Annotated in this window: 50 protein-coding genes and 2 riboswitches (2 of these 52 cut by a window edge); of the genes, 32 read left to right on the top strand and 18 right to left on the bottom strand. The window is 68.9% G+C overall.

Annotated features, from left to right (window positions below; genetic code table 11):
* Nucleotides 1-358, top strand: the final stretch of a protein-coding gene (locus KHC28_RS25485; RefSeq protein WP_214011178.1) for an O-fucosyltransferase family protein. The gene continues 434 nt to the left of window position 1, outside the view; the window shows 358 of its 792 coding nt (coding positions 435-792); the start codon falls outside the window, past its left edge; the stop codon is at nt 356-358.
* Nucleotides 359-805: 447 nt separating this feature from the next.
* On the opposite strand, the gene KHC28_RS25490 is transcribed toward KHC28_RS25485, so the two are convergent.
* The 4 genes from KHC28_RS25490 to nadA form a co-directional block, all read right to left on the bottom strand.
* On the bottom strand, nt 806-2,104 hold the full coding sequence (locus KHC28_RS25490) for a D-amino acid dehydrogenase (protein WP_214011179.1): 1,299 nt from the start codon (nt 2,102-2,104) through the stop codon (nt 806-808).
* Nucleotides 2,105-2,179: 75 nt separating this feature from the next.
* Nucleotides 2,180-2,304: riboswitch (glycine riboswitch) on the bottom strand.
* Nucleotides 2,305-2,407: riboswitch (glycine riboswitch) on the bottom strand.
* A gap of 71 nt (nt 2,408-2,478) precedes the next feature.
* Entirely contained in the window at nt 2,479-3,357 is an 879-nt protein-coding gene (nadC, locus tag KHC28_RS25495; RefSeq protein ID WP_214011180.1) for a carboxylating nicotinate-nucleotide diphosphorylase, read from the bottom strand.
* Nucleotides 3,358-3,407: 50 nt separating this feature from the next.
* Entirely contained in the window at nt 3,408-4,940 is a 1,533-nt protein-coding gene (locus tag KHC28_RS25500; RefSeq protein WP_214011181.1) for an L-aspartate oxidase, read from the bottom strand.
* Between the two features lie 36 nt (nt 4,941-4,976).
* Nucleotides 4,977-6,044 (bottom strand): quinolinate synthase NadA, encoded by a 1,068-nt coding sequence (gene nadA, locus KHC28_RS25505; protein ID WP_214011182.1) that lies wholly within the window; start codon nt 6,042-6,044, stop codon nt 4,977-4,979.
* Nucleotides 6,045-6,327: 283 nt separating this feature from the next.
* Between nadA and KHC28_RS25510 the strand changes: the two genes are divergently transcribed.
* Together KHC28_RS25510 and KHC28_RS25515 are read left to right on the top strand one after the other, a co-directional pair.
* Nucleotides 6,328-7,608 carry a glycosyltransferase gene (locus tag KHC28_RS25510; RefSeq protein WP_214011183.1) on the top strand — a complete coding sequence of 427 codons (1,281 nt, stop codon included), beginning with the start codon at nt 6,328-6,330 and terminating at the stop codon, nt 7,606-7,608.
* Nucleotides 7,609-7,621: 13 nt separating this feature from the next.
* Nucleotides 7,622-8,062 (top strand): GNAT family acetyltransferase, encoded by a 441-nt coding sequence (locus tag KHC28_RS25515; RefSeq protein ID WP_214011184.1) that lies wholly within the window; start codon nt 7,622-7,624, stop codon nt 8,060-8,062.
* 71 nt (nt 8,063-8,133) lie between these two features.
* On the opposite strand, the gene KHC28_RS25520 is transcribed toward KHC28_RS25515, so the two are convergent.
* Nucleotides 8,134-9,150, bottom strand: a complete 1,017-nt coding sequence (locus KHC28_RS25520) for an NUDIX hydrolase (protein ID WP_214011185.1) — start codon at nt 9,148-9,150, stop codon at nt 8,134-8,136.
* 103 nt (nt 9,151-9,253) lie between these two features.
* Between KHC28_RS25520 and KHC28_RS25525 the strand changes: the two genes are divergently transcribed.
* From KHC28_RS25525 to KHC28_RS25630, 22 genes are all read left to right on the top strand, one after another.
* Entirely contained in the window at nt 9,254-10,087 is an 834-nt protein-coding gene (locus tag KHC28_RS25525; protein WP_214011186.1) for an aldo/keto reductase, read from the top strand.
* A gap of 5 nt (nt 10,088-10,092) precedes the next feature.
* Entirely contained in the window at nt 10,093-10,971 is an 879-nt protein-coding gene (locus KHC28_RS25530; RefSeq protein WP_214011500.1) for an energy-coupling factor ABC transporter ATP-binding protein, read from the top strand.
* On the top strand, nt 10,968-11,579 hold the full coding sequence (locus tag KHC28_RS25535; RefSeq protein ID WP_214011187.1) for an energy-coupling factor transporter transmembrane component T family protein: 612 nt from the start codon (nt 10,968-10,970) through the stop codon (nt 11,577-11,579). The genes KHC28_RS25530 and KHC28_RS25535 overlap by 4 nt, the downstream gene beginning before the upstream one ends.
* 31 nt (nt 11,580-11,610) lie before the next feature.
* A complete protein-coding gene (locus KHC28_RS25540; protein WP_214011188.1) occupies nt 11,611-12,174 on the top strand; it encodes a biotin transporter BioY in 564 nt (187 codons plus the stop codon).
* Nucleotides 12,171-13,604: a class I adenylate-forming enzyme family protein gene (locus KHC28_RS25545; protein ID WP_214011189.1), complete on the top strand. Its 1,434-nt coding sequence runs from the start codon at nt 12,171-12,173 to the stop codon at nt 13,602-13,604. Before KHC28_RS25540 ends, KHC28_RS25545 begins: the two co-directional genes overlap by 4 nt.
* A 109-nt stretch (nt 13,605-13,713) precedes the next feature.
* A complete protein-coding gene (locus tag KHC28_RS25550) occupies nt 13,714-14,499 on the top strand; it encodes a DeoR/GlpR family DNA-binding transcription regulator (RefSeq protein WP_214011190.1) in 786 nt (261 codons plus the stop codon).
* 168 nt (nt 14,500-14,667) lie between these two features.
* Entirely contained in the window at nt 14,668-15,552 is an 885-nt protein-coding gene (locus tag KHC28_RS25555) for a bestrophin family protein (RefSeq protein WP_214011191.1), read from the top strand.
* Nucleotides 15,553-15,728: 176 nt separating this feature from the next.
* On the top strand, nt 15,729-17,006 hold the full coding sequence (locus tag KHC28_RS25560; protein WP_214011192.1) for an MFS transporter: 1,278 nt from the start codon (nt 15,729-15,731) through the stop codon (nt 17,004-17,006).
* Nucleotides 17,007-17,173: 167 nt separating this feature from the next.
* Nucleotides 17,174-18,124, top strand: a complete 951-nt coding sequence (locus tag KHC28_RS25565; protein ID WP_214011193.1) for an aldo/keto reductase — start codon at nt 17,174-17,176, stop codon at nt 18,122-18,124.
* 20 nt (nt 18,125-18,144) lie between these two features.
* Nucleotides 18,145-19,857 carry an adenine deaminase gene (gene ade, locus KHC28_RS25570; protein WP_214011194.1) on the top strand — a complete coding sequence of 571 codons (1,713 nt, stop codon included), beginning with the start codon at nt 18,145-18,147 and terminating at the stop codon, nt 19,855-19,857.
* A gap of 415 nt (nt 19,858-20,272) precedes the next feature.
* Complete coding sequence (locus KHC28_RS25575; protein WP_214011195.1) at nt 20,273-20,986, top strand: lysophospholipid acyltransferase family protein; 714 nt, start codon at nt 20,273-20,275, stop codon at nt 20,984-20,986.
* A complete protein-coding gene (locus tag KHC28_RS25580; RefSeq protein WP_214011196.1) occupies nt 20,983-22,200 on the top strand; it encodes an NAD(P)/FAD-dependent oxidoreductase in 1,218 nt (405 codons plus the stop codon). The genes KHC28_RS25575 and KHC28_RS25580 overlap by 4 nt, the downstream gene beginning before the upstream one ends.
* A 47-nt stretch (nt 22,201-22,247) precedes the next feature.
* Nucleotides 22,248-22,793, top strand: coding sequence for a dihydrofolate reductase family protein (locus KHC28_RS25585; protein WP_214011197.1), 546 nt, complete (start codon nt 22,248-22,250; stop codon nt 22,791-22,793).
* Nucleotides 22,794-22,944: 151 nt separating this feature from the next.
* Nucleotides 22,945-23,874, top strand: a complete 930-nt coding sequence (locus KHC28_RS25590) for a LysR family transcriptional regulator (RefSeq protein ID WP_214011198.1) — start codon at nt 22,945-22,947, stop codon at nt 23,872-23,874.
* 144 nt (nt 23,875-24,018) lie between these two features.
* Entirely contained in the window at nt 24,019-25,188 is a 1,170-nt protein-coding gene (locus tag KHC28_RS25595; protein WP_214011199.1) for an ABC transporter substrate-binding protein, read from the top strand.
* A gap of 144 nt (nt 25,189-25,332) precedes the next feature.
* Complete coding sequence (locus KHC28_RS25600) at nt 25,333-26,373, top strand: ABC transporter ATP-binding protein (protein WP_214011200.1); 1,041 nt, start codon at nt 25,333-25,335, stop codon at nt 26,371-26,373.
* Nucleotides 26,370-27,317, top strand: coding sequence for an ABC transporter permease (locus KHC28_RS25605; RefSeq protein WP_214011201.1), 948 nt, complete (start codon nt 26,370-26,372; stop codon nt 27,315-27,317). Before KHC28_RS25600 ends, KHC28_RS25605 begins: the two co-directional genes overlap by 4 nt.
* 27 nt (nt 27,318-27,344) lie before the next feature.
* Nucleotides 27,345-28,154 (top strand): ABC transporter permease, encoded by an 810-nt coding sequence (locus KHC28_RS25610; RefSeq protein ID WP_214011202.1) that lies wholly within the window; start codon nt 27,345-27,347, stop codon nt 28,152-28,154.
* A 12-nt stretch (nt 28,155-28,166) separates the two neighbouring features.
* Nucleotides 28,167-29,618, top strand: a complete 1,452-nt coding sequence (locus KHC28_RS25615; RefSeq protein WP_214011203.1) for a gamma-aminobutyraldehyde dehydrogenase — start codon at nt 28,167-28,169, stop codon at nt 29,616-29,618.
* 92 nt (nt 29,619-29,710) lie between these two features.
* Nucleotides 29,711-30,640, top strand: coding sequence for a 5'-methylthioadenosine/S-adenosylhomocysteine nucleosidase (locus KHC28_RS25620; RefSeq protein WP_214011204.1), 930 nt, complete (start codon nt 29,711-29,713; stop codon nt 30,638-30,640).
* A gap of 153 nt (nt 30,641-30,793) precedes the next feature.
* Nucleotides 30,794-31,894: an efflux RND transporter periplasmic adaptor subunit gene (locus tag KHC28_RS25625; protein WP_214011205.1), complete on the top strand. Its 1,101-nt coding sequence runs from the start codon at nt 30,794-30,796 to the stop codon at nt 31,892-31,894.
* A 9-nt stretch (nt 31,895-31,903) separates the two neighbouring features.
* A complete protein-coding gene (locus tag KHC28_RS25630; protein WP_214011206.1) occupies nt 31,904-34,984 on the top strand; it encodes an efflux RND transporter permease subunit in 3,081 nt (1,026 codons plus the stop codon).
* A gap of 16 nt (nt 34,985-35,000) precedes the next feature.
* Here the strand turns inward: KHC28_RS25630 and KHC28_RS25635 are convergent, their stop codons facing one another.
* Nucleotides 35,001-36,296: an acetamidase/formamidase family protein gene (locus KHC28_RS25635; RefSeq protein WP_246565188.1), complete on the bottom strand. Its 1,296-nt coding sequence runs from the start codon at nt 36,294-36,296 to the stop codon at nt 35,001-35,003.
* A gap of 87 nt (nt 36,297-36,383) precedes the next feature.
* Nucleotides 36,384-37,019, bottom strand: coding sequence for a MarC family protein (locus KHC28_RS25640; protein ID WP_214011208.1), 636 nt, complete (start codon nt 37,017-37,019; stop codon nt 36,384-36,386).
* A 261-nt stretch (nt 37,020-37,280) separates the two neighbouring features.
* Between KHC28_RS25640 and KHC28_RS25645 the strand changes: the two genes are divergently transcribed.
* Nucleotides 37,281-37,895 carry an alpha/beta hydrolase gene (locus KHC28_RS25645; RefSeq protein WP_214011209.1) on the top strand — a complete coding sequence of 205 codons (615 nt, stop codon included), beginning with the start codon at nt 37,281-37,283 and terminating at the stop codon, nt 37,893-37,895.
* A gap of 91 nt (nt 37,896-37,986) precedes the next feature.
* On the opposite strand, the gene KHC28_RS25650 is transcribed toward KHC28_RS25645, so the two are convergent.
* From KHC28_RS25650 to KHC28_RS25670, 5 genes are all read right to left on the bottom strand, one after another.
* Nucleotides 37,987-39,300 carry an NAD(P)/FAD-dependent oxidoreductase gene (locus tag KHC28_RS25650; RefSeq protein ID WP_214011210.1) on the bottom strand — a complete coding sequence of 438 codons (1,314 nt, stop codon included), beginning with the start codon at nt 39,298-39,300 and terminating at the stop codon, nt 37,987-37,989.
* A gap of 143 nt (nt 39,301-39,443) precedes the next feature.
* Nucleotides 39,444-40,190, bottom strand: coding sequence for an amino acid ABC transporter ATP-binding protein (locus KHC28_RS25655; protein WP_214011211.1), 747 nt, complete (start codon nt 40,188-40,190; stop codon nt 39,444-39,446).
* Nucleotides 40,187-40,999 (bottom strand): amino acid ABC transporter permease, encoded by an 813-nt coding sequence (locus KHC28_RS25660; protein ID WP_214011212.1) that lies wholly within the window; start codon nt 40,997-40,999, stop codon nt 40,187-40,189. Before KHC28_RS25660 ends, KHC28_RS25655 begins: the two co-directional genes overlap by 4 nt.
* Before the next feature lies 1 nt (nt 41,000).
* Nucleotides 41,001-41,717: an amino acid ABC transporter permease gene (locus KHC28_RS25665; protein WP_214011213.1), complete on the bottom strand. Its 717-nt coding sequence runs from the start codon at nt 41,715-41,717 to the stop codon at nt 41,001-41,003.
* A 25-nt stretch (nt 41,718-41,742) separates the two neighbouring features.
* Nucleotides 41,743-42,567 (bottom strand): transporter substrate-binding domain-containing protein, encoded by an 825-nt coding sequence (locus KHC28_RS25670; RefSeq protein ID WP_214011214.1) that lies wholly within the window; start codon nt 42,565-42,567, stop codon nt 41,743-41,745.
* 172 nt (nt 42,568-42,739) lie between these two features.
* On the opposite strand from KHC28_RS25670, the gene KHC28_RS25675 reads away from it, so the two are divergent.
* Nucleotides 42,740-43,504: an IclR family transcriptional regulator gene (locus KHC28_RS25675; RefSeq protein ID WP_214011215.1), complete on the top strand. Its 765-nt coding sequence runs from the start codon at nt 42,740-42,742 to the stop codon at nt 43,502-43,504.
* A gap of 51 nt (nt 43,505-43,555) precedes the next feature.
* Here KHC28_RS25675 and KHC28_RS25680 read toward each other — a convergent pair whose 3' ends face one another.
* Together KHC28_RS25680 and KHC28_RS25685 are read right to left on the bottom strand one after the other, a co-directional pair.
* Nucleotides 43,556-44,269, bottom strand: a complete 714-nt coding sequence (locus KHC28_RS25680; RefSeq protein ID WP_214011216.1) for an SDR family NAD(P)-dependent oxidoreductase — start codon at nt 44,267-44,269, stop codon at nt 43,556-43,558.
* Nucleotides 44,270-44,291: 22 nt separating this feature from the next.
* Nucleotides 44,292-45,614: an NAD(P)/FAD-dependent oxidoreductase gene (locus tag KHC28_RS25685; protein ID WP_214011217.1), complete on the bottom strand. Its 1,323-nt coding sequence runs from the start codon at nt 45,612-45,614 to the stop codon at nt 44,292-44,294.
* Nucleotides 45,615-45,954: 340 nt separating this feature from the next.
* On the opposite strand from KHC28_RS25685, the gene KHC28_RS25690 reads away from it, so the two are divergent.
* Nucleotides 45,955-46,779 carry a lytic murein transglycosylase gene (locus tag KHC28_RS25690; RefSeq protein WP_214011218.1) on the top strand — a complete coding sequence of 275 codons (825 nt, stop codon included), beginning with the start codon at nt 45,955-45,957 and terminating at the stop codon, nt 46,777-46,779.
* An 81-nt stretch (nt 46,780-46,860) separates the two neighbouring features.
* On the opposite strand, the gene KHC28_RS25695 is transcribed toward KHC28_RS25690, so the two are convergent.
* The 4 genes from KHC28_RS25695 to KHC28_RS25710 all read right to left on the bottom strand — a co-directional run bounded on the left by KHC28_RS25695 (nt 46,861) and on the right by KHC28_RS25710 (nt 51,455).
* A complete protein-coding gene (locus KHC28_RS25695) occupies nt 46,861-47,679 on the bottom strand; it encodes a hypothetical protein (RefSeq protein WP_214011219.1) in 819 nt (272 codons plus the stop codon).
* Nucleotides 47,673-49,097, bottom strand: a complete 1,425-nt coding sequence (locus KHC28_RS25700) for a YadA-like family protein (RefSeq protein WP_214011220.1) — start codon at nt 49,095-49,097, stop codon at nt 47,673-47,675. The genes KHC28_RS25695 and KHC28_RS25700 overlap by 7 nt, the downstream gene beginning before the upstream one ends.
* Before the next feature lie 173 nt (nt 49,098-49,270).
* Nucleotides 49,271-50,332, bottom strand: a complete 1,062-nt coding sequence (locus tag KHC28_RS25705) for an aldo/keto reductase (RefSeq protein ID WP_214011221.1) — start codon at nt 50,330-50,332, stop codon at nt 49,271-49,273.
* 34 nt (nt 50,333-50,366) lie between these two features.
* The gene (locus tag KHC28_RS25710) at nt 50,367-51,455 is read right to left on the bottom strand and encodes a LacI family DNA-binding transcriptional regulator (protein WP_214011222.1); all 1,089 of its coding nucleotides are present in this window, start codon (nt 51,453-51,455) and stop codon (nt 50,367-50,369) included.
* 516 nt (nt 51,456-51,971) lie between these two features.
* On the opposite strand from KHC28_RS25710, the gene KHC28_RS25715 reads away from it, so the two are divergent.
* The 4 genes from KHC28_RS25715 to KHC28_RS25730 all read left to right on the top strand — a co-directional run.
* Nucleotides 51,972-52,967, top strand: coding sequence for an ABC transporter permease (locus KHC28_RS25715; protein WP_214011223.1), 996 nt, complete (start codon nt 51,972-51,974; stop codon nt 52,965-52,967).
* Nucleotides 52,968-53,082: 115 nt separating this feature from the next.
* Nucleotides 53,083-54,054 carry a substrate-binding domain-containing protein gene (locus tag KHC28_RS25720; RefSeq protein ID WP_214011501.1) on the top strand — a complete coding sequence of 324 codons (972 nt, stop codon included), beginning with the start codon at nt 53,083-53,085 and terminating at the stop codon, nt 54,052-54,054.
* A gap of 122 nt (nt 54,055-54,176) precedes the next feature.
* The gene (locus KHC28_RS25725; protein ID WP_214011502.1) at nt 54,177-55,742 is read left to right on the top strand and encodes a sugar ABC transporter ATP-binding protein; all 1,566 of its coding nucleotides are present in this window, start codon (nt 54,177-54,179) and stop codon (nt 55,740-55,742) included.
* A protein-coding gene (locus KHC28_RS25730; protein WP_214011224.1) for an ABC transporter permease crosses the window boundary here: on the top strand, nt 55,739-56,400 show its 5' portion. It continues 370 nt past the right edge of the window; 662 of the gene's 1,032 nt are visible here — the first part of the coding sequence; the start codon lies at nt 55,739-55,741; its stop codon lies off the right edge, out of view. The genes KHC28_RS25725 and KHC28_RS25730 overlap by 4 nt, the downstream gene beginning before the upstream one ends.

Below are 56,400 nucleotides of genomic sequence, written 5' to 3' on the forward strand. Positions count from 1 at the left end.
GTATGTCGAACGGATGCAGGAACTCGCTGACCGCTTTTCCGGCCTGCGCTTCTTCCTCAGCACTGATTCTCCCGAGGCTCAGGAGGCGATGCTGCGACGATTCGGGCGCGTCGTCGTGCAGGACGACAAGGGGGGCTATAATTCGAAGACAGGCCTTCAGGCCGCCGTCGCCGACCTCTATCTGCTCGCGGCGGGGTCCTTCGTGCTGCAGCCTTATTGGTCGAGCTTTCCCGCCATGTCGCGGGCACTGGCCGATCCTCGTGTGCGGTTCGTCGATGCCAATAGCGCCGCCGCCGAGCCGCCGTCGATCGACCTGCCGCTGCCGGCCGATCCGCTGCGTCCCTATGCCCGGGCGTGACGGACACACGGTGGCGTCGTGCCGCGATGACGCGTCGTCCCGATGACGCGTCGTCCTTAGGGAGCGTTCCCGTTATCCGCCGCGCCGCCTGCTGCGCCGCGAGGATGTGGGGGGCGGCGCCGGGACCTCCACCGGCAGGGCGGTAGCCCTCGTCTCGCAGTTCCCTAGGCGGCAATCGCGAACCGCGTCGAGCCGAGCTGGCTGCGACCGACCCTATGTCCCGCCCGGCCACGATCTTCTCCCGGCAGTCCTCATCCCGGCAGGCACATCCGGCCCGGCGTGTGTCAGCCCCACCCGCGCGAACGCGTTCGGCTTCCGGCCCGGCCGCCCTGTGCAAACCAAAGATGCCCGCAAACGAAAGATGCCCGGCGCGAACCGGGCATCTTGTCCTCGACAGGCGGCGGAGACGTGCGGCGGAAGGGGGTCGTTTCCGCCGCGCGGCGCCGTTCACTCCGCCGCGATGGCGTAGGGCGCGGAAACCGGGACTTCCACTGGCAGGGCGGCGGCGATCTTCTCGCCGACCATGTGGGCGGTGACGGCGGAGAGCGTCCAGCCGAGATGGCCGTGGCCGGTATTGTAGAACACGCCCGGCAGCTTGCCGGCGCCGACGCGCGGCATCATGCTCGGCAGCATCGGGCGCAGGCCGGCCCACGGCACGCAGCGGCTGGTGTTGACGTCCGGGAACAGCCGGCGCGTCCAGTCGATCAGCGGCTTCACCCGGTCGTTGCGGATGTCGCGGTTCTCGCCGTTGAACTCAGCGGTGCCGGCGACGCGGAAGCGGTCCTTGCCGAGGCGCGAGGTGACGATCTTGGTCTTGTCGTCGAGCAGGCTGACCCAGGGGGCGCCCTTCTGGCTCTGCTCGTCGTCGAGCATCACGGTGATCGAATAGCCCTTCACCGGGTAGATGTTCACCCGGTCGCCGAGCTTGGCGGCGAGGTCGCGCGAGCCGACGCCGGCGCACACCACGATGCCGTCGAAGGAGCGGGTCTCATGGGCGACGAGGCCGCTCTCGTCGGGGGCGGCGACCGAGAAGGCGATGTCGATGCCGGTGCCGTCGCGGCCCTTGCCGGTATGGGTCACGCTCTCCACCGTCGCCTCGTTGACGAAGGTGACGCCGAGGCGCTTGCAGGCATCGGCGAGGCCGCGGGTGAATTTGTGGATGTCGCCGGTGGAATCGGATTCGGTGAAGTAGCCGCCGTAATACTGGCCGTGCAGCGTTGGCTCGATCGCGCGCATCTCGTCCGGCGTCACGGCGCGGCGGGCGAGGCCGCCCTCGGCATACATCTGGCTGACGCGGCCGGCGCCCTCGAAGCTCTGCTTGTCGCGGTAGATGTGCAGGATGCCGCGCTTTTCGAGGTTGAACTCGATCTTCTCGCGCTCGGCGATCTCGAACATGTAGTTGCGCGAGGCGATGGCGAGCCGAGTGGTCTCCACCGTGTTGGCGCGGTAGTTCGGGATGTTGGCGAGGAACTCGGCCATCCAGCTGTATTTGTGCCAGGACGGCTTGGGGTTCATCAGCAGCGGCGCGTCCGGGGTGAGCATCCACTTGATGCCCTTCAGCACGGTCGCAAAGGAGTTCCATACCTCGGCATTGGAGGCCGAGAGCTGGCCGCCATTGGCGTAGGAGGTCTCCATCGCCGGATAGCGCTGGCGATCGATGACGGTGACGTCGTAGCCCTTGTTGATCAGGGCATAGGCAGTGGTGATGCCGGTAATGCCGGCGCCGATGACGGCGAAGCTGCGCATGGGGCTCTCCCGCGCTTGAGGACCACGAGGCCGCAACGCGTGTGCCGCATGGCACCCTGACGTCCCGGCCGGCTGTCCCCAATCTGTCGCGGTACCTGAGAGCTCGCCCCGGGATGGACGGACAGACCGTCGCCTTCCCGGGCTTCCCCTTCGGTGGACGACCAGCGCTAGAAGGGCGCCGTCGCCTCTCTCCAGATTGTCCTGACCATGCGGTCCTTTTGCCTGAGAGTTTCCTGGGGGGTTGCTCCGTCGGCGCCGGCACGCATCCATTTGGGAGGGGTCGATCTCTCCCGCATGGTCATTAGCAGACGGTTATATGCATCGCACAAAAGCATGCCCGTTTCAAGGGCAGAAACGCGGCGATCACCCGGAATTCAAGGGATCAGCGAGCTCGGCACCGCCTCGATGGCGTCGAGTCCGAGGTCGAGCACCGGCGCCGAATGGGTGATCCAGCCGACCGAGATCAGGTCCACCCCGCTCGCCGCCACCGGGCCGATCGTGTCGCGGTTGATCCGCCCCGACGCCTCGGTGATCGCCCGGCCGCCGACGATCCGCACCGCCTCGGCCAGCGTCGCCGGCTCCATATTGTCGAGCAGCACCGCGTCGACCTCGGCCGCCATCGCCTCGTCGAGCTGGGCGAGGGTGTCGACCTCCACCTCGATCTTCACCATGTGCCCGGCATGCGCCTTGGCGCGGGCGATGGCGGTCGAGACGCTACCGGCCACCGCGATGTGGTTGTCCTTGATCAGCACGGCGTCGTCGAGGCCGAAGCGGTGGTTGGAGCCGCCGCCGGCCTTCACCGCGTGCTTCTCCAGCGCCCGGAGGCCCGGCGTGGTCTTGCGCGTGCACACCACCTGCGCCTTGCCGTGCGCACGGGCCACCGCGACCAGCGAGGCGGTGGCGGTGGCGATGCCGGAGAGGTGGCTGGCGAAATTGAGCGCCACCCGCTCGCCGGTGAGGATGGCGCGCGCGGCGCCCTCCACCTTCAGCACCACGTCGCCCGGTTCCACCGCCGTGCCGTCGCCGGCGACGATCTCGACCTTCAGCGTCGGGTCGATCAGTTCGAAGGCCAGCGCCGCCACGTCGATGCCGGCGACCACGCCGGGCTGGCGGCTGCCGATCACCGCCGAGAAGCGCAGCCCCGCCGGGATCACCGCATCGGTGGTGACGTCGCCGGCGCGGCCGAGGTCCTCGAGGAAGGCGGCGCGGACCAGCGGCTCGATCATCAGGCGCGGCAGCGGGGAAAGCGGCATGGCGTGTACTCGGTGCGGAGGCGAGAAGGGATAGGTCAGAAGGCGGGCCGTCAGGCGACCTGCCGCTCGGCGGGCGCGCCGAGACCGGCGACGGCCAGCGCCGCCTCCAGTGTGGTGCGGCTGGGCCGGGCATGGGCGGCCGGCAGCGGATGGTCGGCGCGGAAATGCCCGCCGCGGCTCTCGGTGCGGGCGAGCGCCAGGGTGGCGATCATCAGCGCCACCCGCGCCGCGTCGTCGTCGCCGGCCCCGGCGAGCGTGGCGACGGCGTCAGAGAGCCCGGCCCGCTCGCGCACCACTCCGACCTGCCGGTCCATCAGCTGCCGCAGCGCCGGCGAGGGCGGGGGGGCGATGGCCGGGATCGCCGGCGGGGCGCCCGGCGTCGAGATGGCGCGTGCCTCCCCGGCGATGTCGGCGGCGATCCACGAGGCATAGGCGAGGGCCTCCAGCAGAGAGTTGCTGGCCAGCCGGTTGGCGCCGTGCAGCCCGGTGGCGGCGACCTCGCCGCAGGCCCACAGGCCGGGAAGGGCGGTGCGCCCGATGGCGTCCACCTCGACGCCGCCCATGTGGTAATGCGCCGCCGGCCGCACCGGAATCGGGTCGCGCAGCGGATCGAGGCCGTTGGCGCGGCACAGCGCCACCACGCCGGGGAAGCGGCGTTCGACATCCTTCAGCCGCGCGTCGAGCACAACCCGCCGCCCGGCCGCCAGCTCGGCGAAGATGGCGCGGGCCACCACGTCGCGCGGGGCCAGCTCGGCGCCGGGTATGTCGGTCATGAAGCGCTCGCCGCGATCATTGATGAGCCGGGCGCCTTCGCCGCGCAGCGCCTCGGTGGCGAGCGGCATCGGATCCGCGCCGCAGGCAATGGCGGTCGGATGGAACTGCACGAACTCCATGTCGCGCATCACCGCGCCCGCGCGGGCCGCGAGCGCGAGGCCCGATCCCGTCGCGCCGAGCGGATTGGTGGTCGAAGCGTAGAGCGCGCCGAGCCCGCCGGTCGCCAGCACCACCGCACGGGCGGCGAGGTCGAAGGCCTGTCCTTCGGCGTCGCGCAGGGCGACGCCGGCGATGCGCCCCTGCGCGTCCTTGATGAGCGCGGTGGCGCGGGCGCCCTCCATTAGCGTGATCGACGGGCAGGCGCGCACGGCAGTGATCAGCGTTTGCAGCACCACCCGCCCGGTGCCGTCGCCCTCGGCATGGACGATGCGCCGGCGGGAATGCGCCGCTTCCAGCCCCAGCGCCAGCGCGCCGCCGGCGTCGCGGTCGAACGGGGTGGCGAGCGAGACCAGCCAGTCGATCGCGGCCGGCGCCGCCCCGGCCACCCGCCGCGCGACGTCCGGCTCGGAGAGCCCGGCGCCGGCGGTCAGCGTGTCGATGGCGTGCAGGTCCGGCCGGTCGTCGGCGCCGAGCGCGGCAGCGATGCCGCCCTGCGCCCAGAAGGTCGCCGCGGAGTGGAGGCTGTCCTTTGCGCCGAGCGGGCCGGCCACCGCCAGCGTCACCTTCAGGCCGGTGGCGGCGAGCCGCAGGGCGGTGGAAAGCCCGGCGATGCCGCCGCCGATGACGACGGCGCGATCGGTCTGCGTCATGGAGGTCGTCCCGATGAAGATCGTCCCGAGGGGCGGCTAGCGGATGGCGATCATGCGTTCGACGGCGGCGCGGGCGCGCTCCGCCAGCGCCGGGTCGATCTCGACGGCGCCCTGCATGGTCTCGAGCGCCCGGCGGATGTTCGGCAGGGTGATGCGGCGCATATGCGGGCACAAATTGCACGGCCGCACGAATTCGATGTCCGGGTGGCCCACCGCAACATTGTCGGCCATCGAGCATTCGGTGATCAGCACCACGCGGCGCGGCTTCTCGCGGTCGACATAGTTCGCCATGTCGGCGGTGGAGCCGGCATAGTCGGCCTCCGCGACCACCTCGGGCGGGCATTCGGGATGCGCCAGCACCACCACGCCGGGATGGTTCTCGCGCAGGTCGCGAATGTCCTGCGGGGTGAAGCGTTCATGCACCTCGCAATGACCCTTCCAGGCGATCAGCTCGATCTCCGGCACCTGCTTCTGCACGTTGCGGGCGAGATACTCGTCCGGCAGCATGAGAATGCGGTTCACGCCCCATTCCTTGGCCACATGGCGCACCACCTTCACGGCGTTGCCGGAGGTGCAGCAATAGTCGCTCTCGGCCTTCACCTCGGCCGAGGTGTTGACATAGGTGACCACCGGCACGCCGGGATAATGCTGGCGCAGCAGCCGGATATCGGCGGCGGTGATGCTGTCGGCCAGCGAGCAGCCGGCGCCCATGTCCGGCATCAGCACGGTCTTGGACGGGTTTAAGAGCTTCGCCGTCTCGGCCATGAAATGCACGCCGGCCATGACGATGACGTCGGCCTCCACCGTCACCGCCTCGCGCGCCAGCGCCAGCGAATCCCCGACGATGTCGGCCACCGTGTTGAAGATCTCCGGCGCCTGGTAGTTGTGGCCGAGGATCACCGCGTTGCGCTCGCGCTTCAGCCGCTCGATCGCCTCGACCTCGCGGGCATAGAGCGGCCATTCCGCCGGGGTGATGTGGCGGGAGACCCGCGCATAGAGATGCGGCAGCGGCAGGCTTGCACCGGCGTCCGCGCCGTCGCGGCGCAGCAGAGCGGAAGTGGCGGTGGCGGCGTCCTCATGGGCGGCGATGGCGGCGTCGAGCATCGCGACCTCCCTTATGCTCGAATTGAGTATAATTAGGGTCAAGAAGAACCGGGCCAAAGGCCCGGCGTCCATTCCTAAGCTGGCTTATGCTAGGACTGAGTATAAGTCGCTGTCAACAGTTCGTCACGCATCGCCTCATGCAACTTCCCTATCGTCGCGGCGTTTCGTCCCGGCCGGGCCGGCACGGGCAGCCGGGACGGGGCAAAACGTTGGCGCGGGCTTGACTTGACCGGGGCGCTGCGGGCTCTAGGAACAGGGACGGGAAGCGACCGGGGGATCTCGCATGCCAGGCTTCACGCCGCCTTTTCCTTCGCAGAGCGACTGGATGTCGGCGCCGCCGGCCGGTGGACGGGTGGCGGTCGTCACTCGCACCCGCAACCGCAACCTGCTGCTCGGGAGGGCGCTGGCCAGCGTGCTCGGCCAGAGCCATGCCGACTGGCACCTCTACGTCGTCAATGATGGCGGCGACGTCGAGGCGGTCGAGGCGACGGTGGCGCCGCATCGCGAGGCCTTCGCCGGGCGGCTGACCGTCATCCACAACCCGGTCAGCCTCGGCATGGAGGCGGCCTCGAACCGGGCGCTGGCGCTGGCGCAGGCGGAAACCCACGACGCCGCCGCCTGCGACTTCGTGGTGGTGCATGACGACGACGACGCCTGGCACCCGGATTTCCTGAAGGAGACCGTCGGTTTCCTGCGGAGCGAGGAGAACCGCCGCTACGCCGCCGTGCTGACCCGCATGATCTGCGTCTATGAGCGGCTGGAGCCGGACCGGGTGGTCGAGCTGCGCCGCGAGCAATGGAACGACTGGCAGCCCACCCTGGACGGCGCCCAGCTGCTGTCGCGCAACCTCTTCTCGCCCATCGCCTTCCTTATCCGCATGTCGGTGGTGCGGCAGATCGGCTTCTACAACGACACGCTGCCGGTGATCGGCGACTGGGACTACAATCTGCGGGTCTTCGCCGTCGGCGACATCGGCACCATCGACCAGCCGCTGGCCTATTACCACCTGCGGCCCGATGCCACCGGCTCCTACGGCAATTCGGTCGAGGCCGGCCGGTCGCTGCACGCACGCTACAACGTGCTCTACCGCAACGCGCTGCTGCGGGCGCAGCTCAATGCCGATCCCGACGCGGCCGGCCCGATCATGACGCTGCTGCGCGTCCTCGGCGACAATCGCGACCTCATGCTGAACCGGCTCGACGCCATCGCGGCGGCGGCGGCGGCAGCGTCGCCAGCAACGCTGGACCGCCTGCAGCTGCTCGCCGACGGCCAGGCGGCGCTGGCCGGCACCGTCGCCGCCGGGGGCCCGGCGATGGCGGCGCTGCACGAACTCGCGCAGGCGCAGGCCGCGACTGCCGCCCGCCTCGACGCCCTGGTTTCGCTGGTGGAGCGGCTGGCGGACGGGCAGGATAGGCTGGTGCAGGCGCAACAGCGGCAGGAGCAGGCGCACGGGCAGGCGCAGGCCGGTCTGGCGCAGCGCCTCGACGAGGTGCAGGGGCGGCTGGGCAAGATGGGGTTCCGCGCGTGGTGGAAGCGGCGCTGGCGCCGGCTGGGCGGCCGGTGAGCGGGAGGGGCGCATGACCGCAACCGTCAGCCTCGCCGTCGCGCCGGCGCGGCCGGAGGACGAGACCGAGGTGGTGGCGCTGTGGCGCGCCTGCGGGCTCACCGTGCCCTATAACGACCCGGCGACGGATTTCCGCTTCGCCCGCGCCGGCGCCGCCTCCGACGTGCTGGTGGCGCGGGCCGCCGACGGCGCGCTCGTCGGCAGCGTCATGGTCGGCCATGACGGCCATCGCGGCTGGCTCTACTACGTTGCCGCCGCGCCCTCCCGGCAGGGCGAGGGCATCGGCCGGCGCATGGTGGAGGCCGGCGAGCGCTGGCTCGCCGCGCGGGGCGTGGTCAAGGTGCAGCTTCTGGTGCGCGAGACCAACACGCAGGTGGTCACCTTCTACGAGCATCTCGGCTTCGAGGTGGCGCCGCGCACCGTCCTGTCGAAATGGATCGACGGGCGGGAATAGGGCGGCCCGGCGATTCCCGCGTCCCGACCCTCTCCGTCAGGGAGAGAGGAGCGCCTGCCCGGCTGGGGGAGCTAGCGCCGGCCGCCGCTCGGCAGGCGCACGCCGGGGGCCGGGCGCTCCAGCAGCACCTCGCGGCGGAAGCGCACCAGGCGGGCCGGCCTGCCGCCGGTCTCGGCGGTGGCCTCGCCGGTCTCCTCGACGAGACGCTGCTGCTCGATCAGCCGGCGGAAATTGCCCTTGTGCAGCCGCACCCCGGACAGCGCCTCCACCGTGCGCTGCAGTTGCAGCAGGGTGAAGCTCGGCGGCATCAGCTCGAACACCACCGGGCGGTATTTGATCTTGCCGCGCAGCCGGGCGATGGCGAGCGCCAGCATGCGCCGATGGTCGGCCGTCATCTCGATGCCGGCGGCGGGCGGGGCGACGGGCGGCGGGCCGCGATCCGGGTCGCGTTCGCGCAGCGCCTCCGGTACCAGCCCGGCCTCGTAGAGCAGCTCGTAGCGCTCCAGCACCCGCTCCTCGTTCCAGCCCGCCCCCTGCGGGCCGCCGAAGCACAGGGTGATGCGGTCGGCGCGGATGTCGGCGAGCCGCTGCTCGGCCGCCGCCGCCCAGGCGCGGAGGCCGTGCAGCAGCGTGTCGAGCACCGCCGGTCGCCCGTCGCGCCAGTCCTCCCAGGGGAAATAGCGGTACCAGCTCTGCCAGCGGGCATCGGCGTCGCCGGCCGGGCGGGCCTCGCGTACCAAGGCGAGATAGGCGAGCGACAACGAGCGCCGGCCGTCCTCGCCGCGCGCCCGGTCGCCGAAGGTGTAGAGCTGCTCGACATAGCCGAGATGTTGCAGCGTTTGCCGCTCGACCCAGGAGCGCAGGCCGATCTCCAGCGTGCGGTGGCCGCGCTCCAGCGGGCCGGAGGGCAGCGCCTCGCGCGCATCCGGCTGTCGTCCCTCTCCCTCGCGCTCCCCGCCATGGCGGATGGCGAGCACCTTGGGGTCGTCGCCGGTCACCGCGAGAATCACCGCGCTCAGCTCGATGCCGAGCTCGTTGTCCTGCTCGGCGGCGGGCGGTGGGGCGAGGGTCTGGGACGAACTGGCCATGGGGCTCCGTGCGGGGAGGATCAGGGCTTCATGAATAGCACGCTTGCGCCCCGGCGGCGGCGATGGCATGCCGGTCGGGACGCAAAAGGTGAGGAAACTCGTGATGAAGACGGTTCAGCTTCCCGACGGCGAGAAGGTTCCCGCGCTCGGCATCGGCACCTGGATGATGGGCGAGCGCGCGAACGCCCGGAAGGAGGAGGCCGAATCGGTCCGCCTCGGCGTCGAACTCGGCCTGAAGCTGGTGGATACCGCCGAAATGTATGGCGAGGGCGCCTGCGAGAGCTTCCTCGGCGAGGCGCTGGCCGGGCTGCGCGACAAGGTGTTCCTCGTCTCCAAGGTCTATCCGCACAATGCCAGCCGCGCTGGCGTCATCGCCGCCTGCGAGCGCAGCCTCAAGCGGCTGAAGACCGACCGGCTGGACCTCTATCTGCTGCACTGGCGCGGCGGCGTGCCGCTGGCCGAGACGATCATCGGCTTCGAGCACCTGAAGAGCCAGGGCAAGATCCGCCACTGGGGCGTGTCGAACTTCGACACCGACGACATGAACGAGCTCTACGAGACCCCCGGCGGCGAGGGCTGCGTCACCAATCAGGTGCTCTACAACCTCACCCGCCGCGGGCCGGAATGGGACCTCATCCCCTGGCTGCAGCAGCACGAGATGCCGCTGATGGCCTACAGCCCGATCGAGCAGGGGCGGATCAAGACCGGCGGCGCGCTGGCGGAAATCGCGGCCAAGCACGGCGCGAAGCCGTTCCAGGTGGCGCTGGCCTGGGCGCTGCGCCACCCCGGCAACATCGTCATCCCCAAGGCCTCGCATCCTGAGCATATGCGCGAGAATGCCGGCGCCCGCGACATCACGCTCGACGCCGAGGATATCGCGAAGCTCGACGCCGCCTTCCCGCCGCCGAGCCGCAAGCGCTCGCTGGAAATGCTGTGACCGCGATGGGCCGCCTGCCGTCCGGCGAACTGGCATCCCCGGATCTGGTCCGGGGGGCCGCGTCTCTGGTCGAGGGCGGCGCGGACGAGCTTGTCCGGTCCGGTTCGGACGGCGTGACGAGGCCGGGGCCGGGCCCCGCCATCCGTTTCGACGCCGTCACTCTGGCCCGCGGCGGCCGGCGGGTGCTGGACGGCGTCACGCTCACGCTGGCCGAGCGGCGCATCGGGCTGATCGGCGCCAACGGCTCCGGCAAGAGCTCGCTGGCCCGCCTGCTCAACGGCCTGCTGCTGCCCGACGAGGGGCGGGTTGAGGTGCACGGCCTCGACACGCGCGAGCACACCGCCGAGCTGCCGCGCAAGGTCGGCTTCATCTTCCAGAACCCCGACCACCAGATCATCTTCCCGACGGTGGCCGAGGAGATCGGCTTCAGCCTCGAACAGGCCGGCCTGCCGCGCCGGCAGGCGCGCGAGGAGGCGAAGGCGGTGCTGGCCCGCTACCGGCGCGAGCACTGGGCGGAGCGGCCGGTGCATGCGCTTTCCGAGGGCGAGAAGCAGCTCCTGTGCATCATCGCCGTGCTGGTGATGCGGCCGGCGGTGTTGATCCTCGACGAGCCGTTCTCCAGCCTCGACCTGACCACGCGCCGCCGGCTGGAGGCGATGATCGCCGGCCTGCCGCAGCAGGTGATCCTCGTCGCGCACGAGCTCGACGCCTTCGCCGGCTACGACCGGCTGGTCTGGCTGCACGAGGGGCGGGTTCGCATGGACGGCCCGCCGGATGCGGTGGTGCCCGCCTATCGCGCCTTCGCCGAAGCGGCCGCCGCCGACGCCGTGCGCTCCGACGCGGCGACCCATTCGGAGGCGGCGTTGGCCGGCGCCGCGCAGTGATCTCGCTCTATCTCGCCGAGCGCAGCTGGGCGCATGCCGTGCCCGCCGGATGGAAGCTGATCGCGCTGGCGCTCATCAGCCTGCTGGTCACGCCGTTCGACAGCGTGCCGCTGATGGCCGGCCTGCTCGCGGCGGTGCTCGTCCTCTATGTCAGCCTCGGCCGGGCGGCGCTGCGGCAGGTGGCGCTGTTGCGCCCGATGCTGCCGCTGCTCGTCATCCTCCTCGGCCTGCACTGGTGGACCGGCAGCCTCGAGGCCGGCATCGCCATGGTGCTGCGGCTTCTGGCGATGGTGTTGCTCGCCAATGCCGTGACCATGACCACCCGCATGGACGACATGATGGATGCGGTCGAGCCGATCCTGCGTCCACTCGCCATTTTCGGCCTGTCGCCCCGCGCGCTGGCGCTCATGGTGGCGATGATGCTGCGCTTCGTGCCGCTGCTGTTCGCGCTGTGGGAGGCGCTGAACGAGAGCTGGCGCGCCCGCACCGGCAAGCGTGGCGGCTGGCGCCTGCTCGCGCCGTTCTGTATTCAGACCCTGAGACTGTCGCATCACACCGCCGAGGCGCTCACCGCCCGCGGCGGCGCGCCGAGAGGCAAGCGCCGATGAACAACCCGCCGATGAATGGAGGAAGAAGCCGATGAAGGATCGCGCGCTCGTGCAGATCGCTCTCTATGCCGCGATCTTCGCGGTGCTGGGCCTGATGCCTAAATTCGACCTGCCGATCGCCGGCGGCGTGCCGATCACCGCCCAGAGCATGGGCGCGATGCTGGCCGGCGTGATGCTGGGGGCGAAGCGCGGCGCGCTCGCCATGCTGCTGGTGCTGTTCGTCGTGGCGCTGGGCGCGCCGATCCTCGCCGGCGGGCGCGGCGGCCTCGGGGTGTTCTTCACCCCCTCGGCCGGCTTCATCTTCGGCTGGGTGGCGGCCGCTTTCGTCGCTGGCTGGCTGATGAGCCTGCTGCGCCGGCAGGCGGTGTTCGCCTCGGCGCTGATCGCCTCGGTGGTCGGCGGCATCGTCGTGCTCTATGCCTTCGGCATCGCCGGCATGGCGCTGAAGACCAATCTGTCGCTGATCGACGCCGCCAAGGCCTGCCTGATCTTCATCCCCGGCGACACCCTTAAGGCGGTGCTCACCGCGCTGGTCGCCCAGACCGTGGCGCGCGGCATGCCGGAGGCGCTGCTCTCGCGGGCCCCCACCCGTTGAACCGCACCATCGGCGACCGGCTGGCGGAACTGGCGCGACAGGCGCCGGAGCGGCCGGCGCTGATCTGCGGCGACGAGGAGCTCAGCCGCGCCGCCTTCGTCGCGACGGTGGCGCGCCGCGCCGCCGATCTCGCCCGGCGCAGTCCGCCGGGGGCAGGCATCGCGCTGGCCATCGGCAACAGCCCGGCGCTGGTCGCCGGCTTCTTCGCCTGCGTGGTGAGCGGCCGGCAGGCGCTGGTCTACGATCCCGCCTGGCCGGCCGGCTACCGCGCCGCCGTCGACGCCGCGCTCGACCCGGCGCTGACGCTGGCCGACGAGGCGGAGCCGGCGCCCGGTGCCGTCGAGCCGCCGCCGGCCCCGCACCCTGAAGACGCCTTCTATGTCGGCTTCACCTCCGGCTCGACCGGCCTGCCCAAGGGCTACCGGCGCGGGCACCGCTCATGGATAGACAGTTTCGCGGTCAGCGAGACGGCGTTCGGCCTCACCGGCGACGACGTGATCCTGGCGCCGGGCGCGCTGTCCGCCTCACTGCACCTCTATGGCGTGGTGCATGCGCTGCACATCGGCGCCACGGCGGTGATGCTGCGCCTGTTCCACCCGCAGCGGGCGCTGGAGCTGATCGCCCGCCACCGCGTCACCGCGCTTTACGCGACGCCGACGCAGCTGCAGATGCTGGCGCGCGCCGCCGCCGAGGAGGGCGTCGACCTGCCCAGCGTGCGGCTGATCCTGATCAGCGGCGCCAAATGGCGCCCGCACACCCGCGCGGCGGTGGCGGCGGCGTTTCCCCATGCCGGCATCGCCGAATTCTACGGCGCCTCGGAGATGAGCTTCGTCACCCTGGTCCGGCCGGGCGAAGAGGTGCCGGAGGGTTCGGTCGGCACCGCCGCGCCGGGCGTCGCCCTCGCCATCCGCGATGCGCAGGGCCGCGACCTGCCGCCCGGCGCCACCGGCACCATCTGGGTGGCGAGCACCATGCTGTTCGACGACTATGCCTGCGGTGGCGGCGAGGAGACCCGCCGCGCCGGCGGCTTCCTCACCATCGGCGATCACGGCCGGCTCGATGAGGCCGGGTGCCTCACGCTGGCCGGGCGCGAGAAGCGCATGCTGGTCACCTCTGGCCTCAACGTCTACCCGGAGGAGATCGAGGCGGTGCTCGTGAGCGCGCCGGGCATCCTCGAGGCGGCGGTGTTCGGCCTGCCCGATCCGCTGCGCGGCGTCGAACTGGTGGCGGTGCTGCGCGGGCCGGGGGCGGGCGATCCTGCCCGGCTCCGGGCGCATTGCCGGGCGCTGCTGCCGGCCGCCAAGCTGCCGCGCCGCTTTCTCGCGCTCGACGACTGGCCGCGCCTGTCGAGCGGCAAGGCCGACCTGCTGGCGTTGGAGGCGCGCCTCGCCGCGCTGGCCGATCCGGAGCGGATGTTGCAGCGCAGCTAAGGGTTTGTTTGCGATCCGCCTGCCCGATGGTGCAGGATTGCCGCGAATCCTCGCCAGGCGCTTCCGCCGCGCCGGCGGCGAGCGGGACGACGACGCGGGGCTAAAGAAAATGAACGCCATCTCCTCCCGCCAGCAGGACATATTGATGCTCGCCCGCGCCCAGGGCCGGGTCAGCGTCGAGGATCTGTCGGGCCGCTTCGACGTGTCGCCGCAGACCATCCGCAAGGACCTCAACGATTTGTGCATACGCCGGCTGATGTCGCGCGTGCATGGCGGCGCGGTGGTGGCCTCGGGGGTGGAGAACCTTGCCTATGAGGCGCGCCGGGTGATGGCGCAGGGCGCCAAGCGCGCCATCGCCGAGGCGGCGGCCAGCATCGTGCCGAACCGCGCCTCGCTGTTCATCAACATCGGCACCACCACCGAGGAGGTGGCCCGCGCGCTCGGCAGTCACGAGGATTTGCTGGTGATCACCAACAACCTCAACGTCGCCACCGAGCTCTACCGCCACCCGACCATCGAGCTGATCATGGCGGGCGGCCCGGTGCGCCATGCCGACGGCGCGGTGATCGGCTCCTCGGCGGTGGATTTCGTCCGCCAGTTCCGCGTCGACTACGCGGTGATCGGCGCTTCCGCCATCGAGGAGGACGGCACGCTCCTCGATTTCGACTATCGCGAGGTGCAGGTTGCCCGCGCCATCATCGACAATGCCCGGCAGGTGATCCTGGTCGCCGACCGTTCCAAGCTGGAGCGCTCGGCGCCGGTGCGCATCGGCGCGATGAGCGAGATCGACACCTTCGTCACCGACGCCGTCTCCTCGCCGCTGCTGCGCGAGGTCTGCGCCCGCGATCAGGTCGAGCTGATCGAGGTCGGCGGCGCCGAGGAAGAGGTATTCTGATCCTGACGCCCTCGGGGCGCTGCCCGTGAAGATGGCGAATTCAGGGAAGGTGTCGCGATCCGGATAGGCGGATGCCCTCTCAAATCGGCTGATTTCATCGGCTCCGGGATGGCGCTAGGTTCCGGCCGACCGCGACACTTGGCGTCGCGCCGCAGGTCTGACACTGGCATGATCGTCCGCGACCGCCCCAGCCTTCTGGAGCTTTTCCTCACCTGGCGTGGCACGGTGCTTCAGCGCATCTGGCCGCAGCTCGCCTTTGTCACCTTGCTGTCGGCCGCCATCGTAGAGGGGCACGCGCTGTTTCCCGGCACGGTGCCGGCGCTCGACGGCATGCCGTTCGCACTGATCGGCATCGCCTTCTCGGTGTTCCTCGGCTTCCGCAACAGCGCCTGCTACGACCGCTGGTGGGAGGCGCGCCGGCAATGGGGCGCGATCCTCATCGCCACGCGCGATCTCGTCCGGCGCACCCTCATCCTGGAGGGGAGGGGCGAGGTCGGCAGCGCGATGCGTCGGGCCCTGCTGCGCCGGCTGATCGTCTTCACCGGGGCGCTGGCGGCACATCTGCGTGGTCCCGCCCCCGCCGCCGACGCGGCGTGTCGTTTTCCACTCGACGCGCAGCTCCGCGAGGCCGGCGCCGGCCTCGCCGAGGCCCGCCTTGCGGGACTTCTGTCCGATGTCGAGTTCTCGCTGCTCGATTCAGGCCTTAGCGAGATCAACCACGCGGCTACCGCGTGCGAGCGTCTGCGCAACACGCCAGTGCCGTTTGGCTACACGCTGCTCCTGCACCGCACCGCCTATCTGTTCTGCCTCCTGCTGCCGTTCTCGTTTGCCGATGTGCTCGGCTGGGGCACGCCGCTGGTCACGGGTCTCGTCGCCTACACCTTTTTCGGCCTCGACGCGTTGAGCGACGAGATGGAGGAGCCGTTCGGCACCCGCCCCAACGCGGTGCCGATCGCTGCCATCGCCTGCACCATCGAGCTCAACCTGCGCGAGGCGCTCGGCGAGACCGACCTGCCGCCCCTGCCGCAGCCGGTGGACACGATCCTGCTCTGAGGCCGGCCTTCGCCGGATCCCGCACCCGTCCCGGTCATTGGTCCAAAGGCGGTTGTGCCCGCACTGGCTTTCTGCCGGCGGCTAAATTATCACAGCGGGATCGCCGGGCATGACGTCGCAACTTGCTGACCTTGCGTAATATTCGCGTGCCGACGGCCGGTTCCGAGGGGAGCGATATGAGCAATACGCGCGGCGAGACGATCAAGAATATTCTGCGCGTCACCAGCGGCAATTTCCTGGAGATGTTCGACTTCTTCCTGTTCGGCATCTACGCGACGCATATCGCTCATACCTTCTTCCCCAACGAGAACGAATTCGTCTCGCTGATGGCGACTTTCCTCTCATTCGCCGCCGGCTTCGTCATGCGGCCCATCGGCGCTTTGGTGCTCGGGCCCTATATCGACCGCATGGGCCGGCGGCAGGGGCTGCTGCTCACGCTTTCCATCATGGCGTCCGGCACCGTGCTCATCGCCTTCGTGCCGGGCTATGCCAGCATCGGCCTCCTCGCGCCGCTGCTGGTGCTGGCCGGGCGGCTGCTTCAGGGCTTCTCCGCCGGCGTCGAGCTCGGCGGCGTGTCGGTCTACCTGTCGGAGATGGCGACGCCGGGCAATAAGGGCTTCTATGTCAGCTGGCAGTCGGGCAGCCAGCAGGTTGCCGTCATCGTCGCGGCGCTGCTCGGCTTCGCGATCAACAAGCTCCTGTCGCCGGCCGACGTCGCCGGCTGGGGCTGGCGCATCCCGTTCTTCATCGGCTGCCTGATCGTGCCGTTCATCTTCGTCATCCGCCGCTCGCTGCCGGAGACGAAGGCGTTCGCCGCCCGCACCCACCGCCCGACCACGGCGGAGATCTTCCGCACGCTCGCCGCCGCCTGGCCGGTGGTGCTGGGCGGCGTCGGCATGGTGGTGATGACCACGGTCTCCTTCTACCTGATCACCGTCTACACCCCGTCCTTCGGCAAGACGGTGCTGAAGCTGTCGGAGACCGACGCGCTTTTGGTCACCATCGCCGTCGGCGCGTCGAACTTCATCTGGCTGCCGGTGTTCGGCGCGCTGTCGGACCGCATCGGCCGCAAGCCGATCCTGGTCGGATTCACCGTACTGGCGGTGCTCACCGCCTATCCGGCGCTGGCCTGGCTGGTGTCGGGCATCACCTTCGAGCGCATGCTGGGCGTCGAATTGTGGCTGTCCTTCATCTATGCCGGCTATAACGGCGCCATGGTGGTGGCGCTCACCGAGGTGGTGCCGTCGAGCGTGCGCACCTCCGGCTTCTCGCTCGCCTACAGCCTCGCCACCACGCTGGGCGGCTCCTCGCTCGCCATCTCGACATGGCTGATCGAGGTGACGCAGGACAAGGCGGCACCCGGCTACTGGATGGCGTTCGCCGGCCTGGTCGGCCTCGTCTCGACGCTGGCGCTGTACCGGCGCGGGCGCACCGCGCTGGCGCAGCCGGCCTGAGTCCCCCCTCCCGCCGGCCACCCGAAAGAACAATCGGCGGGTGGTTCGCCCTTCGGCGCGTCCCGGCTAAACTCCGGCAACATTTCGCCCGAATCCTCGCCGTCGAATCGTCACCGACGCATCTTCATCGCATGGCCGCCATTGCCGTGCCTGCAGGAGAACGCCCCATGGAACTTCGCCGTCTCGGTCGCTCCGACATCCTCGTTCCGCCGCTGTGCTTCGGTGGCAATGTGTTCGGCTGGACCGCCGACGAGGCGACGAGCTTCCGCCTGCTCGACGAGCTCGTCGCCGCCGGTTTCAACTTCATCGATACCGCCGACGTCTATTCCCGCTGGGCGCCCGGCCATGTCGGCGGCGAGTCCGAGATCATCATCGGCAAATGGCTGAAGGCGCGCGGCAACCGCGACAAGATCGTGCTCGCCACCAAGGTCGGCTCCGACATGGGGCGCGGCAAGGTCTGCCTGAAGGCCGAGTACATCACTGAAGCGGTGGAAGCCTCGCTGCAGCGGCTGCAGACCGACCATATCGATCTCTATCAGTCGCATTGGGACGATGCCGAGACCCCCTTCGAGGAGGTGCTCCACGCCTATGACGCGCTGGTCAAGGCCGGCAAGGTCCGGCTCATCGGCGCCTCGAACCTCACCGGCCAGCGCCTGTTCGATGCGCTCGCCGTCAGCACCCGCGAGCACCTGCCGCGCTACGAGACCATCCAGCCGGAATATAATCTGTGCGAGCGCGCCGCCTATGAGGGCGACATCGAGCCGGTGGCCCGCGCCAACGGTCTCGGCGTCATCACCTATTTCTCGCTCGCGGCGGGCTTCCTCACCGGCAAGTACCGCTCGGCCGAGGATGCCGGCAAGAGCGTGCGCGGCGGCGAGAACGTCCGCAAATACCTCAATCCGCGCGGCCTCGGCATTCTCGCCGCCCTCGACGAGGTCGCTGCCGCGCATGGCGCCAACCCGACCCGGGTGGCGCTCGCCTGGGTGATGGCGCGGCCCTCGGTCACCTCGGCCATCGCCAGCGCCTCGAAGCCCGAGCAACTCGGCGACCTCCTCGCCGCCGCCGAGCTGAAGTTGACGGCGGGCGACATCGAACGGCTGAATGCGGCCAGCGCCTGAACCCTGACGGAGACGCGACCATGACCCGTGCCGACCGCGAGGCCCTCGCCCGTTTCATCGACCAGGGCCGCGGGGTGGCACGGGCGGATCTCGTCATCCAGAACGTCCGGTTGCTCGACGTCATCACCGGCGCGATCACCGAGACCGACATCGCCATCAGCGGCGACCGCATCGTCGGCACCTACGGCAATTACGAGGGCGTCGCCGAGATCGACGGGCGCGGCCTCTTTGCCGTGCCGGGCTTCATCGACACCCACCTGCACGTCGAATCCTCGCTGGTCACTCCGCTGGAATTCGACCGCTGCGTGCTGCCGCACGGCGTGACCACGGCGATCTGCGACCCGCACGAGATCGCCAACGTGCTGGGCGCCGAGGGCATCCGCTATTTCCAGCAATGCGCCCGCCACACCATCATGGACCTGCGGGTGCAGCTGTCCTCCTGCGTGCCGGCCACCGCCTTCGAGACCGCCGGCGCCGAGCTCTCCGCCGCCGACCTCATAGCGCTGCGCGGCGATCCGTCCGGCATCGGCCTCGCCGAGTTCATGAATTTCCCCGGCGTGCTGTTCAAGGACGAGGGCTGCCTCGACAAGCTCGCCGCCTTCTCTGGCGGCCACATCGACGGCCACGCGCCGCTGCTCTCCGGCCGTGACCTCAACGGCTACATCTCGGCCGGCATCCGTACCGAGCACGAGGCGACCTCGCTGGAGGAGGGCCGCGAGAAGCTGATGAAGGGCATGAACGTCCTCATCCGCGAGGGCTCGGTGTCGAAGGACCTGCACGCGCTGATCCCGCTGATCGACGCCGACACCTCCGCCTATCTCGCCTTCTGCACCGACGACCGCAACCCGCTCGACATCGCCGAGGAAGGCCATCTCGACTACATGATCCGCACCGCCATCGCGCATGGCGCGCCGCTGCATCATGTCTACCGGGTCGCCAGCCTGTCGGCCGCCAATGCCTTCGGGCTCACCGATCGCGGCCTGATCGCGCCGGGCCGGCGCGCCGACATCGTGCTGGTGGACGACCTCGCGCAATGCTCGGTGCGGCAGGTGATCTCCGCCGGCCGGCCGGTGACGCGCGAGCTGTTCGCCACGCGCGGGTTCGTCGCCCCGGTAGGCCTCGATTCGGTCAAGGCCGGGCGGACGCAGGCTGATACCTTCCGCGTGCTCGCCAACCGCACCGCCACCCGCGTCATCGGCGTGGTGCCCGGCCGCATCATCACCGAGGACCTGACCATGGAGCTGCCCATCGAGGGCGGCGCCAAGCAGGTCGATCTCGATCAGGACGCGGTGAAGGTCGCCGTCGTCGAGCGCCACGGCCGCTCCGGCAATGTCGGGCGCGGCTTCGTGCACGGCTTCGGCATGAAGCGCGGCGCCATCGCCTCCTCGGTCGGCCATGACAGCCATAATATCTGCGTCGTCGGCGTCGACGATGCCGACATGGCGGTGGCGGTGAACCGCCTCATCGAGCTGCGTGGCGGCTTCGCGGTCGCCGAGGGCGGCGTTGTCACCGCCGAACTCGCCTTGCCGGTGGCAGGCCTGATGTCCGACCGTTCCTTCGAGGATGTGCGCGCCGCGCTGGTCGGGCTGCGCGCGGCGGCCAAGGCGCTCGGCGTCGTGCTGCCCGAGCCGTTCCTTCAGGTGGCGTTCCTGCCGCTCTTGGTGATCCCGCATCTCAAGATCAGCGACCGCGGCGTGTTCGACGTCGGCCGCTTCGCGCTGATCGAGGGGTAGGGGCGGGCACGGCTCCTCGATCGGGGTGGCATGGCACTGAACCAGCGGGCGTCGACCACAATGCGGCTCCTTCCTCCTCTCTCCGCACCGAATTCGGCATCCGGCGAGGCGATATCGGATGAAATTCGATATCGGCGGAGAGGGCTGGGGTGAGGGGCCTTTTTTCGCTTCCCGATGTCGTCCCCCTCACCGATCCGCTGCGCGGGCCACCTCTCCCCACTGGGGAGAGGGAAAAGAACGTCGGGCTCGTCGTCGGCTTGGTCTGATGGAGTTCCGTCGTCTGCCGCTCGGGGGCGGGACACCCCCCGCCACCCTCCACGCCCAATGCACCAACGCCCGGCCCAGCCTGTCGCCCGCCGGCCCGGCTTCTGCTACTAGCACCGGCGACCGTCACGTTCCCGCCGCCGGAAGCCGCATGTCGATCCTGTTCCTGCCGCTGCTCGTCCTGTGGACGCTGCTCCTCGCGCCCGCCGCGCCGGTGCTGGCGCTGATCAAGCGCCCGGAGCGGGTGCGCACCTTCTCCCGCTTCTGGGCGCGCGGCGTGCTCGCCATTCTGCGCGGCGTCGGCGGGCTCGGCTATCGCGAGATCGGAAGCGGCAACCGCCCGGCCGGACCGGCGCTCTACGTCGCCAACCACCAGTCGGCCTGGGAGACCATCGCCTTCGCCGTGCTGGTGCCGGATGTCGCCATCGTGCTGAAGGAAGAGCTGTACCGGATTCCGGTGTTCGGCTGGTTCCTCAAGCATTCGCCGATGATCGCCATCGACCGCGCCGGCGGCGCCTCCTCGCTGAAGAAGATGCTGCGCGAGGGTCGGGAGGCGGTGGCGGCCGGCCGCAGCCTGCTGATCTTCCCGGAGGGCACGCGGCGCGGCCCGCATGAGCGCGCCGAGTTCCAGCGCGGCGTGGCGCTGCTCTACAAGGCGCTCGGCCTGCCGGCGGTGCCGGTCGCCCACGATGCCGGGCTGTTCTGGAAGGGCCGCAGCTTCACGCTGAGGCCCGGCGCCGTCACCGTCAGCTATCTGCCGCCGCTGCCGCCGGGATTGCCGGACGCGGAATTCATCCGCCTCGCTTCGGAGGCGATCTATGCCGAGCGCGACCGGCTGGTCGCCGAAGGGGAGACCAATCGATGAGCGTCGTCGTCATCGGCGCCGGGCAGGCGGCGTTCCAGCTGGCCGCCAGCCTGCGCGAGGCCGGCTATGAGGAGCCGATCACCCTGGTCGGCGACGAGCCGGGCCTGCCCTATCAGCGCCCGCCGCTCTCCAAGGCCTATCTCAAGGGCGATGTCGGCGTCGATCATCTCGAATTGCGCCCCGCCACCTTCTTCGCCGATCACCGCATCGGCCTCGCCCATGGCCGGGTGGTGGCGGTGGACCGCGCCGCCCGGCGGGTGACGCTGGAAGACGGCGGCAAGCTGCCCTATGGCCATCTGGTCTTCGCCACCGGCGCCCGCAACCGGGTGCTGCCGGTGCCGGGGGCGGAGCTCGACGGTGTGTTCTACCTGCGCAGCCTCGCCGATGCCGACGCCGTCAAGGCGGCGCTGCCGGCGGCCGGCAAGGTGGTGGTGATCGGCGCCGGCTTCATCGGGCTGGAATTCGCCGCGGTGGCCCGCAAGCTCGGCCACGAGGTGACGGTCATCGAGGCCACCGCGCGGGTGCTCGGCCGCGCCGTCGGCGCCGCGATGTCGGATTTCTTCGCCCATGAGCACCGCGCCATGGGCACCGTGCTGACCCTCGGCGCCGGCGTTGCCCGGCTGGTCGGCGAGGGCGGCCGCGTGGTGGCGGTGGAAACCGTCGAGGGCGAGCGGATCGCCGCCGATCTGGTGATGATCGGCATCGGCGTGGTGCCGAATGTCGAACTGGCCGCCGCCGCTGGCCTCGCCATCGACAACGGCATCGCCGTCGATGCCCGGCTGCTCGCCGGCGACCCGGAAATCTCCGCCATCGGCGATGTCGCCGCCTATCCGAGCCGCCATGCCGACAGTATGCGGGTCCGGCTGGAATCGGTGCAGAACGCCGCCGATCACGGGCGCTGCGTCGCCGCCCGGCTCACCGGCCGCGTGCATGACTACGACGCCGTGCCGTGGTTCTGGAGCGACCAGGCCGATCTGAAGCTTCAGATGGTCGGCCTCGCCCGGCCCGGTGACGCCGAGGTGCCGCGCGGCGACCCGGCCTCGCGGCGCTTCTCGGTGTTCCGCTTTCGCGAGGGGCGGCTGGTGGCGATCGAGAGCGTCAACCGCCCCGCCGACCATATGCTCGGCCGTCGCCTGCTCGTCGGCGCGCCTACCCTTACCCCGGAGCAGGCCGGCGACGAGAGCTTCGAGTTGAAGAGCCTGCTGGCGCGGTGAGGGAGCCCCCGCCCGGGCACGTCTGACCGCCGGTGATGGAGCTGTGCATGGCGAAGCTGGTTTTCGGGATGATGCAGTCGCTCGACGGCTATGTCGACGGGCCGTCGGGTAGTCTGGAAATGCCGGGGCCGGGGGACGCGCTGCACCGTCATTTCAACGACCACGTCCGGGGCCTCGCCGGATGCCTCTATGGCCGGCGCATCTACGAGCTGATGCGCTACTGGGAGGAGGATCGTCCGGATTGGGGCCCGATCCAGCGGGACTATGCCGCCGCATGGCGGGCACAGCCGAAATGGGTCGCATCCCGCTCGCTGAAGACGGTCGGCCCCAATGCCACGCTGATCGACGGCGAACTGGAGGCGTTCGTACGGCGGCTGAAGGCGGAGCGTGACGGCGAGATCGACGTCGCCGGACCAGAGCTCGCGGGGAGCCTTACCCGGATGGGGCTGATCGACGAGTATCGCCTCTATTTCCGCCCCTTCGTGCTCGGCGACGGCAAGCCCTATTTCACCGGTCCGCGACCGCCACTCCGCTTCGTGGCGAGCGAGCCGGTCGGCGAGGACGCGATCCGGCTCACCTACGTGCCGGCCTGATCGCCCGGTCGGCCTGATCGGCCCGTATCGGTCTCATCGTCCACCTCACTGCACACGGCGCCGTCCTCGCTGAGGCCCGCCTTCATCGCCCTATCCAGCCATCGGCAGGCGATGTTACCATCGGCTATTGTCCGTCATATCGGGATTTCCGATGGCATTCTCGCTGCGCCAGCTGCAATATTTCGTCGCCGTCGCCGAGAACGGCTCGGTATCCTCCGCCGCGCACATCCTCTCCATCTCGCAGTCGACGGTGACCGAGGCCTTGCGGGAGCTGGAACTGGATCTCGGCTTTAAGCTGCTGGAACGCCACGCCCGCGGCGCCGATCTCACCCTCAAGGGCCATCATTTTCTGCGCCATGCGCGGAAAATCCTCGGCGACGTCGCCGATGCCCGCCGCGCGCTGTCCGGCTCGGAGGGGGCGGCGCTGGAAGGCCGGCTGTCGCTCGGGGTGACGCCGCTGGTTGCCGGCTATGTGTTCTCCGACCTTCTCGCCCGCTTCCGCCGTGCCTTTCCCGGCGTGGCGGTGGAGGCGGTGGAGGATGCCGGCGACTATCTCGAGCACCTCTTGGTTGGCGGCGAACTCGATGTGGCGGTGATGGTGCTGCCGCCCGGAAGGCGTTCCGCCGCCCTGCAGACCGAGCCGGTGCAGGTCTCGCCCTATCGGGTGTGGATGCCGCTCGGCCATCCCGCACTGGCGGAAGAAAAGGTCAGCCTGCGCGATCTCGCCGAGGAGCCGCATGTGCTTCTGACCATTGATGAAATCGCCGAGGCCTCGGAGATCGTCTGGCGCCGGCTCGGTATCCGCCCGCCGGTCGCCTTCCGCACCCGCTCGGTGGAGGCGGTTCGCTCGCTGGTGGCGACCGGAGCCGGCGTCGCGGTGCTGCCGGACCTCACCTACCGCCCCTGGTCGCTGGAGGGCGACAAGATCGAGGCGCGCCAGCTCGCCGAGGAACTGCCGGCCATCGAGGTCGCCACCGCCTGGCGGCGGGGCTCGCCGCTCTCGCCCGCCGCCGCCGGCTTCCTCTCCGTCGCCGGCACCCGCCAGCCGGCGCGCATCCGCCATGGCGGCGCCATCGCCTGACCCGCCGTCCGGAGGAAAATGCCGCCGGATCACTCATCGGTTTTTCCGATGCCTGCGTTCTTTTCTTTGGTGTGGCGAGCCACCCGACGCAGCGGCACACTTCCTCCAAAGGGCTCGCAAGCCCGCAGAACAGAGGGAACCCGCATGCGCACGCACACTCGTCTCCTGCATCTGCCGGCGCTCGTCGCCTGCGCCGCCCTTGCCACCCAACCCCTTGCAGCTGCTGAACTAAAAGAGATCGGCAAGGGCGAGGGCCAGGTCGATATCGTCGCCTGGGCCGGCTATATCGAGCGCGGCGACACCGACAAGGCCTATGACTGGGTCACCGATTTCGAGAAGAAGACCGGCTGCAAGGTCAATGTGAAGACCGCCGGTACCTCCGACGAGATGGTGGCGCTGATGAACGAGGGCGGCTTCGACCTCGTCACCGCCTCCGGCGACGCCTCGCTGCGGCTGATCGCCGGCAAGAAGGTCGCGCCGGTCAATACCAAGCTGATCCCGAGCTGGGGCAGCGTCGACTCCCGACTGCAGGACGCGCCCTGGCACACGGTCAACGGCGTGCATTATGGCGTGCCCTATCAGTGGGGCTCCAACGTGTTGATGTACAACACGGAAACCTTCAAGGGCGAGGCGCCGAAGAGCTGGAGCGTGGTCTTCGAGGAGCAGACCCTGCCGGACGGCAAGTCCAATAAGGGCCGCATCCAGGCCTTTGACGGACCGATCTACATCGCCGACGCCGCGCTCTACCTGATGGCGCACAAGCCCGAGCTCGGCATCAAGGACCCCTACGAGCTGACCGAGGCGCAGTACAAGGCGGCGCTCGATCTCTTGCGCGCGCAGCGCAAGATCGTGCAGCGCTACTGGCACGACGCCATGATCCAGGTCGACGACTTCACCAATGAGGGCGTGGTCGCCTCCTCCTCCTGGCCGTTCCAGGTCAACCTGCTGGTAAGCCAGAAGAAGCCGATCGCCTCGACCATCCCGGCGGAGGGCGCGACCGGCTGGGCCGACACCACCATGATGCATGTCGACGCCGCCCATCCGAACTGCGCCTATATGTGGATGGAGCACTCGATCTCGCCGAAGGTGCAGGGCGACCTCGCCGCCTGGTTCGGCTCGGTGCCGGCGGTGCCGGCCGCCTGTAAGGGCAACGAGTTGCTCGGCGCCGAGGGGTGCGCCACCAACGGCGCCGGCGATTTCGAGAAGACCCACTTCTGGCGCACGCCGGTCGCCAAGTGCGCGACCCAGGCCGAGGGCTGCGTGCCCTACTACCGCTGGGTGTCGGACTACATCGCCGTGCTCGGCGGACGCTGAGTGCCCGCTTCCGCGCCCGGCGTAGCGCCGGGCGCCTTCTTTTGTGGATCGGAACCGCCGGCTTGAACCGCCGCGCCATCGATGGCGCGCGCCATCCGGGCTGATGCGCGGCGGCCGCCTGCCGCCCAACCCTTTGAGATATCGATGCACGCTCCCGCCACCTCATCCGTCATCCCCGCCGTCCGTTTCGCCGGCGTGGCGCGGCATTTCGGGAGCGTGAAGGCGGTGGACGGCGTCGATCTCGCCATAGCGCCGGGCGAGTTCTTCGCCATGCTCGGCCCGTCGGGCTCGGGCAAGACCACCTGCCTGCGGCTCATCGCCGGTTTCGAGCAGCCCGATGCCGGCCATATCGAGATCTTCGGCGAGACGGTGGAGGGCCTGCCGCCCTACCGCCGGCCGGTGAACACGGTGTTCCAGGACTATGCGCTGTTCCCGCATCTGTCCGTGGGCGAGAACGTCGCCTACGGGCTGAAGGTGCGCGGCGTCGCGCGTGCCGAACGCGAGAAGCTGGCGCGCGAGGCGCTGGCACTGGTGAAGCTCGCCGGGCTGGAGGCGCGCCGGCCGGCGCAATTGTCCGGTGGCCAGCGCCAGCGGGTCGCGCTGGCCCGCGCCCTCGTGGTGCGCCCCAAGGTATTACTGCTCGACGAGCCGCTCGGCGCGCTCGATCTCAAGCTGCGCGAGGAGATGCAGGTCGAGCTCAAGGGCCTCCAGCGCGCACTCGGCCTCAGCTTCGTCTTCGTCACCCACGACCAGGGCGAGGCGCTCTCCATGGCCGACCGGGTGGCGGTGTTCAACGAGGGGCGCATCGTGCAGGTCGGCCCGCCGGAAGAGGTGTATGAGCGGCCGGCCACCCGCTTCGTCGCCGCTTTCGTCGGCGCGGCCAATGTAATCGAGCCGGATACGGCCTCGTCCCTCGGCGCGCCCGCCCGCCTATGCAGCCTGCGGCCGGAAAAGCTGGTGCTGCTTCCTGCCGACGGGGCGGCGCCGGCGGGAGCGGCAGTGGTCGAGGCGCACGTCGTCGACGTGTCCTATCAGGGAGCGGTACGCCGCCTTGCGGTGCGCACCGCCGCCGGGACGGCGCTGACCGCCGCCGTGCCGGCCGCCCGGCTCGCGCCCGCACCGGGCGAGACCGTGCGCCTCGCCATTCCGCTGGCGGCTCTGGTGCCGATGGAGGGCGAGCGATGAGCCTTGCCACCCTCGACCTGCCGGCGCCGCGCGAGGGCGTTCTCCGCCGCCTCTCCGACGCGCTGCTGCGGCGTGGGCAGCTCATCGTGCTGCTATTGCTCGCGCCGCCGCTGCTATGGCTCGGCCTCGTCTATCTCGGCAGCCTGTTCGTGTTCCTCGGACAGTCGATCTTCTCCATCGACGAGTTCTCCGGCACCATCGTGCGCGAGCCGACCACGGCGACGCTGATCGAGCTGTTCCGCCCGGCTAATTTCGACATTGTCATGCGTACGGTGGGCGTCGCGGCGGCGGTGACGCTGCTCTGCGCGCTGATCGCCTTCCCGATCGCCTACTACGCTGCGCGTTATGCGGGTCCCCGCGCGAAGGCGGCGTTCTATCTCGCGGTGATGATGCCGCTGTGGTCGAGCTACCTCGTCAAGGTCTATGGCTGGAAGCTGCTGCTGGCCAAGGAGGGGGCGATCTCCTGGTTCGCCGGCCGGCTGGGGCTCGATGGCGCGCTCGACGCGTGGCTGGCGCTGCCGCTGGTGGGCGGGCCGTCGCTGTCGGTCTCCTACACCGGCATGGTGCTGACCTTCACCTATCTCTGGCTGCCCTTCATGATCCTGCCGGTGCAGGCGGCGCTGGAGCGGGTGCCGGCGAGCCTGATCGAGGCGGCGGGCGATCTCGGGGCCGGGCCGGGCACTACGTTCCGAAGCGTGATCCTGCCGCTCGCCATGCCCGGCGTGGTGGCCGGAGCGGTGTTCACCTTCTCGCTGACGCTCGGCGACTACATCGTGCCGCAGATCATCGGCACCTCGGCGCTGGTGCTGGGGCAGGCGGTGTACACGCTGCAGGGCACGGCGGGGAACATCCCGCTCGCCGCCGCCTTCTCGCTGGTGCCGATCCTCGTCATGGCGCTGTTCCTGACGCTCGCCAAACGCACGGGAGCGTTCGATGCGATGTGATCGGCATCATCGCGGGAGGGCGCACCCATGAACCGCCCCTCGCTCGGCCTGAAGGTCGCCGCTCTCGGCGGGCTGGCCTTCCTGCACATCCCGCTCCTGTTCATCCTGCTCTACGCCTTCACCACCGAGGAAAAGAGCTACGCCTTCCCGCCGCCGGGCTACACGCTGAAATGGTTCGGCGTGGTGTGGGGGCGGGCGGACATCTGGGCGGCGGTCGGGCTGTCGCTGAAGGTCGCCGCCATTGCCACGCTGATCGCGCTGGTGCTGGGCACGCTGGCGGCGGGGGCGCTGGCGCGGGCGAGGTTCTTCGGCCGTGAGCCGATCTCGCTGCTGTTCGTGCTGCCCATCGCCTTGCCGGGCATCGTCACCGGCATCGCGCTGCGCCAGGCCTTCGGGCTGATGGAGATCCCCTTCTCCTTCTGGACGATCGTGCTCGGCCATGCGACCTTCTGCATCGTCGTCGTCTACAACAATGCGGTGGCCCGCCTGCGGCGGCTGTCGCCCTCGCTCATCGAGGCGTCGATGGACCTCGGCGCCGATGCGTTCCAGACCTTCCGGCTTGTCGTGCTGCCCAATATCGGCACCGCGCTGCTCGCCGGCGGCATGCTCGCCTTCGCGCTGAGCTTCGACGAGGTGATCGTCACCACCTTCACCGCCGGCCAGCAATCGACGCTGCCGATCTGGATGCTGTCCGAGCTGATCCGCCCGCGCCAGCGGCCGGTCACCAATGTCGTCGCCGTCCTCGTCATCCTCGTCACCTTCCTGCCCATCCTTGCCGCCTACTACCTCACCCGCGAGGGTGGAGGCGCGCGCGGGACGAATGCGGCCGGCAAATAGGGAGTAGCCCGCATGACCGTCGCTTTCGATACCGAGATGCTGATCGGCTCCGCCTTCGTCGCCGGCACCGAGACGCCGGAGACGGTGCTGAATCCGAAGACCGAGGCGACGCTGGTCGAGCTGCCGGAGGCCTCCGCCGACCAGATCGACGCGGCGGTGAACGCGGCCGAGAAGGCCTTCGCCGGCTGGGCGCGTACCACCCCGGCGGAGCGCTCCTATCTGCTGCTCAAGCTTGCCGACCGTATCGAGGCGGAGGCGGAGAGCTTCGCGACCCTCGAGGCGCTGAATTGCGGCAAGCCGCGCCACGCGGTGCTGCGCGACGAGATCCCCGGCGTGGTCGACTGCTTCCGCTTCTTCGCCGGCGCGGTGCGTACCCAGCATGGCATGGTGGCGGGCGAATATCTTGCCGGCCATACCTCGATGATCCGCCGCGACCCGATCGGCGTCGTCGCCTCCATCGCGCCGTGGAACTATCCGCTGATGATGGCGGCGTGGAAGCTCGCCCCGGCACTGGCGGGCGGCAATACCGTCGTCATCAAGCCCTCCGAGCAGACGCCGCTCACCGCTCTGAAGCTCGCCCGGCTCATCGCCGACATCTTCCCGGAAGGGGTGGTGAACGTGGTGGTCGGGCGCGGCGAGAGCGTCGGCAATGCGCTGATCAATCATCCCAAGGTGGCGATGGTCTCGCTCACCGGCGACATCGCCACCGGCAAGAAGGTGCTCACCGCGGCGGCGAAGAGCGTGAAGCGCACCCATCTCGAACTCGGCGGCAAGGCGCCGGTCATCGTGTTCGACGATGCCGACATCGCCGAGGTGGTCGAGGGGGTGAAGGCGTTCGGCTACTACAATGCGGGGCAGGACTGCACCGCCGCCTGCCGGATCTACGCGGCTGACAAGGTGTACGACAACCTCGTCGCCGATCTCGCCTCCGCCGTGTCGGGTCTGAAGTTCGCCTCGGCCAATGACGAGGAGAACGACATCGGCCCGCTGATCTCCGCCCGCCAGCGCGCCCGTGTCGCCTCCTTCGTCGAGCGAGCCTCCGAGCTCGGCCATATCGAGATCGCCACTGGCGGCAAGGTGGCCGGCGACCCCGCGACCGGCAAAGGCTTCTTCTACCAGCCGACGGTGGTGGCGGGCGCGCTGCAATCGGACGAGATCGTCCGGCGCGAGGTGTTCGGCCCGGTGGTATCGGTCACGCGTTTCTCGGATGTCGAGGACGCCGTCGCCTGGGCGAATGACAGCGACTACGGCCTCGCCTCGTCGGTGTGGACCAAGGATATCTCCCGCGGCATGGCGACGGCGGCTCGGCTGCAATATGGCTGCACCTGGGTGAACTGCCATTTCATGCTGGTGAGCGAGATGCCGCATGGCGGCCTGAAGCAGTCCGGCTACGGCAAGGACCTCTCCGCCTATGCGCTGGAGGACTACACCGTCGTGCGCCACGTCATGGTGAAGAATGGCTGAGAACGCTTAGCCGGCTGGTGCGCGGATGCCTCTCCGCCTGTAGGATCGCTGCGCCGCTGTCGCGGCCCGTCGATCCGATCGTGGGGGTCCTCATGTCGTCCGCCTTCTTGTCCTTGCGCCTGTGGTTCGCCGCCTTCGTCCTGCTCGCCGGCCTGCTGCCGGCGGAAGCCGAGCCAGTCGATGCGACGCCCCGCATTGCCGTGCTGTGCGCCTTCGAGCCGGAATGGCGGGCCCTGCGCGCCATCGCGACCCATATGGAGGACCACAGCTACAAGGGCGTCCCCATCGTGACCGGCGAGATCGAGGGCAAGCCAGTGGTTCTGGCGATGACCGGGGTGAGCATGGTCAACGCCGCCATGACCACCCAGATGACGCTCGACCGCTACAACGTCACCCGCATCGTGGTCTCCGGCATCGCCGGCGGCGTCGACCCGTCGCTGAACATCGGCGACATCGCGGTGCCGGCGCGCTGGGGCCAGTATCTCGACGTGATCCTGGCGCGTGAGACGCCGCAGGGCTTCAAGCTGCCGTCGGACGACACGCCGGAATTCGCCAATTTCGGCATGATCTTCCCGCGCGGCGTGCGGGTGTTCCGCGAAGGCCAGGCAAGCTCGCCCCGGCAATTCTGGTTCGACGTCGATCCCGCCCTGCTCGAGGTCGCCCGCAAGACCGAGGCGGAAACCGACAACCAGCTTCAGCGCTGCAACGGTGCCAATGTGTGCCTGATGAAGCCACCGCGCGTGCGGGTCGGTGGCAGCGGGGTGTCGGGCACCGCCTTCGTCGATAATGCCGCCTTCCGCAGCTACACCTTCAATACCTTCAAGGCGCAGGTGCTGGACATGGAAAGCGCCGCTATCGCCCATGTGGCGACCACCAACGACGTGCCGTTCATCGTCTTCCGCGCGCTGTCGGATCTCGCGGGCGGCGGGCCGGGCGAGAACGAGATGCATGTCTTCATGGATCTGGCGGCGAATAATTCCGCAGCGGTGATGCGGACCTTCCTCAAGGCTCTGCCGGATTGAGCCGGCCGCTTGTGGTATGATCGGCACGGTCCTCGATGAAGTGATCGTTCTCCTGCGAATATGACGAAGTTTTAAGTTGGAACTTGCGGAGAGTTCGGCACTGTCGGTCGCTTGGCGTCATTTTGCGGCGCAGTGACGAACGAGGGAAGCTGTATGCGACGCGTGACGGGCCTGCTTCTATGTCTGGCCGTGCTGGCGGGAGCGGGAGCGCTCGCCCATCGGCAGGGATGGATCGCGAGTGGCCTGTCCGCCGTGAAGGGCGAGGCCCGCGCCGCCCCCGAGGCGCGCCCGGCTCCCCGCATCCCGGTCGAGGTCGCTGCCGCCCGTAAGGAACAAGTTACCGCCGACATCCGCTCGATCGGCACGCTGCAATCGGACGAGTCGGTCAAACTCGCCGGTGAGGTTGCCGGCCGGATCGAGAAGATCAACTTCAGGGAAGGCGAGCATGTGCAAGCCGGCGACGCGCTGGTGCAGCTCGACGCTGCGCTGGTCAGGGCGTCGCTGGAGGAGACCGAGGCGCGGCTCGAACTCGCCAAGGCCAATTTCGAGCGCGCCCAACGGCTGCAGCAGAGTGGCTCCGGTACCGCGCGGGCGCTCGACGAGGCGAAGGCCGAGCTCAACACCTCCTCGGCACTGATCGATTCGCAGAAGGTGCAGATTGCCAAGCATACCATCGGCGCGCCGTTCGACGGTGTCGTCGGCCTGCGCTCGGTGTCGGTCGGTGCCTATGTCCCGGTCGGCACCGCGCTGGTGAACCTCGAAAAGATCGACGTGCTGAAGCTCGACTTCAAGGTGCCCGAGGTGTTCCTGCGGCAGATCACGCCGGGCCAGAATGTCGAGATCGTCGTCGATGCCATGCCGGATCGCAGCTTCACCGGCACCGTCTACGCCATCGACCCGATGGTGGATGTCGACGGCCGCTCGCTCAGCGTGCGCGCGCGCCTGCAAAATCCGCAGCTGATGCTCCGCCCCGGCCTGTTCGTGCGGGTGGTGGTGAAGGGCCTCGAAAGCCGCGAGACGGTGTTCGTGCCGGAGAGCGCCATCGTGCCGCGCGGGCAGGAACGCTTCGTCTGGCTGGTGGCCGACGGCAAGGCCAAGGAAACCAAGGTCGCGCTCGGCCAGCGCCGGGCCGGCGAGGTGGAGATCGTCAAAGGCGTGCCCGCCGGCGCCAGCGTCGTGGTCGCCGGTCAGGCGCGGCTGCGCAACGGCGCCGCGGTGGAGGTGGTGTCGACCCCGCCCGCCACGCAGAGCTGAGGCGCGACGATGGGTATCTCCGAGCTGTGCATCCGCCGCCCGGTCTTCGCCACGGTGCTGAGCCTGCTGATGGTGCTGGTCGGCATCGTCTCCTACAGCCGCCTCACCGTGCGCGAATACCCGAACATCGACGAGCCGGTGGTGTCGGTCGTCACCAGCTATCCCGGCGCCTCGGCGAGCATCGTCGAGAGCCAGGTCACGCAGGTGCTGGAAGGCTCCATTGCCGGCATCGAGGGCATCGACGTCCTCGAATCCACCAGCCGCTCGGAATCCAGCCGCATCACCGTACGCTTCCGCCTCGAAGTGAACCCCGACGTGGCGGCGAGCGACGTGCGCGACCGGGTGAGCCGGGTGCGCCAGCGCCTGCCGGACGAGATCGACGAGCCGGTGATCTCCAAGGTCGAGGCCGACGCCCAGCCGGTGGTGTTCGTCGTCTTCCGCTCCGACCGCATGAACGCGCTGGAGCTGTCGGACTATATCGACCGCTACGTCGTCGACCGCTTCAAGAATCTCACCGGCGTCGCCGATGTGCAGATCTATGGCGAGCGGCGCTACGCCATGCGCATCTGGATCGATCGCGAGCGCCTCGCTGCCTATGAGCTGACGGTGCAGGACGTCGAGGATTCGCTGCGCGCCCAGAATGTCGAGATTCCCTCCGGTCGCATCGAAAGTGCGGATCGCGAGTTCAACGTGCTCTCGCGCACCGCCCTCGCCACCGTCGAGCAGTTCGACGACATCGTGGTCAAGCGCGCCAACGGTGCGCAGGTGCGCCTCGCCGACGTCGCCCGCGTCGAGCTGGGCGCGGCGGATGAGCGACGCTCCAGCCGGTTCAATGGCGGACAGGCGATCATCGTCGGCATCATCAAGCAGGCAGTGGCCAATCCGCTCGACGTGTCGGCCGGCGTGCGCGGCGTGCTGCCGGAGATCAACGCGTCGCTGCCGGAGGGCATGAGCGCCACGGTCGGTCAGGACAACTCGGTGTTCATCGACCGCTCGATCCGGGCGGTGTTCCACACCATCCTCGAGGCGGTGGTGCTGGTGGTGCTGGTGATCGTGATCTTCCTGCGCTCGTTCCGGGCGTCGCTGATCCCGGTGATCACCATACCGATCTCGCTGATCACCACCTTCGCGCTGATGTTCGCGCTGGGCTTCAGCGTCAACACGCTGACGCTGCTGGCGATGGTGCTCGCCATCGGCCTCGTGGTCGACGACGCCATCGTGGTGCTGGAGAACATCTTCCGTCACATCGAGCACGGCATGAAGCCGATCCCCGCCGCCATCAAGGGCGCGAAGGAGATCGGCTTTGCGGTCATCGCCATGACGCTGACGCTCGCCGCCGTCTATGCGCCGGTCGCCTTCGCCGCCGGCCGTACCGGGCGACTGTTTACCGAGTTCGCGCTGACGCTCGCCGGCGCGGTGCTGGTCTCCGGTTTCGTGGCGCTCACGCTCACGCCGATGATGTGCTCGCGCCTGCTCAAGCACGAGGCCAATCCCGGCCGGGTCTCCGCCTTCGTCGAGCGTGGCCTGCGCGGTCTTGAGGAAGGCTATCGGCGGCTGCTCGGCGGCGTGCTGAAAATGCGGGCGCTGGTGCTGCTGCTGGCCCTCGCAGTGGCTGGTGCCAGCGCGTATTTCTTCGCCGTGCTGCCCTCCGAGCTGTCGCCGGTGGAGGATCGTGGCACGGTGCGCGTGACCGGCAACGGGCCGGAAGGCTCCACGCTCGCCTACACCTCCCGTTATACCGGCCAGATCGACAGCATTCTCGGCAAGATCCCCGAGCTGGATTCGGTGCTGATCATCAACGGCATGCCGGAGGTGAACCGCTTCCTGGTCATGGGCCGCCTGAAGGATTGGGACGAGCGCGAGCGCCGCCAGCAGGACATCGTCGCGGCGACCACGCCGCAGCTGCGGCGCATCGCCGGCGTCAACGCCTATGCCAACAATCCGGCCTCGCTGGGTGCTTCCAACAATTCGCGGCCGATCGAGTTCGTTGTCCAGACCTCCGGCACCTATGAGGAACTGGACCAGTACGTCACCCAGTTCCTCGGCCGCGTCGCCGATTATCCCGGCCTCGTCAGCGTCGACAGCGATCTCAAGCTCAACAAGCCGGAGATCTCCGTCACCATCGACCGCGCCAAGGCGGCGGATCTCGGCATCGACGTCGCGGTGCTCGGCCGGACGCTGGAGAGCCTGCTCGGTGGCCGGCAGGTGACGCGCTTCGAGGTCGGCGGCGAGCAATATGACGTCTATGTCCAGCTCGATGCCCGCAATCGCGCCTCGCCGACCACGCTCGACACCATTTATCTGCGCGCGGCGGGCGGGCAGATGGTGCAGCTCGCCAACCTCGTCACCGTGCGCGAGACGGTGGCGCCGCAGGAGCTCAAGCGCTTCAACCAGATGCGTTCGGCCACCATCTCGGCCAATCTGGCGCCCGGCTTCTCGCAGGGCGATGCGCTCGCCTTCCTCGATCAGTCGGCGCGGGAGGTGCTGCCCGATACGGTGCGTACCGACGTCGCCGGCCAGAGCCGCGAATTCCGTGCCGCCGGGCAGAGCCTTGCCATCGTCTTCGTGCTGGCGCTCGGCTTCATCTATCTGGTGCTGGCGGCGCAGTTCGAGAGCTTCCGCGACCCGGTGATCATCATGCTCACCGTGCCGCTCTCCATGACCGGCGCGCTCGCCGCGCTCTACTATGCCGGCGGCACACTCAACGTCTATTCGCAGATCGGCCTCGTCACGCTGGTCGGCCTGATCACCAAGCACGGCATCCTGATCGTTGAATTCGCCAACCAGCAGCAGGAAGCCGGGTTCGATCGGCGTGCGGCGGTGATCGAGGCAGCGGTGCTGCGCCTGCGGCCGATCCTGATGACCACCGGCGCCATGGTGCTCGGCGCGGTGCCGCTGGCGCTCGCCACCGGCGCCGGCGCCGAGAGCCGGCAGCAGATCGGCTGGGTGATCGTCGGCGGCATGACGCTCGGCACGCTGCTCACCCTGTTCGTGGTGCCGACGGTCTATTCGCTGATCGGCCGCATCCACACTCATCCGGCAGCCGAGGTGGTGCCCACCCCGGTGCATGTACCGGCGCCCGCCGAGTAGCGGGCGCCGCCTTTGTTCAGAGCCCGTATTGCGCGCGGGCGTAGCTGCCGAGGCCGACGGCATCGAGCCGGGCCAGCGGCGCGAGGAACGTCACCTGGATGACGCCGGGCGCCCGGCCGATCTCGATGGCGCCGTTCACCGTCGCGCGGTTGCGCACCTCGGCGACCGTGATGCCGAGCAGCTTCGCCGCCCGCTCCAGCCCGTTGTCGATGGCGGCGTTCATGGTGGCGGCGGTGCCGACCACCGAGACTGGTGCCAGCTCCTCGGTCGCCTCGACGCCCCATTGCACAGCGAGCCGCGCCGCCGCCTGCTTCTCGGCGGGCGAGAACGGCCGGGCGAGCGGGGGCAGATCCTCCAGAAGCGGGAACAGCACCGGCCCGTCGATGGGATAGTCCTTCACGACTTCGACCTGCAGCGTCACCGAGCCGGAGACGTCCATGGTATGGCCGGCGATCTCGCCATCGCCCTGGGCGGCATGCATGTCGCCCATATAGACGCCGGCACCCTTCACTTTCACCGGGGCGATCAGGATCGCGCCGGCGCGCACGGCATCAATGTCCATATGGCCGTCGGTCTTGTGCGTGGCGAGCTGCTCGGCGGTGATGGCGTAGGGGTGTGGGGCGCCGACCAGGAAGGCGCCGAAGTCGCCGGCATTGTGCGAATCCGGCATCGGCATGGACGGCGTGGTGCCGAGCTGGCCGAGGAAGGGGCGTAGCCGCACCATCACACCGGGCATGTCGGCCGGCGCATAGGTGAGGATCGAATGCTGCACCGATTTGTCGGGCAGGGCGGCATAGTGGCTCGCTTCGCGGGCGATGGTGTCGGCGGCGGCGCGCGGCACGGTCAGCCCGACGCCGTGGGCATGGTCGAAGGTCACCGTGTAGCCGTGGACGATCTCGAACGGCTTGACCGGATTGCCGCACTTGTCGCAGCGGACGGCGTCCTGGCCGATGCCTTCGACATGGGTTTCCGGCCAGATCTGGTCGCAGACCGGGCAGCGCGCCGCGACATAAGGATCGCCTACGCAGAAGCCGGCCGGCGAGCTGTCATGGCCCGATGCGGTGGCGAGCGAGGTGACGGTGATGTCGCGGATGCGGATCGCGACGCCGTCGCCCGGCTCGGCACCCTCGACGAAGACAGGGCGGGTCACCTCATGGCCGCCGCGCAGGCGCGGGGTGATCATCGGCCCCCAGCAACCCGGCGCGGTATTGGCGATGATGGTACCGCCATTCTGCAGCGGGCCGAGCATGGGCTCGCCGGGATCGAGAACGCTGTTGGTGAAGCCCTGGACGACCACGCTGCGTTGCGCCATGCCGATTTCCTCCTCCGGTGAATGGCCTGAGGCGCACTCTAGCATCCGGTATCGGGAGACCCATGCCCCAACGGTTGCAATGGCCGCTCAGCTGCGCCAGTTGGGGAACACGCTGCCGAGCGCGCCGGTGATCATCTCCATCGCGATGGCGGCGAGGATGATGCCCATCAGCCGCTTCGAGATCGACAGGGCCGTCGGCGAGAGCTTGCCACCGATCACCGGCGCGAGTGCCATCGCTGCGGCGAAGAAGACGAGATAGCCGAACAGCCCGACATAGTAGCCGGCGAGGCTCTCCGGCGTGCGGGCTTCCTGCGCGAACACGATGAGCGTCGCCATGGTGCCGGGGCCCATCGCAATGGGCAGGCCCAGCGGGTAGACGCCGACATTCGCCACCGTCTCGAAATGCTGCTGCTCGGCCTCGGTGCCCTGGTGCGAGGTGTGATCGTCGCCACTGAGCATGGAAAGCGCGATCATCAGCACGATCAGACCGCCGGCGAGCCGGAAATGGGAGACGTCGATGCCGAACATGGACAGCACCGCGTGGCCGGCGAGGGCGCAGACGAGCGCGCCCGCTGTGACGGTGAGGATCATGGCGATCAGTGCGCCGCGGCGCTGCGCCGGGGTCAGGTCGGCGGTCAGCGCCAGGAACACCGGGATGGTGCTGAGCGGGTTCATGATCGCGAACAGCGCCGCGAACAACTTCGCCGTCAGTGTGAAGTCCATGTGATGGGCGCCTATACGATTGATTTTGCGTAGTATTTTATCGAATGTGTTGCATTCGTCCTAACGCGCGGCGCTTTGGGCGCACATCATCGGTTTCCGTGCAGCGGTCTCTGGAACGGTAATGGAGGGATGTTACAGTCTTTCGGCGTGCGGGAGGGGCGGGCTGGCCGGTGAGGCTGGTGCGGTGGCCGGTCGGAACAGCACCGTGCCGTTTGTCCCAGCCTAGGCCGTCACCGTCCGTCGCAATATTGGAGGCCTGTCGTGCATTCCTGGCGTCGTCTCGTCCTGCTGGCCGCGCTGGCATTCCCGCTGGCGCATGCGTCCACCGCCGCCAACGCCCATTCGCGCCCCAAGACCTCGACGGTGCCCGAGCGCACCGACACCCGCGTCTATCTGATGCGCGGGCTTTTCGGGGTGTTCTCGCTCGGCATGGACGATCTCGCCGGCAAGCTGCGGGCGGTCGGCTACAGCGCGGAGATCTTCGCCTGGGACCAGTGGCAGCAGGTGCAGGCGCTCGCCGCGCAGCGCTATGCGGCGGGCGGGCCGGGCACCGTCGTGGTGATCGGCCACTCGCTCGGCGCCAATTCGGTATTCAGCGTCGCCGACGGGCTGCAGCGGCGCAAGATCCCGGTCTATCTGGCCGTGACCTTCGATGCGACCAAGCCGCAGCCAGTGCCGTTCAACGTCGCCAATTTCGTCAATGTCTGGGCCCGCAACGGCTTTGGCACGCCGGTACAGGCGTTGCCCGGCTACCCCGGCAACCTGCAGAATTTCGACCTGTCCGGCAAGCCGGGCGCCGACCACCAGAACATCGACCGCCTCGACCAGTTCCACCAGCTGATCCTCGCCCAGCTGAACGAGCTGACCAACCAGTAGGAAGCCGCCCCGCCATGCCGCGCGCTGCCATGCCGCGCGCTGCCATGCCGCGCGCCGCCCGGGATGGGCGGCGGCACGGCTGCACGCTGGTTCAGCGCCGCTCGTACCAGTCCTGCAGACGGTACCAGGCGGCGACGATGGGCAGGAACCACGGGTTGGGATCGCCGGCATAGAACGGCACGGCGGCGAAATCCTCGCGGTCGAAGGCGGTGGGACGGTTCTGCCGCCCGAGGATCTTCTGCGCCGTCTGGTAGCCGAGATAGCTCATCAGCGCGACGCCGTTGCCGTTGCAGCCGACCGCGAAATCGGTGAGGTCGCGCTTGCCCATATGCGCGACCTTGTCGACCGTCATGGCGACGAAGCCGCTCCAGGCATGGCTGATCTTGTACGCCTTCAGTTCCGGATAGATCTCGGTCATGCGGGCATGGATGGCGGGGGCCGCCTCGCGGTCGGTGGTCTCGGCGAGACCCGGCCGCGAGCCGAACAGGATGCGGCTGCCATCCGGCGAGGGGCGGGTATAGATCACGTCGCGCCGCGTGTCCGAGATCATCCGGCCCTTGGGGATCAGCGTCTCGATCAGGTCGGCGGGCAGCGGCTCGGTGGCGATCTGGTAGCTCTTCACCGGCACCACGCGCCGCGCGATATCCGGCGTGGCGTCCTTGCGGGTGTAGCCGTTGGTGGCGGTGACGACATGGGTCGCCAGCACGTCGCCGCGCGCCGTCGAGACCAGCTTCAGCCCGGCGGGGCCGTCCTGCACCGGCTTGGCGCGGGCATGCGAGCGCAGCATCACCCCGCTCGCCCGCGCCCGCTGGCGCAGCGCCCGATGATATTTGCCGGGGTGCAGCCCGCCATATTCGTCGATCAGCATGCCGCCGAAATAATAGTCGGAGCCGATCGCCGCCCGCTGGTTGGAGCGGTCGAAGAAGCTGACCGTCACGCCGGTCTTCTCGGCGAGGATGCGGCCATTGCGATGGATCGCCTCCATCTGGTTCGCCGCATGGGCGCCGAAGAAGCGGCCGGTGATCTTCAGGTCGGCGTCGAGGCCCTCGCCAGTGATCAGCGTCTGCAGATAGTCGAAGGAGCCGATGCTGTCGCCGATCATCCGCTCGAACAGCTCGGGATCGATGCCCTTGATGGCGCCGCCGACCACCAGCTTCTGGCCGCTCGACACCATGCCGCCGGAGCGGGTGGAGCCGCCCTCGCCGATGCGGTCGCCGTCCAGCACCACCACGCTCATGCCGGCGCGAGCCAGCTCGGTGGCGGCGTTGAGCCCGGCATAGCCGGAGCCGATCACCGCCACGTCGACCCGCGAAGGCAGCGGATCGAGGTCGGTCTCCGGCTCGGCCGCCTCCCACCAATAGGGCTGGTCCTTGAAGCCTTCCGCGAAAATGTCGTTCGCCGCCATGGCGCATGCCCTTCTTGAATGCGGCCGGCCGCCTGGCGCGCCACGCGGGCGTCGGGCCGGTCTGGATCGCGGGGGCGGGCCGCAGGGTCCGCCGAACTGTCAGGAAACCGGCCTCACGGCGTGTCGGTCAGAGCGGTTGCCGGTCAGAGGACCTGCCCGAGAAATTCGCGGGTACGCGGGTCCTGCGGCGCGTCGAAGATCTGCGCCGGCGGGCCGCTCTCGACGATGCGGCCGTGATCGGTGAAGCACACCCGGTCGGCGACCTCGCGGGCGAACTTCATCTCATGGGTGACGAGGATGCAGGTGAGGCCCTCATCCACCAGCTCGCGGATGGCGGTGAGCACTTCCTTGACCGTCTCGGGATCGAGCGCGGCGGTGACCTCGTCGAACAGGATTACCTGCGGCTCCATGGCCAGCGCCCGGGCGATGGCGACGCGCTGCTGCTGGCCGCCGGACAGCTGGCCGGGATAGGCATCGGCCTTCTCCGACAGCCGCACCTTGGCGAGCAGCCGGCGTGCCCGCGCCTCGACCTCCCTGCGGTCGTGGCCGAGCACCTGGACCGGCGCCATCATCACGTTCTGCAGGGCGGTGCGGTGCGGGAACAGATTGTATTGCTGGAACACCATCGACACCTGGTGGCGCAGCGGGCGCATCTCCTTCTCGGTCTTCATCTTGTGCACCTCGTGGGTGCCAACGCGGATGGAGCCGGAATTGATCGGGATCAGCCCGTTGATGCAGCGCAGGATGGTCGACTTGCCCGAGCCGGACGGGCCGATGATGCAGACCGCCTCGCCGTCCTTCACGGCGAGCGAGATGCCCTTCAGCACCTGGAAGGCGCCGAAGCTCTTGGTGACCTGATCGAGCTCGATGAGGGCGTCGGTGCGGTTCACAGGGAGTCTCCCTTGACCGACTGTTCCATGCGCCGCGCCAGCAGAGCCAGCGGGTAGCAAAAGGCGAAGAACAGGAACAGCGCGGTGATGTAGAAATAGACGATGACCCGTTCGTTCTCCATCGCCAGCAGCGTATTCAGCGTGGTGATCACGTCCTGAATGCCGGTGACGGTGGCGAGCGAGGTGGCGATCATCAAGAGCGCGTAGAGGTTCATCCAGCCGGGGATCATGCGGCGCAGCGCCTGCGGCAGGATGATCCGCCCATAGATCGCCATCGGCATGTAGCCGAGCGCGCGGGCGGCCTCCCACTGGCCGGAATGGATCGACTGCACCGCGCCACGGATGATCTCGGCGAAATTCGCCGCCGTCGGCAGGGCAAGGCCGATCACCGCCTTCGCGAAGGCGGGGATGGCGATCGACACCCCGAACAGCCGGACGTTGAACGGGATGATGTAGAGCATCGCGAACAGCAGCACGAGCCAGGGCGAATTGCGCAGGAAGTTCATCACGAAGAAGCAGGGCACGCGCACCAGCCGGTTCTTCGCCAGCATGCCGAAGCCGAGCGCGGTGCCGAGCAGCGCCGCCATCGCCATGGCGCACAGGCTGAGGAACACGTTGAGCGCGAAGCCGCCCGAGAGCGGCCAGCCCGAGCCGTTGCCGGTGAGCAGGATCGGCAGCCGCGCCCAGACGCGTGCCCATCCCTCGCCGCCGCCGCCCGTCGCGTCGAGGGCGACCCAGGCGACGAGGGCGAGCGCGATGCCGAGCTGCACCGTGCGCTTCTTCCCGGCATAGGTTGCGATCAGCGCCATCTCACGCCCCCTTGCCATAGCCGGGGAAGGCCAGCACCCGCTCGATGCGCACCATGCCCCAGGAGAGCAGGCTCACCAGCGAAACATAGATGAACAGCACCAGGATCATCACCTCGGCGGTGCGGAAGGTGTCGTTGTAGATCTGGCCGGCGTAGTACATCAGTTCCGGCACCGTGATCACCGAGGCCTGCGAGGTGGTCTTGAACTGGTTGGTCATGATGTTGGTGAGCGCCGGCAGGCAGATGCGGCTGGCGATCGGCGCCTCGATGCGGCGGAAACGCTGCCAGCGGCTGTAGCCGAGCGAGCGTGCCGCCTCGGTCACCGCCCGCGGCAGGCTGTCGAGCCCGGAGCGGAACGCCTCGATGCACAGCGCGCCGCCGAACAGGCTCAGCGAGATCAGCGCGCAGGCGAAGGCGGAGAGCAGCGGCACGCTCACCCCGGTGGCCGGGTCGGTCATCCTGAGCCCGACGGTGCTGAGGGTGAAGTAGAAGAACAGCATCTGCAGCAGCGGCGGGGTGTTGCGGAACACCTCGACGAACAATTCGATGACCGCGTCCAGCCAGGCGATGCGCAGCGTCAGCGCCAACGCGCCGAACAGGCCGATGACGAAGGCGATCGCCGAGGAGGCGAACGCCAGTTCGATGGTGGTGAGCGTCCCGCGGATCAGCCAGCCCTGATAGACCGGGTCGGCCAGCCACGAATAATCGAGATTGAACACGGCTCGGACCCCGCGGGACGTCAGGTCACGGCTTCAGCTTGGCCTTGGCGGCCTCGGCGCGCTCGGCGATGTACTTGGCGTGCGGCATGCCGTAGGTGGTCTCCCACTCGACCAGCTTGCCCTCGGCCTCGGCCTTGAGGATCGCCTTGTTCACCGCGTCGCGGAAGGCGACGTCGTCCTTGCGGATGCCGGCGGCCTGCGGGATGTACTCATAGGGGTCGATGGCGATCTTGTAGTCGGCCCAGTCGGCTTCCTCGGTCTTCTTGCGCAGCGTCATGTCGTCGAAGGCGAAGCCGACGCAGCGATTGTCCTTCAGCGCGCGATAGGCTTCCGGCTGGGTCTTGAAGTTGGTCAGGTTGATGCCGAAGGCCTCGGTGAGGTGCTTGTTGAAGTACGAGCCCTGGATGCCGCACAGGGTCTGGCCCTTGAGGTCCTCCCACTTGGCGAAGGTGGCGGTCTTCGGCGCCAGGATCGACGGGCCGGGGGCCGAGACGTAGTATTCGGAGAAGTCGATCACCTTGCCGCGCTCGGCGGTGACGCCCAGCGTCGCCAGGATGATGTCGATGCGGCCGGAATTCAGGAACTCGATGCGGTTCGCCGCGACGACCGGCACCAGCTCGACCTTACCGTCGGGGCCGAGCAGTTCCTTGGCGACGTATTTGCCGAGATCGACCTCGAAGCCGACGATCTCGCCCTTGTCGTTGAGGAAGCCGTAGGGCGGGTAGTCGTTCTTCACGCCGATGGTCAGCGTGCCCTTGGACTTGACGTCCGCCAGCGTGTCGGCGCTCGCCGCGCTCAGCCCGAGCGCCAGCAGCAGGGAAGAAGCGATCGTCAGGATGGATGTCTTCACTGTAGGTCCCCGTCTGGTTGCGGTGGGTTCGGTGTCGTGCGGGAGGGCTTCGCCTCTTCGACTGGCTAGAAATTGGCCTGTCGTTCCCGTGCTCGATTTTTAGACATTGATTATCAGTTCTTCTCACACTACAAGTGTATTGAGATAGTTTTATCATTATGTGGAAAAATCAATGCCAGCTTCCAGCGCCGGCGGGTCGCAGCTGCTCGACAGAGCCGCGCTGCTGCTCGACCTCATTGCCGATGGCAGCCCGGAGGGGGCGAGCCTGAAGGAACTGGTCGATCTCTCCGGCCTGAACACCGCGACCTGCCACCGCATCCTCAACACGCTGGTGGGCCACCGGCTGCTGGCGCGCGACGACAAGCGCAAGCGCTACCGGCTCGGTGCCAAGATGTTCATCTATGGCGCACGGGCCGCACGCGGGCCGGGGCTGATCAGCCGCTGCGAGATGAGCCTCGCCCGGCTGCGCAAGAAGACCGGCGAGACCACCCATCTGATGGCGCGCTACAATCACGATTCCATCTGCCTCGACCGCCGCGACGGCGAATGCGTGGTGCAGACGCTGACCGGCTCGATCGGCGGCTCGGTGCCGCTCGGCGCCGGGCCGGGCAGCATCTCCATGCTCGCCTTCCTCGACCGCGAGGAACAGGAATTCATCCTGCGCGCCAATGCCGACCGGCTGGCGGATTTCCGCGACCTGCCGGTCGACAAGGCCTGGCGGCTGATCGAGGAGACGCGCGGGCGCGGCTATGCCGTCGATATCGGCGAACTGATCCCCGGCATCGCCGGCGTCGCCGTGCCGATCCTCAACGAGGCCGGCGTGCCGGTTGCCTCGCTGGGCTTCACCTTCCTGTGCGCCAAGATCGCGCCGGGGTTGGTCGAGAACTACGCCGCGCTGCTGCGCGCCGAGATCGACCTGATCGAGCGGCGGAACTGAGCGGGGAGGGCGGGGGCGCCGAAAGCTGGGGTCTCGCGGCGCCCGCGTCGCTCAGAACGACTCTTCCAGTCGGCAGTTCACCGCGAATTCGGCGACGCTCGAGGTGTTCGGCAGCTCGATGAGGAAGGCGATGCTGCGCGCGAGGTCCTCCGGCGAGGTCAGTTCCTCGGCGGGCACCTTGGCGAGCGGCAGCCCCATATCGGTGGCGACGAAGCCGGGGCACACCGCCGTCGCTCGGATGCCGAGCTCGAAGCCGGCATGGCGGATGGCATGGGCGAGGCCGGTCGCGGCGAATTTCGACACCGAATACAGCCCGGAGCCGGCCGACTTCACCCGCTTGCCCGACAGCGAGGAGACGATGATCACCCGCCCGCGACCGCTGGCGGCGAGATCGTCCCACGCCGCCTTCACCAGCCGGCGCGGGGCGCCGACATTGACCGCCATCAGCTCATCGAAATCCGCGTCGCTGGTCTCGATGACCGTGCCACGGATCATGATGCCCGCATTGGCGACGACGGCGTCGATGCGGCCGAAGCGCTCGCGCGCCGCCGCCACCCAGTCGGTCGCCGATTGCGGGTCAGCGGCGTCGTAGCGGTGCGCCGCGACAGTGCCGGCCACCTCGCTCGCCCAGTCGGGCAGAGCGGGGCTGCGCATGCCGAGCGACACGTTCCAGCCGGCCGCCGCCATGACCCGCGCGGTGGCGGCGCCGATGCCGCGTCCGCCGCCGGAGATGAGCACGGTGCGTGCGTCGGTGCGTTCGTTCATGTCGGTCTCCTCGCGTCCTGCGTCACGCATGCGGCGGCAGCTCGGCGCCCTCGCGCCGCGCCGCGCGCGTATCCTGATGGCGGAAATAGCGCAGCCGCAGCTTCGGCGCGTATTCCATGTAGAGCGGCGCCGCCTTCAACGGCTCGACCTTCAGCGCGAGGTCCTTCTCCGGCACGCCGAGCGCCCATTCGGCGAGGATGCCGCCGAGCATCGAGCCGGTCGGCACGCCGCGCCCGGACAGGCCGGTGAGCGCGGCCACGCCAGGCGCGAGACCGTAGAGGCGTGGCACCGTCTTCACCTGCATGTCGAGTTCGCCATACCAGAAATATTCCCAGCGGATCGGCTCCTTGATCTGCGGGTGCAGCCATTTCAGCCGGTCGGTCATCACCTGGCGGGTGTAGTCGAGGTCGCGGCCGCGTGCGCCCATCGGGAACATCGAGGCGACGATGCGGCCCTCGGCATTGTATTTGTAGACATAGATGTCGCCGCGCCCGTCATGCATGGTGGTGTTGTTGGGCAGCACCCTGGCGCGCGTCTCCGGGTCGAGCGGCTGGGTGGCGCAGACGAACACCCTGAGGATCTTGAAGCTGTCGTCGAGCTTCGGCCAGCCGGCAACCGTGTAGGCCCCGGTGGCGAACACCACCTTGTCGGCGACGACTTCGCCCTTCGCGGTCCTGACCTTCCAGCGCGCACCTTCCTTCTCGACGCCTTCCACCCGCGAGCCGGTGTGGAGGATGCCGCCTTCCTGCATCACCGCGCGGGCGAGGCCACGGGCATAGCCGAGCGGGTTCATGTGGCCGGCCTCGCCGTGCAGCCAGCCGCCATAGAAGCGCGGGCTGCCGGTGATCGCCTCGACCTCCTCGCGGCTGATCAGCCGCGTCTTGGCGCCGACGGCGTTGTAGCTGTCCACCTTGCCCTTCAGCGTCTCCAGGGCGCCGGGCCGCAGCGCGCCCATCACATAGCCGTTCTGCTGCCACTCGCAGTCGATCTGGTAGTCGCGGATCATCGCGCTGACCCGGTCATTGGCGCGGGTCTGGCGATGGATGAGCCGTTCCGCCCAGGGCTCGCCGAGCATCTTCCGCAGCGAGGCGATGCTGTAATAGCTGAAGGTCGGCGTGCAGTGGCCGGCATTGCGGCCGGAGCCGCCGAAACCGGCCTCCTCGGCTTCGAGCAGCACCACCTTCACGCCCTGCTTCGCGAGTTCGAGCGCGGTGGTGAGCCCGGTGAAGCCGGCGCCGACGACGCAGACATCGGCGTCGAGGCGTTCCTCCAGCGGGCGGGTCTGAGGAGCGGGGCGGGCGGTGGCGTACCACAGCGTGGCGTCGAAGGGGGAGAACTTGCTCATTGTCGTGCCGTCGGGTGGGTATGCGGAAGGGTTGCCTATTTTCCGTACCCGATCACGCGCGAGGCAGATGCGCCATAAAATTCCACATCAAGAAATTTCATATCGTAATATTTTCATATTATGGAATATTTGCGTAAGTCTCCATGCTCAAGGCTGGCCAGATGTGCCGTAAGGGAATGTCGGGCCGGCCGGTCCGGTTTTTTCGGCGCCGGGCAGCCGCGGCGGCCTTCTCGCCGGCGTTCACCTTGTCGCGCGAATACGGGCGGCGCTACCGCCGATTGTCTTGCACGCGCGCTTCGGCCGGGCCTAGATACGGGCGGCAAACCAATGGGGTGGCTGCATGTTCGCGCGTTTTGACTGCCAGGCCGTGCTGAAGCGCGGCGCTCTCGTTCTCACCATGCTCTCGGCTCTCGCGGCGCCGGCGCTGGCCGCCCCCTGCGGCGATGACGGCGCGGGGTTCTCCGCCTGGGTGAGCGATTTCCGCAAGGCCGCTGCGGCGCAGGGCATCTCCCCCCGTGCGCTCTCGGCGCTCGACAATGTGCAGTACGACACCGGCGTCATCCGGCTCGACCGCAACCAGCGGCACTTCTCCGTCAGCTTCGAGGAATTCATCGCCAAGCGGGTGGGCGCCGGGCGCATCTCGCAGGGCCGCGCCAAGCTGAAGCAGCATGCCGACCTGCTCGCCCGCATCGAGAGCCGGTTCGGCGTGCCGGGGCCGGTGCTGGTGGCGATCTGGGGCATGGAGACCGATTTCGGCGCCAACCAGGGCAACAAGCCGATTTTCCAGTCGCTGGCGACGCTGGCCTATGACTGCCGGCGCTCGGAATTCTTCACCGGCCAGCTGCTCGACGCGCTGCGCATTCTCCAGCGCGGCGATCTCTCGCTCGGCGAGATGAAGGGCGCCTGGGCGGGCGAACTCGGCCAGACCCAGTTCATGCCGACCTCCTATGTGCGCTTCGCCGTCGATTTCGACGGCAATGGCCGCGCCGACCTGATCCGCAGCCCGGCTGACGTGCTGGCCTCCACCGCCAACTATCTGCGCGGCTATGGCTGGAGCGGCAAGTCGTGGGAAAACGGCGCCAATGCCGGCGCGCTGGCGGGCTGGAACAAGGCCGGGGTCTACCAGAAGGCCATCGCCTATTTCGCCAGCAAGATCGCCGACTGAGCGGGCGATCGCCTGCTGGGTGCCGGGTCGCCGATCGGGCCGGGCCTGCCGTGAAATCACGCGGCAGGCGGTGGGGCCGCGTCAGTAGGCGCGGCTGCCCACCGGGAGCAGGGCGCCCATGTCGAAGGGCGCCGGCGCGCCGGGCGTGCTCGCGGCCGGCGCCGGGGCGGGACGCAGCGCAGCGACCTTCGCGGGGGTGGCGGGAGAGTTGGCGGGTGCCGCCGGCACGGAAGCGGTGGCCGGCTCGACATGCCGGGCTTCGAGGGCGATGGCCGCCAGCCGCCAATTGCCGCCCACCGCCTGGTAGCCGAGGTCGAATTCGATGCGCAGCGGCGCGGTCGGGAAATAGCCGGCGAGCCGCAGCATCCCGTCCTTGCCGATGGTGGGCGGCCGCGACAGCTTGGCGTCGAGCAGCAGCACGGCGGCGAAGTCGAGCGCGTTGTCGCGCCACGGCCGGAACTGGTCGGCCAGCTCGGCGACGCTGCGCTCCTCGCGGAATGCCGGGGCGCCGAGATCGCGCAGCACGGAATAATTGCCGGTGATGTTGGCCTGGTTGACCGCCGCCAGCGAGCCGCGCAGCAGCGCCAGCAGCACCGGGGCGGGCGGCACCGTCACCGCGCTCGCCAGGGCGGGAGGCGCGGGGCTCGCGGCCGGGGCGGAGAGGGGGCTCGCGGCCGGAGCGGGGGCGAGCGGGGCTGCGGCGTAGGGAGCGGTCGTGTAGGGCGTCGCGGCGCCGGGCGGCATCGCCGGCACGGCGGAGGCGGGGATCTCGAACGGACGCGGCGCGGCGGGCGCGGAGGCCGGGGTGACGCTCGCCGGCTGGCTGGTCAGCGCCGGCCATCCCAGCATCAGCCCCACCACCGGCGCGAGGCCGAGTATGAACGGGCGATAGCTCACCATGCCATCATCAGCCCCGCCTTGCCGCCGACGGTGCCTTCCTGCAGGCCGAAGCCGACGCCGCCGGTGAGGAACAGGCTGTCGTCCATCAGCCGGGCGATGCCGGAGAAGGCCATGGCGTTCTGGCCGCCAAAGGTGCCCCACTGGGCGCTCACCGCGATGTCCTTGCCGGCCGGCAGGTTCGGCGTGTCCATGGCGAGCGCCATGGCGACGCCCTCCTGCACGCGGTCGATCTCGTTATAGACGTTGTCGAGGTTGAACAGCTCGTTGAACGAGGCGCTGGCGAGGTTGCCGGCGGAGTCGGTGGTGACGATCTGCACCGCGCCCGACTGCGCCGCCCGGCTGGCCGAGGAGGTGATCCCGGACAGGGTGTAGGTGCTCGACGAGGTGCCGATCGCCACCTGGCTGGCGCGGGTGGTGGTCGCGCCGGCGCCGATGGCGGTCGAGCTTTCATACGAGGCGTTGGCGCCGGTGCCGATGGCGGTGGCGTTGGCGGCGGAGGAGTTGGCGGCCTGGCCGACCGCCGTCGAACCCTGGAAGGCGGCGATGGAGCCCTGGCCGAGCGCGGTGGAGCCGACGCCGTTGGCGGTGGCGTTCCAGCCGAGCGCGGTGGAACTGGCGGCATTGGCGGCGGCGACGCGCCCGACCGCGGTCGCCCCCTCGGCATTGGCGGTGGCGTTCTGGCCGAGGGCGGTGGACGAATCGCCATTGGCAATCGCCTGCTGGCCGAGCGCGGTGGAGCCGACGCCGTTGGCGGAGGCGCTCTGGCCGACGGCGGTCGACTGCACCGCGCTGGCGGCCGCGCCCTGGCCGAGCGCCGTGGCGGACTCAGCATTGGCCTGCGCGCCATAGCCGAAAGCCGAGGCGTTGGTTCCCTGTGCCGCCGCGCCCGAGCCCACGGCCGTCGTGTAGTCGAGATTGGCGTTGGCGCCCTGGCCGATGGCGGTGGCGTTCAGCCCGTTGGCGCTCGCTGCCTGGCCGATGGCGGTGGAGGCCACCGCATTGGCGGCAGAATCGGTGCCGAGCGCCGTGCTCTGGTCGGCATTGGCGGCGGCGTTGCGGCCGATGGCGGTGGAAGAGGCGCCGTTGGCGGCGCTGTTCTGGCCGACCGCGGTGGAGGACACGCCATTGGCCACCGCGAGCTGGCCGAAGGCGCTGGAATTGGTGGCGAAGGCCTTGGAACCCTGGCCGACGGCGGTGGTGCCGGACTGGGTCGCCTCGGCGCTGTCGCCGATGGCGGTGGCGTTCTCGCCGGTCGCCGATCCCGCGCAGCTCAGCGCGGTGGCGGTGAGATCGCAGGCGATGTCGGCCGACCAGGCGGGCACGGAATACGACGCGGCGAGGCACCCGGCGAGCACGACGATGGACGGCCGGGGCCAGAAGGCCCGTCCGCTCGATTCCCGTCGCGTTTCCGTCCGCATGATGATGGTGCCGCCCCGCCCTGACGGTCCTGACCCTTTGGAAGGTCGACCTTAAGCCGCAACCTTGTGCGTCACATGGTTAACAGTACGTAAATTCAGGCGGTTGTCGGGTCGTGTCAAGGGCAGGGAGGGGGGCGGCGAGAGGGTGGCTCCGCGCGCCGCCGCCCGCCGACTCAGATCTTGCCGAGATCCTCATAGCTCGCATGCAGCGCCCAGTCGCCGGCGCTGAAGCGGTCGCGGGCGAAATTGTGCTGGTGCCAATAGGGGTAGAGATAGGGCGGCCGGCTGACGAGATTCAGCCGTTCCAGCTCTTCGGCGGTCAGGTCGAGTTCGACCGCGGCGATGTTGTCGCGGAAATGGCTCTCCTCGGTGCCGCCCACCACCAGCGAGGCGATGCCGGGCCGGGTCAGCGTCCAGGCGATCGAGACCTGTGCCGCCGTGACCCCGCGGGCGCTCGCGATGTCGTTCAACGTGTCGACGATCGTCCACAGCCGTTCGCTGTCGCGGATCGGCGGCTCGCTCCAGCCGGCGGCCTGGCGCGAATCGGCGGGGAACTTGTCGCGGGCGAATCGGCCGGAGAGCAGGCCGGCGGCGAGCGGGCTCCACACCATCACCCCGACGCCCTGGTCGACGGCGATGGGGAGCAGCTCGTACTCCGCCTCGCGGGCTTCCAATGTGTAGTGGATCTGCTGGGTGACGAAGCGCGGCAGGTTTTTCGCCTCGGCGATGCCGAGCGCCTTCATGACGTGCCAGCCGGAATAGTTCGAGCAGCCGATGTAGCGGATCTTGCCGGCCCGCATCAGCGCGTCGAGCGCGGAGAGCATCTCGTCGAGCGGCGTCAGCCCGTCCCATTCGTGCAGGAAATAGATGTCGATGTGGTCGGTGCGCAGCCGCTTGAGGCTCTTCTCGCATTCGCGGATCAGGTGGTAGCGCGACACGCCTTCGTCATTCGGCCCGTCGCCGATGCGCATGCGCGCCTTGGAGGAGATCAGCACCCGGTCGCGCCGGCCCTCCAGCACCTCGCCGACGATCTCCTCCGAGCGGCCGAGCGAGTACATGTTGGCGGTGTCGATGACGTTGATGCCGCCATCGAGGCAGGCATCCACCAGACGGCGCGCTTCCGGCACGCCGTGATTGGCGACCTTGGCGAAATCGCCCACCCCGCCGAAGGAGAAGGTGCCCATGGAGAGCGCCGAGACCTTGAGGCCAGAGCGGCCGAGCATGCGGTATTTCATCGATGTGTCTCCCCGGGCGCGCGGCCCGCTTTTTTCAGGCGGTTTCGGCGATGCCGCGCCGGCGTACCGCGCGAGGGGCGGGGCGCGGCGTGGCCGGCCCGCGATCGCTGGCGCGGGTGACGAGGCGGGCGCCGACCAGGATCTTTACCGGGGGCGGCGGCTCGGCGGCGTTGATGAGGTCGTCGAGCACGGTGACGGCGAGATCGCCGATCTTGCGCTTGGAGACGTCGATGGTGGTCAGCGCCGGCTCCATGGTGGCGCCGAGCGGCAGATTGTCGAAGCCGATCACCCCGACATCGTCGGGAATGCGGATGCCGAATTCGCGCAGCGCCTTGATGAAGCCATAGGCGATCACGTCGTTGGTGCAGAAATAGCAGTCCGCCAGCGCGAGCCCCTCGCCGAGCGCCTTGACCGTGTCGGCATGGGCGCCGTCGACGGTCGATTCGACCGAGAGGATGTGGGCGGGCTCCACCGTCATGCCCAGCCGGGCCATGTTGCGGTGGAAGGCGTGTTGGCGCAGGTGGAAATTGGTGGTGTCGACATGGCTCGCCACGAAGCCGATCCGCTCGAAGCCCTGCTGGCGCAGTCGCGCCAGCACCTGATGCACCGCGTCCTCGTTGTTCATGTTGACGAAATTGGCTTCCACCACGTCGTGGAACGTATCGATGAACACGATAGGGCGCCCGACCCCCTGCAGCACGCGGATGTCGGTTTCCGACAATTCGGTGCCGAGCGCGATGACGCCGCTGACCGGCGCCACCGCCAGCGTGTCGGCGACGGAGATGATGCTCTGGCCCTCGTGGCTGACCACTTCCAGCGTGTAGCCGCGCCGCGTCGCCTCGGCCGACATGCCGTCGATATAGTCCGAGAGGAACACGCTGTGGTCGCGGTTCACCGTGTGGCCGTGCTTGGCGATCTTCAGGAAGCGGATGGTGCCGGTCGCCTCGACCCGCGGCCGGGCGAGGCGCGGCACGTAGTTGAGGCGGGCGGCGGCCTCGAGGACGCGGGCGCGGGTGACGCCGGAAATCTCGCCCTTGCCGTTGAGGACGAGCGAGACCGTCGCCGGCGAGACGCCCGCCGCTTCGGCAATGTCCCTGATGGTGAAGGACTTCTTTTCTTTCATGGCCCGACGCGTGTCCTCACGGAGCCCATGATGCGCCTGAATGCGCATTTTGTTTAGTAAACATTGAGGCTCCTTTTCGAGGGTTAAGCCAAAAGAATCGGGCTGGCAACTGCCGTGCAAGACCGATGCAACGCGCAGCTGCGGGTTGCCGGGATTCGCTCACAATTTGTGCGGGGCGCGCGTCGAAACCGGGCGCGTAGGTGGCGCATCGCGGGAGATGCCGTGCTGCGGCGCACAGGCGGCCGAGCCGGCGCTTATAGGTGAGACGTACTGTCCTATAAGGGTTTTGGCATACAGGATACCCGCCGGTACTGGAGCAGTGGCGGGTGGTCGGGGCCGGGTGCGACCCTGGCGCGATTTTGATCGGGCGGCCGGCCGCCGCCGAGGCCGCTCTCGCCACGAAAGTCGGTCGGGCACCCCCGGAAGGCGGCTTGCACCCCGCCGGAGCCTTTGCTAGGGATTTAGTGAAGCTGGTCATAATTTAGTAAAAAGCTCGAAGCACTCCGGGAGGAGACCATGCGGACCACCGGCGGACAGCTGGTCATGCTCGTCGTCATCAACGTGGCGCTGCTCGCCTTCGGAGCGGCCATTTCCGCGGGCACGTTCCTGTCGCCGTTCAATCTGCAATCGATGGCCGGGCAGCTGCCGGAAATCGGCTTCCTCGCCATCGGCGTGATGCTGGCGATGTGCGCCGGCAATGGCGGCATCGACCTGTCCGGCATCGCGCTCGCCAACCTGTCCGGCGTCGCCTCGGCGGTGGTGATCGGCACCTTCCTGTCGAGTGCCGACCAGCCGACCGCCTATTCGCTCGCCTTCATCGCCGGCGCGCTGGTGGTCGGCGTGCTCGGCGGCATGTTCAACGGGCTTTTGATCAGCCGGCTCAACATTACGCCGATCCTCTGCACGCTCGGCACGCAGATGCTGTTCACCGGCCTCGCCGTGGTGGCGTCGGGCGGGCGCGCGGTGGCGGTCGGCAGCCCGGATTTCCTGTCGGAGATCGGCAACGGCCTGTTCCTCGGCGTGCCGATCAGCTTCGTGATCTTCATCGCGGTGGCGGCCTTCATCGCCGCGCTGCTGAAGTTCACCCCGTTCGGCCTGTGGCTGATGCTGATGGGCACCAACCCGAAGGCCGCCGTCTATGCCGGCTTCCCGCGCACCAAGGTGCTGATCGCCACCTATGCGACCAGCGGCCTGCTGTCCGGCCTCGCCGGGGTGATCATCGCGGCGCGCAACGTCAACGTGAAGTGGGACTACGGCACGTCCTACCTGCTGATCGCCATCCTGATCGCGGTGATGGCCGGCGTGCGCCCCGAGGGCGGCTACGGCCGGGTGATCTGCGTGGTGCTGGCGGCGATCGCGCTGCAGCTGATGTCCAGCATGCTGAACTTCGGCGGCCTGTCGAACTTCGTGCGCGACTTCGCCTGGGGCGCGCTGCTTCTGACCTTCCTGGCGGTCGGCCGCTACAACCTGGTCGGCTTCCTGAATCCCAACAAGGGCAAAAAGCCCGCGTGATGCGAACCCCTCACGCATCGAAACGGTCATGAGGGTGGCAACAACAGTGGAGGAAACTGTGGGCGCTCGTTCGAAGAAGACCCTGCTTTCGAAGAAGATACTGCTCGGCTCGGCGATGGCGGTGGCCCTCGTCGCCGGCTCGGCCGGCGCGCTGATGGCCCAGGGCAAGCCGGTCATCGCCACCGTGGTGAAGATCAGCGGCATTCCGTGGTTCGACCGCATGGAGACCGGCGTCAAGCAGTTCCAGAAGGACAATCCGGACGTCGTCGCCACCCAGTACGGCCCCGCCACCGCCGACGCCGCGCAGCAGCTGCAGATCGTCACCGATCTCATCGCCAAGGGCGTGAACGGCCTCGCCGTGGTGCCGATGGACCCGTCGGTGCTGGAAGGCACGCTGAAGCGCGCCATGGATCGCGGCATCATCGTGGTGACCCACGAGGCCGACAACCAGAAGAACACCCACGCCGACGTCGAGGCGTTCGACAATGCCGATTACGGCCGCGCGCTGAACGCACGCCTCGCCGAGTGCATGGGCGGCAAGGGCAAGTGGACCACCTTCGTCGGCTCGCTGGGCAGCCGCACCCACATGCAGTGGGTCGGCGCCGGCGAGGAGAACGCCAAGAAGCATCCCGAGATGACGCTGGTCGACCCGAACAACGAGTCGTTCGACGACGCCAACGGCACCTATGAGAAGGCCAAGGAAATCCTGCGCAAGCACCCGGACATCAAGGGCTTCCAGACCTCGGCCGGCAATGACGTGCTCGGCGTCGGCCGCGCCATCGACGAGGCCGGCCTCGCCGGCAAGGTGTGCCTGGTCGGCACCGGCCTGCCGAACCCCTCGGCCGACCTGCTCGACGCCGGCGCCATCACCGCCATCGGCTTCTGGGATCCGCAGAAGGCCGGCATGGCGATGAACGCCGTCGCCAAGAAGCTGATCGCCAAGGAGAAGGTCGAGGACGGCGCCAATCTCGGCGTGCCCGGCTACGAGAAGGTGAAGGTCACCAAGGGCCCGGGCGAAGGCCTGCTGATCATCGGCAACGGCATGGTGATCGCCGACAAGAAGAACTACAAAGAGTTCCTCTTCTGATCGGTTGTCCGACCCTGGATGCCCGGAGGCGGTCCGTCCGCCTCCGGGACCTCCCGAACGCGCAGTTTCGCGCCACGCCCGCCAATCGGTGAAGGGGATCGCCCGTGTCCCATGTTTCAGCAATGCCCCGGCCGGACGCCGCCACCAAGGTGGATGCGCTCCTCGAGCTGCGCGACATCCATAAGCGCTTCGGCGGCGTGCACGCGCTGCGCGGCGTCGGCTTCACCATCGAGCCGGGCGAGGCCTATCACCTGCTCGGCGAGAATGGCTGCGGCAAGAGCACCGTCATCAAGATCATGTCCGGCGCCCACGCCCCGGACGAGGGCGAGATCGTCCTCGAAGGCAAGGTCTACCATTCGCTGACCGCCATCCAGTCGCTGAGCGCCGGCATCGAGACGGTCTATCAGGACCTCTCCCTGCTGCCGAACCTCACGGTGGCGGAGAACGTCGCGCTGAACGAGCAACTGGTCGCCAGCGGCGGCCGGCTGGCGCGGCTGTTCGACCGCACCCGCCTGCGCGCGACCGCCGCGGCGGCGCTGTCGACCGTCGGCCTGCCGAGCGACCGCGGCTTCCTCGGCACCATCGTCTCCGACCTGCCGCTGGCGCAGCGCCAGCTGGTCGCCATCGCCCGCGCCATCGCCACCAAGGCGAAGATGGTGATCATGGACGAGCCGACCACCTCGCTTACCCGCCGCGAGGTCGACAACCTCATCGCCGTGGTGGAGCGGCTGCGCTCGGAAGGCGTGGCGGTGCTGTTCGTCACCCACAAGCTCGACGAATGCTACCGCATTGGCGGCCATGCCATCGTGTTCCGCGACGGCCAGTGCGTCGAGCAGGGGCCGCTCGCCAACTACACCAAGGACCGGCTCGCCGAGCTGATGACCGGCCGCCGGATCGACGCCGAGCGCTACCGCACCGGCGCGCCGATGGACGGCGAATTGTTCGCCGCCAGCGGCCTGTCGCTGCCGCCCAATGTGCGCGACGTCAGCTTCTCGGTCCGCAAGGGCGAGATCCTCGGCATTACCGGCCTCGCCGATTCCGGCCGCAACGAGCTCGCCATGGCGATCGCCGGGGTGATGCCGGCGACGGGCGGCCATCTGCGCCTCGACGGCAAGGTGGAGAAGGTCCGCCACCCCTCAGAGGCCATCCGGCTCGGCATCGGCTATGTGCCGGAGGACCGGCTCGCCGAAGGGCTGTTCCTCGACAAGTCGATCTTCGAGAACGAGATCGCCCTGGTGGTGCGCGACCTCGCCAACGGCTTCGGCGTCGTCGACAAGGCCAAGGGCCGCGCGCTCGCCGACAAGCTGTCGCAGGACATGCGGCTGAACACCCGCAATCTCGACCTGCCGGTCGGCGCGCTGTCCGGCGGCAACCAGCAGCGGGTGCTGATCGGCCGCTGGCTGTCGATCCTGCCCAAGCTCTTGGTGCTGCACGGCCCGACGGTGGGCGTCGATGTCGGCTCCAAGGACACGATCTACCGCGTCATCCAGCAGCTCGCCGAGGCCGGCATGGGCCTCGTCATCGTCAGCGACGACCTGCCGGAGCTGCTGCAGAACTGCGACCGCATCCTGGTGATGAACAATGGCCGCGTCGTCGCCGAATACGACGCCCGCGAGACGGACGAGGACCAGCTGTACAAGGCCATGCTGGTCTCCAAACCCGCCGTGAACACGGAGACCGCCCGATGAGCGCCACGCATCTCACCGAGAGCGCCGCCGTGCCGATCGCCAGGCCCAATTCGCTGCTGGCGCTGGTGCGCCGGCGCCCGGAGCTCATCACGCTGGCGCTGCTGGTGGCGATCTGCGTGGCGGTGTCGATCATCAACCCGGCCTTCCTCCAGCCCTCCTCGCTGGTCGATATCGGCCGCGCCAGCGTGGTGATGGGGCTGTTCGCGCTCGGCGTGTTCATCATCCTGGCGGCGGGCGGCATCGACGTGTCGTTCACCGCCATCGCCGCCTTCACCATGTATTCGATGACGCTGCTGGTGAAGAACCACTGGCCCGACGCGCCGATCGCGCTGGTGCTGGTGGCAGCGACCGCCGGCGGGGCGTTGCTCGGCGTCGTCAACGGGCTTCTGGTGCATTACCTGCGCGTGCCGTCGCTGATCGTGACCATCGGCACGCAGTACCTGTTCCGCGGCATCCTGCTGGCCTTCATCGGCACGGTGTGGATCATGTCGCTGCCCCCCACCATGGGCGCCTTCGGCCGCCTGCCGCTGTTCCAGTTCGAATCGGCCGACGGGCGCACCATCACCCTGCCGTTCTACTTCCTGGTGCTGCCGGCGGCGGCGCTGGTGACCTGGTGGATGCTGAACCGCACGCTGATGGGGCGCGCCATCTTCGCCAT

Source organism: Ancylobacter sonchi (assembly GCF_018390695.1).
Lineage (GTDB): Bacteria > Pseudomonadota > Alphaproteobacteria > Rhizobiales > Xanthobacteraceae > Ancylobacter > Ancylobacter sonchi.

Coding starts and splice junctions, on each gene's coding strand:
- KHC28_RS25555 (WP_214011191.1), top strand. CDS start 14,668: ATGATCGTCCGCGACCGCCCCAGCCTTCTGGAGCTTTTCCTCACCTGG.
- KHC28_RS25530 (WP_214011500.1), top strand. CDS start 10,093: ATGGGCCGCCTGCCGTCCGGCGAACTGGCATCCCCGGATCTGGTCCGG.
- KHC28_RS25635 (WP_246565188.1), bottom strand. CDS start 36,296: ATGGCGCAACGCAGCGTGGTCGTCCAGGGCTTCACCAACAGCGTTCTC.
- KHC28_RS25695 (WP_214011219.1), bottom strand. CDS start 47,679: ATGGTGAGCTATCGCCCGTTCATACTCGGCCTCGCGCCGGTGGTGGGG.
- KHC28_RS25650 (WP_214011210.1), bottom strand. CDS start 39,300: ATGGCGGCGAACGACATTTTCGCGGAAGGCTTCAAGGACCAGCCCTAT.
- nadC (WP_214011180.1), bottom strand. CDS start 3,357: ATGCCGCTTTCCCCGCTGCCGCGCCTGATGATCGAGCCGCTGGTCCGC.
- KHC28_RS25560 (WP_214011192.1), top strand. CDS start 15,729: ATGAGCAATACGCGCGGCGAGACGATCAAGAATATTCTGCGCGTCACC.
- KHC28_RS25525 (WP_214011186.1), top strand. CDS start 9,254: ATGAAGACGGTTCAGCTTCCCGACGGCGAGAAGGTTCCCGCGCTCGGC.
- KHC28_RS25675 (WP_214011215.1), top strand. CDS start 42,740: ATGCCAGCTTCCAGCGCCGGCGGGTCGCAGCTGCTCGACAGAGCCGCG.
- KHC28_RS25630 (WP_214011206.1), top strand. CDS start 31,904: ATGGGTATCTCCGAGCTGTGCATCCGCCGCCCGGTCTTCGCCACGGTG.
- KHC28_RS25580 (WP_214011196.1), top strand. CDS start 20,983: ATGAGCGTCGTCGTCATCGGCGCCGGGCAGGCGGCGTTCCAGCTGGCC.
- KHC28_RS25705 (WP_214011221.1), bottom strand. CDS start 50,332: ATGAAATACCGCATGCTCGGCCGCTCTGGCCTCAAGGTCTCGGCGCTC.
- KHC28_RS25640 (WP_214011208.1), bottom strand. CDS start 37,019: ATGGACTTCACACTGACGGCGAAGTTGTTCGCGGCGCTGTTCGCGATC.
- KHC28_RS25515 (WP_214011184.1), top strand. CDS start 7,622: ATGACCGCAACCGTCAGCCTCGCCGTCGCGCCGGCGCGGCCGGAGGAC.
- KHC28_RS25585 (WP_214011197.1), top strand. CDS start 22,248: ATGGCGAAGCTGGTTTTCGGGATGATGCAGTCGCTCGACGGCTATGTC.
- KHC28_RS25540 (WP_214011188.1), top strand. CDS start 11,611: ATGAAGGATCGCGCGCTCGTGCAGATCGCTCTCTATGCCGCGATCTTC.
- KHC28_RS25660 (WP_214011212.1), bottom strand. CDS start 40,999: ATGGCGCTGATCGCAACCTATGCCGGGAAGAAGCGCACGGTGCAGCTC.
- KHC28_RS25510 (WP_214011183.1), top strand. CDS start 6,328: ATGCCAGGCTTCACGCCGCCTTTTCCTTCGCAGAGCGACTGGATGTCG.
- KHC28_RS25685 (WP_214011217.1), bottom strand. CDS start 45,614: ATGAGCAAGTTCTCCCCCTTCGACGCCACGCTGTGGTACGCCACCGCC.
- KHC28_RS25600 (WP_214011200.1), top strand. CDS start 25,333: ATGCACGCTCCCGCCACCTCATCCGTCATCCCCGCCGTCCGTTTCGCC.
- KHC28_RS25690 (WP_214011218.1), top strand. CDS start 45,955: ATGTTCGCGCGTTTTGACTGCCAGGCCGTGCTGAAGCGCGGCGCTCTC.
- ade (WP_214011194.1), top strand. CDS start 18,145: ATGACCCGTGCCGACCGCGAGGCCCTCGCCCGTTTCATCGACCAGGGC.
- KHC28_RS25680 (WP_214011216.1), bottom strand. CDS start 44,269: ATGAACGAACGCACCGACGCACGCACCGTGCTCATCTCCGGCGGCGGA.
- KHC28_RS25565 (WP_214011193.1), top strand. CDS start 17,174: ATGGAACTTCGCCGTCTCGGTCGCTCCGACATCCTCGTTCCGCCGCTG.
- KHC28_RS25610 (WP_214011202.1), top strand. CDS start 27,345: ATGAACCGCCCCTCGCTCGGCCTGAAGGTCGCCGCTCTCGGCGGGCTG.
- KHC28_RS25550 (WP_214011190.1), top strand. CDS start 13,714: ATGAACGCCATCTCCTCCCGCCAGCAGGACATATTGATGCTCGCCCGC.
- KHC28_RS25490 (WP_214011179.1), bottom strand. CDS start 2,104: ATGCGCAGCTTCGCCGTCATCGGCGCCGGCATTACCGGCATCACCACT.
- KHC28_RS25605 (WP_214011201.1), top strand. CDS start 26,370: ATGAGCCTTGCCACCCTCGACCTGCCGGCGCCGCGCGAGGGCGTTCTC.
- KHC28_RS25715 (WP_214011223.1), top strand. CDS start 51,972: ATGCGGACCACCGGCGGACAGCTGGTCATGCTCGTCGTCATCAACGTG.
- KHC28_RS25720 (WP_214011501.1), top strand. CDS start 53,083: ATGGCGGTGGCCCTCGTCGCCGGCTCGGCCGGCGCGCTGATGGCCCAG.
- KHC28_RS25700 (WP_214011220.1), bottom strand. CDS start 49,097: ATGCGGACGGAAACGCGACGGGAATCGAGCGGACGGGCCTTCTGGCCC.
- KHC28_RS25520 (WP_214011185.1), bottom strand. CDS start 9,150: ATGGCCAGTTCGTCCCAGACCCTCGCCCCACCGCCCGCCGCCGAGCAG.
- KHC28_RS25575 (WP_214011195.1), top strand. CDS start 20,273: ATGTCGATCCTGTTCCTGCCGCTGCTCGTCCTGTGGACGCTGCTCCTC.
- nadA (WP_214011182.1), bottom strand. CDS start 6,044: ATGCTCGACGCCGCCATCGCCGCCCATGAGGACGCCGCCACCGCCACT.
- KHC28_RS25710 (WP_214011222.1), bottom strand. CDS start 51,455: ATGAAAGAAAAGAAGTCCTTCACCATCAGGGACATTGCCGAAGCGGCG.
- KHC28_RS25590 (WP_214011198.1), top strand. CDS start 22,945: ATGGCATTCTCGCTGCGCCAGCTGCAATATTTCGTCGCCGTCGCCGAG.
- KHC28_RS25625 (WP_214011205.1), top strand. CDS start 30,794: ATGCGACGCGTGACGGGCCTGCTTCTATGTCTGGCCGTGCTGGCGGGA.
- KHC28_RS25500 (WP_214011181.1), bottom strand. CDS start 4,940: ATGACGCAGACCGATCGCGCCGTCGTCATCGGCGGCGGCATCGCCGGG.
- KHC28_RS25725 (WP_214011502.1), top strand. CDS start 54,177: ATGCCCCGGCCGGACGCCGCCACCAAGGTGGATGCGCTCCTCGAGCTG.
- KHC28_RS25615 (WP_214011203.1), top strand. CDS start 28,167: ATGACCGTCGCTTTCGATACCGAGATGCTGATCGGCTCCGCCTTCGTC.
- KHC28_RS25595 (WP_214011199.1), top strand. CDS start 24,019: ATGCGCACGCACACTCGTCTCCTGCATCTGCCGGCGCTCGTCGCCTGC.
- KHC28_RS25620 (WP_214011204.1), top strand. CDS start 29,711: ATGTCGTCCGCCTTCTTGTCCTTGCGCCTGTGGTTCGCCGCCTTCGTC.